53 protein-coding genes (1 of these 53 only partly in view) are annotated in these 56,240 nt (G+C 68.2%); 30 read left to right on the top strand and 23 right to left on the bottom strand.

The window, feature by feature from the left end; genetic code table 11:
• The 3 genes in view from ACJH7A_RS05675 to ACJH7A_RS05665 are tightly spaced (at most 29 nt apart) and all read right to left on the bottom strand, a layout consistent with a single transcriptional unit that may run on beyond the window.
• Positions 1–134, bottom strand: partial view of a phosphatidylserine decarboxylase gene (locus ACJH7A_RS05675; RefSeq protein ID WP_318986633.1) — the start only. 598 nt of this gene lie to the left of the window's left edge; the window shows 134 of its 732 coding nt (coding positions 1–134); its start codon is at positions 132–134; the stop codon falls past the left edge of the window.
• Between the two features lie 29 nt (positions 135–163).
• Positions 164–1,363: a gephyrin-like molybdotransferase Glp gene (gene glp, locus ACJH7A_RS05670; RefSeq protein WP_406801541.1), complete on the bottom strand. Its 1,200-nt coding sequence runs from the start codon at positions 1,361–1,363 to the stop codon at positions 164–166.
• A 4-nt stretch (positions 1,364–1,367) separates the two neighbouring features.
• Positions 1,368–2,288 (bottom strand): SDR family NAD(P)-dependent oxidoreductase, encoded by a 921-nt coding sequence (locus tag ACJH7A_RS05665; protein WP_406801540.1) that lies wholly within the window; start codon positions 2,286–2,288, stop codon positions 1,368–1,370.
• Between the two features lie 67 nt (positions 2,289–2,355).
• Between ACJH7A_RS05665 and ACJH7A_RS05660 the strand changes: the two genes are divergently transcribed.
• Positions 2,356–3,171 carry an HAD-IIA family hydrolase gene (locus ACJH7A_RS05660; RefSeq protein WP_318986630.1) on the top strand — a complete coding sequence of 272 codons (816 nt, stop codon included), beginning with the start codon at positions 2,356–2,358 and terminating at the stop codon, positions 3,169–3,171.
• A 5-nt stretch (positions 3,172–3,176) separates the two neighbouring features.
• Here the strand turns inward: ACJH7A_RS05660 and ACJH7A_RS05655 are convergent, their stop codons facing one another.
• The gene (locus ACJH7A_RS05655; RefSeq protein WP_406801539.1) at positions 3,177–4,895 is read right to left on the bottom strand and encodes a DEAD/DEAH box helicase; all 1,719 of its coding nucleotides are present in this window, start codon (positions 4,893–4,895) and stop codon (positions 3,177–3,179) included.
• Positions 4,896–4,925: 30 nt separating this feature from the next.
• A complete protein-coding gene (locus ACJH7A_RS05650; RefSeq protein WP_318986628.1) occupies positions 4,926–5,567 on the bottom strand; it encodes a TetR family transcriptional regulator in 642 nt (213 codons plus the stop codon).
• Between the two features lie 113 nt (positions 5,568–5,680).
• Here ACJH7A_RS05650 and ACJH7A_RS05645 point away from each other — a divergent pair, with 113 nt between their 5' ends.
• Positions 5,681–8,440, top strand: a complete 2,760-nt coding sequence (locus tag ACJH7A_RS05645; RefSeq protein WP_406801538.1) for an AAA family ATPase — start codon at positions 5,681–5,683, stop codon at positions 8,438–8,440.
• Positions 8,441–8,501: 61 nt separating this feature from the next.
• Here the strand turns inward: ACJH7A_RS05645 and ACJH7A_RS05640 are convergent, their stop codons facing one another.
• Both ACJH7A_RS05640 and ACJH7A_RS05635 read right to left on the bottom strand, forming a co-directional pair.
• Positions 8,502–9,932 carry a hypothetical protein gene (locus ACJH7A_RS05640; RefSeq protein WP_406801537.1) on the bottom strand — a complete coding sequence of 477 codons (1,431 nt, stop codon included), beginning with the start codon at positions 9,930–9,932 and terminating at the stop codon, positions 8,502–8,504.
• A 290-nt stretch (positions 9,933–10,222) separates the two neighbouring features.
• Positions 10,223–10,720 (bottom strand): cupin domain-containing protein, encoded by a 498-nt coding sequence (locus ACJH7A_RS05635; protein WP_406801536.1) that lies wholly within the window; start codon positions 10,718–10,720, stop codon positions 10,223–10,225.
• Between the two features lie 135 nt (positions 10,721–10,855).
• Between ACJH7A_RS05635 and ACJH7A_RS05630 the strand changes: the two genes are divergently transcribed.
• The gene (locus ACJH7A_RS05630; RefSeq protein ID WP_406801535.1) at positions 10,856–11,617 is read left to right on the top strand and encodes a polysaccharide deacetylase family protein; all 762 of its coding nucleotides are present in this window, start codon (positions 10,856–10,858) and stop codon (positions 11,615–11,617) included.
• A gap of 31 nt (positions 11,618–11,648) precedes the next feature.
• The gene (locus tag ACJH7A_RS05625) at positions 11,649–12,326 is read left to right on the top strand and encodes a M24 family metallopeptidase (protein ID WP_318986667.1); all 678 of its coding nucleotides are present in this window, start codon (positions 11,649–11,651) and stop codon (positions 12,324–12,326) included.
• 73 nt (positions 12,327–12,399) lie between these two features.
• Here the strand turns inward: ACJH7A_RS05625 and ACJH7A_RS05620 are convergent, their stop codons facing one another.
• Entirely contained in the window at positions 12,400–16,902 is a 4,503-nt protein-coding gene (locus ACJH7A_RS05620) for a PGRS repeat-containing protein (protein ID WP_406801534.1), read from the bottom strand.
• A 952-nt stretch (positions 16,903–17,854) separates the two neighbouring features.
• Between ACJH7A_RS05620 and ACJH7A_RS05615 the strand changes: the two genes are divergently transcribed.
• The gene (locus ACJH7A_RS05615) at positions 17,855–18,184 is read left to right on the top strand and encodes a pentapeptide repeat-containing protein (RefSeq protein ID WP_406774302.1); all 330 of its coding nucleotides are present in this window, start codon (positions 17,855–17,857) and stop codon (positions 18,182–18,184) included.
• Between the two features lie 75 nt (positions 18,185–18,259).
• Here ACJH7A_RS05615 and ACJH7A_RS05610 read toward each other — a convergent pair whose 3' ends face one another.
• Positions 18,260–19,165, bottom strand: a complete 906-nt coding sequence (locus ACJH7A_RS05610; protein ID WP_318986622.1) for an SDR family NAD(P)-dependent oxidoreductase — start codon at positions 19,163–19,165, stop codon at positions 18,260–18,262.
• 102 nt (positions 19,166–19,267) lie between these two features.
• Here ACJH7A_RS05610 and ACJH7A_RS05605 point away from each other — a divergent pair, with 102 nt between their 5' ends.
• From ACJH7A_RS05605 to groL, 3 genes are all read left to right on the top strand, one after another.
• The gene (locus ACJH7A_RS05605) at positions 19,268–19,831 is read left to right on the top strand and encodes a TetR/AcrR family transcriptional regulator (protein ID WP_406801565.1); all 564 of its coding nucleotides are present in this window, start codon (positions 19,268–19,270) and stop codon (positions 19,829–19,831) included.
• A gap of 10 nt (positions 19,832–19,841) precedes the next feature.
• A complete protein-coding gene (locus ACJH7A_RS05600; protein ID WP_406801533.1) occupies positions 19,842–20,678 on the top strand; it encodes an LLM class F420-dependent oxidoreductase in 837 nt (278 codons plus the stop codon).
• 213 nt (positions 20,679–20,891) lie between these two features.
• Positions 20,892–22,517 (top strand): chaperonin GroEL, encoded by a 1,626-nt coding sequence (gene groL, locus ACJH7A_RS05595; protein WP_020101134.1) that lies wholly within the window; start codon positions 20,892–20,894, stop codon positions 22,515–22,517.
• A 106-nt stretch (positions 22,518–22,623) separates the two neighbouring features.
• On the opposite strand, the gene ACJH7A_RS05590 is transcribed toward groL, so the two are convergent.
• The 3 genes from ACJH7A_RS05590 to ACJH7A_RS05580 all read right to left on the bottom strand — a co-directional run bounded on the left by ACJH7A_RS05590 (position 22,624) and on the right by ACJH7A_RS05580 (position 25,607).
• Positions 22,624–23,436: an endonuclease domain-containing protein gene (locus ACJH7A_RS05590; protein ID WP_406801532.1), complete on the bottom strand. Its 813-nt coding sequence runs from the start codon at positions 23,434–23,436 to the stop codon at positions 22,624–22,626.
• Positions 23,437–23,498: 62 nt separating this feature from the next.
• Entirely contained in the window at positions 23,499–23,849 is a 351-nt protein-coding gene (locus tag ACJH7A_RS05585) for a pyridoxamine 5'-phosphate oxidase family protein (protein WP_226519688.1), read from the bottom strand.
• A gap of 21 nt (positions 23,850–23,870) precedes the next feature.
• The gene (locus ACJH7A_RS05580) at positions 23,871–25,607 is read right to left on the bottom strand and encodes an amidohydrolase family protein (RefSeq protein ID WP_226519687.1); all 1,737 of its coding nucleotides are present in this window, start codon (positions 25,605–25,607) and stop codon (positions 23,871–23,873) included.
• 134 nt (positions 25,608–25,741) lie between these two features.
• Between ACJH7A_RS05580 and ACJH7A_RS05575 the strand changes: the two genes are divergently transcribed.
• The 7 genes from ACJH7A_RS05575 (at position 25,742) to ACJH7A_RS05545 (ending at position 31,378) form a co-directional block, all read left to right on the top strand.
• Positions 25,742–26,353 carry a hypothetical protein gene (locus ACJH7A_RS05575; RefSeq protein ID WP_212807095.1) on the top strand — a complete coding sequence of 204 codons (612 nt, stop codon included), beginning with the start codon at positions 25,742–25,744 and terminating at the stop codon, positions 26,351–26,353.
• 79 nt (positions 26,354–26,432) lie between these two features.
• A complete protein-coding gene (locus tag ACJH7A_RS05570; RefSeq protein ID WP_226519686.1) occupies positions 26,433–26,816 on the top strand; it encodes a VOC family protein in 384 nt (127 codons plus the stop codon).
• Positions 26,817–26,842: 26 nt separating this feature from the next.
• A complete protein-coding gene (locus tag ACJH7A_RS05565) occupies positions 26,843–27,376 on the top strand; it encodes a mycothiol transferase (RefSeq protein ID WP_226519685.1) in 534 nt (177 codons plus the stop codon).
• Complete coding sequence (locus ACJH7A_RS05560; protein ID WP_226519684.1) at positions 27,373–27,945, top strand: PA-phosphatase; 573 nt, start codon at positions 27,373–27,375, stop codon at positions 27,943–27,945. Before ACJH7A_RS05565 ends, ACJH7A_RS05560 begins: the two co-directional genes overlap by 4 nt.
• Before the next feature lie 81 nt (positions 27,946–28,026).
• Entirely contained in the window at positions 28,027–29,544 is a 1,518-nt protein-coding gene (locus tag ACJH7A_RS05555; protein ID WP_226519683.1) for an aldehyde dehydrogenase family protein, read from the top strand.
• A 61-nt stretch (positions 29,545–29,605) separates the two neighbouring features.
• Positions 29,606–30,472: a polyphosphate kinase 2 gene (ppk2, locus tag ACJH7A_RS05550; protein ID WP_212807091.1), complete on the top strand. Its 867-nt coding sequence runs from the start codon at positions 29,606–29,608 to the stop codon at positions 30,470–30,472.
• Positions 30,473–30,499: 27 nt separating this feature from the next.
• The gene (locus ACJH7A_RS05545; RefSeq protein ID WP_226519682.1) at positions 30,500–31,378 is read left to right on the top strand and encodes a hypothetical protein; all 879 of its coding nucleotides are present in this window, start codon (positions 30,500–30,502) and stop codon (positions 31,376–31,378) included.
• Positions 31,379–31,430: 52 nt separating this feature from the next.
• Here ACJH7A_RS05545 and ACJH7A_RS05540 read toward each other — a convergent pair whose 3' ends face one another.
• Positions 31,431–33,479 carry a prolyl oligopeptidase family protein gene (locus tag ACJH7A_RS05540; protein ID WP_226519681.1) on the bottom strand — a complete coding sequence of 683 codons (2,049 nt, stop codon included), beginning with the start codon at positions 33,477–33,479 and terminating at the stop codon, positions 31,431–31,433.
• A gap of 35 nt (positions 33,480–33,514) precedes the next feature.
• On the opposite strand from ACJH7A_RS05540, the gene ACJH7A_RS05535 reads away from it, so the two are divergent.
• Complete coding sequence (locus ACJH7A_RS05535; RefSeq protein ID WP_226519680.1) at positions 33,515–34,003, top strand: DUF779 domain-containing protein; 489 nt, start codon at positions 33,515–33,517, stop codon at positions 34,001–34,003.
• A 39-nt stretch (positions 34,004–34,042) separates the two neighbouring features.
• Here ACJH7A_RS05535 and ACJH7A_RS05530 read toward each other — a convergent pair whose 3' ends face one another.
• Positions 34,043–34,906, bottom strand: a complete 864-nt coding sequence (locus ACJH7A_RS05530; RefSeq protein WP_226519679.1) for a cyclopropane mycolic acid synthase family methyltransferase — start codon at positions 34,904–34,906, stop codon at positions 34,043–34,045.
• Between the two features lie 104 nt (positions 34,907–35,010).
• Between ACJH7A_RS05530 and lpdA the strand changes: the two genes are divergently transcribed.
• Entirely contained in the window at positions 35,011–36,405 is a 1,395-nt protein-coding gene (gene lpdA, locus ACJH7A_RS05525; RefSeq protein ID WP_406801531.1) for a dihydrolipoyl dehydrogenase, read from the top strand.
• Between the two features lie 40 nt (positions 36,406–36,445).
• Positions 36,446–36,682 (top strand): hypothetical protein, encoded by a 237-nt coding sequence (locus ACJH7A_RS05520; protein ID WP_226519677.1) that lies wholly within the window; start codon positions 36,446–36,448, stop codon positions 36,680–36,682.
• Between the two features lie 68 nt (positions 36,683–36,750).
• Here ACJH7A_RS05520 and ACJH7A_RS05515 read toward each other — a convergent pair whose 3' ends face one another.
• The gene (locus tag ACJH7A_RS05515; protein ID WP_212807084.1) at positions 36,751–37,299 is read right to left on the bottom strand and encodes a carboxymuconolactone decarboxylase family protein; all 549 of its coding nucleotides are present in this window, start codon (positions 37,297–37,299) and stop codon (positions 36,751–36,753) included.
• Between the two features lie 68 nt (positions 37,300–37,367).
• Between ACJH7A_RS05515 and ACJH7A_RS05510 the strand changes: the two genes are divergently transcribed.
• Both ACJH7A_RS05510 and ACJH7A_RS05505 read left to right on the top strand, forming a co-directional pair.
• Positions 37,368–38,594 (top strand): hypothetical protein, encoded by a 1,227-nt coding sequence (locus ACJH7A_RS05510; protein WP_406774311.1) that lies wholly within the window; start codon positions 37,368–37,370, stop codon positions 38,592–38,594.
• Between the two features lie 67 nt (positions 38,595–38,661).
• The gene (locus tag ACJH7A_RS05505) at positions 38,662–39,993 is read left to right on the top strand and encodes a DUF5933 domain-containing protein (RefSeq protein ID WP_406801529.1); all 1,332 of its coding nucleotides are present in this window, start codon (positions 38,662–38,664) and stop codon (positions 39,991–39,993) included.
• Positions 39,994–40,022: 29 nt separating this feature from the next.
• Here the strand turns inward: ACJH7A_RS05505 and ramB are convergent, their stop codons facing one another.
• The gene (gene ramB / locus ACJH7A_RS05500; protein WP_212807082.1) at positions 40,023–41,444 is read right to left on the bottom strand and encodes an acetate metabolism transcriptional regulator RamB; all 1,422 of its coding nucleotides are present in this window, start codon (positions 41,442–41,444) and stop codon (positions 40,023–40,025) included.
• 123 nt (positions 41,445–41,567) lie between these two features.
• Between ramB and ACJH7A_RS05495 the strand changes: the two genes are divergently transcribed.
• The 4 genes from ACJH7A_RS05495 to ACJH7A_RS05480 all read left to right on the top strand — a co-directional run bounded on the left by ACJH7A_RS05495 (position 41,568) and on the right by ACJH7A_RS05480 (position 46,001).
• A complete protein-coding gene (locus ACJH7A_RS05495) occupies positions 41,568–42,410 on the top strand; it encodes an acyl-ACP thioesterase domain-containing protein (protein WP_406801528.1) in 843 nt (280 codons plus the stop codon).
• Positions 42,411–42,685: 275 nt separating this feature from the next.
• Positions 42,686–43,978 (top strand): isocitrate lyase, encoded by a 1,293-nt coding sequence (gene aceA, locus ACJH7A_RS05490; protein WP_212807080.1) that lies wholly within the window; start codon positions 42,686–42,688, stop codon positions 43,976–43,978.
• A 123-nt stretch (positions 43,979–44,101) separates the two neighbouring features.
• On the top strand, positions 44,102–44,962 hold the full coding sequence (locus ACJH7A_RS05485) for a 3-hydroxybutyryl-CoA dehydrogenase (protein WP_212807079.1): 861 nt from the start codon (positions 44,102–44,104) through the stop codon (positions 44,960–44,962).
• A gap of 163 nt (positions 44,963–45,125) precedes the next feature.
• Positions 45,126–46,001: a cyclopropane mycolic acid synthase family methyltransferase gene (locus ACJH7A_RS05480; RefSeq protein WP_020101165.1), complete on the top strand. Its 876-nt coding sequence runs from the start codon at positions 45,126–45,128 to the stop codon at positions 45,999–46,001.
• Positions 46,002–46,075: 74 nt separating this feature from the next.
• On the opposite strand, the gene ACJH7A_RS05475 is transcribed toward ACJH7A_RS05480, so the two are convergent.
• Both ACJH7A_RS05475 and ACJH7A_RS05470 read right to left on the bottom strand, forming a co-directional pair.
• On the bottom strand, positions 46,076–46,936 hold the full coding sequence (locus tag ACJH7A_RS05475) for a polyphosphate kinase 2 family protein (RefSeq protein WP_406774314.1): 861 nt from the start codon (positions 46,934–46,936) through the stop codon (positions 46,076–46,078).
• 4 nt (positions 46,937–46,940) lie between these two features.
• Complete coding sequence (locus ACJH7A_RS05470) at positions 46,941–47,645, bottom strand: TetR/AcrR family transcriptional regulator (protein ID WP_406774315.1); 705 nt, start codon at positions 47,643–47,645, stop codon at positions 46,941–46,943.
• A gap of 50 nt (positions 47,646–47,695) precedes the next feature.
• Here ACJH7A_RS05470 and ACJH7A_RS05465 point away from each other — a divergent pair, with 50 nt between their 5' ends.
• From ACJH7A_RS05465 to deoC, 6 genes are all read left to right on the top strand, one after another.
• Positions 47,696–49,084 (top strand): DUF445 domain-containing protein, encoded by a 1,389-nt coding sequence (locus ACJH7A_RS05465; RefSeq protein WP_406801527.1) that lies wholly within the window; start codon positions 47,696–47,698, stop codon positions 49,082–49,084.
• Positions 49,085–49,192: 108 nt separating this feature from the next.
• Entirely contained in the window at positions 49,193–49,648 is a 456-nt protein-coding gene (locus ACJH7A_RS05460; RefSeq protein ID WP_135356103.1) for a helix-turn-helix domain-containing protein, read from the top strand.
• A 33-nt stretch (positions 49,649–49,681) separates the two neighbouring features.
• A complete protein-coding gene (locus ACJH7A_RS05455) occupies positions 49,682–50,362 on the top strand; it encodes a heparin-binding hemagglutinin (protein WP_212807076.1) in 681 nt (226 codons plus the stop codon).
• Between the two features lie 42 nt (positions 50,363–50,404).
• Complete coding sequence (locus ACJH7A_RS05450; protein ID WP_020101171.1) at positions 50,405–50,689, top strand: DUF2516 family protein; 285 nt, start codon at positions 50,405–50,407, stop codon at positions 50,687–50,689.
• A 24-nt stretch (positions 50,690–50,713) separates the two neighbouring features.
• On the top strand, positions 50,714–51,115 hold the full coding sequence (locus ACJH7A_RS05445; RefSeq protein WP_371824583.1) for a DUF2599 domain-containing protein: 402 nt from the start codon (positions 50,714–50,716) through the stop codon (positions 51,113–51,115).
• Positions 51,115–51,795: a deoxyribose-phosphate aldolase gene (deoC, locus tag ACJH7A_RS05440; protein WP_212807074.1), complete on the top strand. Its 681-nt coding sequence runs from the start codon at positions 51,115–51,117 to the stop codon at positions 51,793–51,795. The genes ACJH7A_RS05445 and deoC overlap by 1 nt, the downstream gene beginning before the upstream one ends.
• 69 nt (positions 51,796–51,864) lie before the next feature.
• Here the strand turns inward: deoC and ACJH7A_RS05435 are convergent, their stop codons facing one another.
• Genes ACJH7A_RS05435 through ACJH7A_RS05415 form a run of 5 tightly spaced genes read right to left on the bottom strand, consistent with a single transcriptional unit; the run spans position 51,865 to position 56,238 of the window.
• A complete protein-coding gene (locus ACJH7A_RS05435) occupies positions 51,865–52,860 on the bottom strand; it encodes a DUF2993 domain-containing protein (RefSeq protein ID WP_212807073.1) in 996 nt (331 codons plus the stop codon).
• Positions 52,857–53,678: a carbon-nitrogen hydrolase family protein gene (locus tag ACJH7A_RS05430; RefSeq protein WP_212807072.1), complete on the bottom strand. Its 822-nt coding sequence runs from the start codon at positions 53,676–53,678 to the stop codon at positions 52,857–52,859. Before ACJH7A_RS05430 ends, ACJH7A_RS05435 begins: the two co-directional genes overlap by 4 nt.
• 14 nt (positions 53,679–53,692) lie before the next feature.
• Positions 53,693–54,877, bottom strand: coding sequence for a glycoside hydrolase family 3 N-terminal domain-containing protein (locus ACJH7A_RS05425; RefSeq protein ID WP_212807071.1), 1,185 nt, complete (start codon positions 54,875–54,877; stop codon positions 53,693–53,695).
• Between the two features lie 24 nt (positions 54,878–54,901).
• On the bottom strand, positions 54,902–55,711 hold the full coding sequence (locus ACJH7A_RS05420) for a class I SAM-dependent methyltransferase (protein ID WP_212807070.1): 810 nt from the start codon (positions 55,709–55,711) through the stop codon (positions 54,902–54,904).
• A 20-nt stretch (positions 55,712–55,731) separates the two neighbouring features.
• Positions 55,732–56,238, bottom strand: a complete 507-nt coding sequence (locus ACJH7A_RS05415; protein WP_212807069.1) for a DUF2505 domain-containing protein — start codon at positions 56,236–56,238, stop codon at positions 55,732–55,734.
• Positions 56,239–56,240 lie beyond the last annotated feature (2 nt).

The raw sequence follows: 56,240 nt of genomic DNA, 5'->3' as shown, positions 1-56,240 counted from the left end.
GCGACGCCGAGGGCGCCACCGACGAACGGCAGCCCGGCCGGGTGCATCGGGGGGACGGTGGAACGGACCAGGTCGACGAAACGGGACAGTTCGGACTCTGGGGTGTCAGCTGGGGGGCGCGCAGGTCTGGCCATGGGGACTCGATTCTACGGTTTGCGGGGCTCTAACTGAGATCCCAGACGGGCACGGGCGATCCAGCCGGTAATTCGACCACGTCCTCGCCGATGTCCAGCAGGCAGTTTGCCGTCGCCAGCCACCGCAGGTGGTGCGATGCCGGCGGGCCGTAGCTGCTGACCTGTTCATCGGTGCCGAGCACGCCGCGGCGGAACTGGCGTTTCCCGGCAGGCGAGGTCAGCTTCTCGGTGAGGGTCGCCGAGCGGCGCGGCCTTTCGGATGGCAGCCCCATCGCGGCGCGCAGCGGTGGCCGAATGAACACCTCGAACGACACCAGCGCCGACACCGGGTTGCCCGGCAGCGTGATAATCGAGGTGCCGTTGGGTGTGTCCTTCAAGCGTCCGGCGCCCTGCGGCATGCCGGGCTGCATGGCGACCTTCACGAACTCGACATCGCCCGAGAGCGCGTCCTTCACCACCTCGTAGGCGCCGGCGCTGACGCCGCCCGTGGTGACGATCAGATCGACGCCGGCAGCATGACCGGCCAGGGTCTCCCGGAACAGCGCGACGTCATCGGACGTCGCCGGTGCGGTCGTGACGTCGGCGCCGGCCTCCCGCAGCGCGGCGGCCAGCATGACGGCGTTCGACTCGTAGATCTGGCCCGGCTGCAGCGGGATGCCCGGCGTGACGAGCTCCGTCCCGGTGGACAACACCAGGACCCGTTGCCGCGGAATCACTTTCAGCTCGGCCAGGCCGAGGGCGGCGGCCAGGCCCAGGGCCGCGGGGGACAGCACCTCACCGGCGGACAGCACCGTCATCCCGGCGGTGACGTCCTCGCCCGCGCGCCGGATACTGCGGCCTTCGGGGACCGCCGAGTAGATGGACACGACATCGGTCGCCCCGTCCGTGGCCTCCACCTGGACCACCGCGGTGGCCCCGGCCGGCAGCATGGCGCCCGTCATGATCCGGTGCGCGGTGCCGGGCGCCAAGGTCAGCAGGTCGGTGCGGCCGGCCGGAATATCTTCGGCGACAGGCAGTTTCACAGGATTGTCGGCAGTGGCGGTGGCCACGTCGGCGGCCAGGACGGCATAGCCGTCCATTGCCGAGTTGTCGAAACCGGGCAGTGACAGCGGCGCCACCACGTCCTCGGCCAGGGCGAGCCCGAGGGCGTCGGCCAGCGGTACGGCGACGGCCGGCCGGGCGCTGATCAAGCCGGCGACGACCTGCTGATGTTCCTCGACGGTCCGCATGGCGCTAGATCGCGAAGGTGACGCCGGTGAGCTCTTCGGACACCGCCCACAGCCGCCGCTGGATGCCGGCGTCGTGCGACTGGGCGCTCGACTGCACCAGCACCGGGTGGCCGACCAGCTGCCGGATACCGGACGGGCCGTAGTACTCGCCGCCCCGCGCGTCCGGGTCGACGGCGGCGCGCAACGTGGCCAGCGCGCCGACCTCGGGACTGTTGGCGACCAGCCCGCTCAGGGCGTTGAAGCCGGGCAGGCTCGAGCCGGGGATGTGGCGCATCAGCTCGGTGTTGGAGATGCCCGGATGCGCCGCGACCGAGATGGTCTCGGCATTGGTGGCCACGAGCCGGCGTTGCAGCTCGTAGGCGAACATCAGGTTGGCCAGCTTCGACTGGCCGTAGGCGGCGACCCGGTTGTAGCGGCGCTTCTCCCACTGCAGGTCGGTGAAGTCGATCTTGCCCAGGATGCGGTGCGCGATGCTGCCGAGCGTCACCACCCGCGAGCCGGGGACGGACAGCAGGTTCTCGATGAGCAGGCCGGTGAGCGCGAAGGCGCCGAGATGGTTGGTGCCGAACTGCAATTCGAAGCCGTCGGTGGTCGTCTGCTTGGGCGGGTACATCACGCCGGCGTTGTTGATCAGCAGGTCGATCCGCGGATAGGCCGCGCGCAGGTCGTCGGCCGCCGCGCGGACCGAGGTCAGCGATCCCAGGTCCAGCTTCTGCACGACGACGTCGGCGTTCGGGGTGCTCGCCCGCAGCCGTGCGGCGGCGTCGTCCCCCTTGGCGGTGTCGCGCACCGCCAGCACCACGCGAGCGCCCTTGCCCGCCAACACCCGCGCCGTCTCGTAACCCAGCCCGGTGTTGGAGCCGGTGACGATCGCCACGCGCCCTGTCTGGTCCGGCACATCATTGGCGGTCCATTTGGTGGTCATGGCCGAAGACACTACCGAGCGGACCGCCTGAGTTGCGCGGGAGCGGCGGGCGTTTACTGTCGGCACCATGGCAATCGGCGGGGTGCTCTTCGACATCGATGGTGTCCTGGTGACCTCGTGGCGTCCGATCGACGGTGCGGCCGAGACCCTGCGGGCGCTGGAGGAGCACCAGATCGCCCGCTCGTTCCTCACCAACACCACCACCCGCACCCGCCAGCAGATCGCCGAATTGCTGTGTGCGGCAGGCATTGACGTCGCCGCCGACGAGGTCGTCACCGCCGCGGTGCTGACCGCCGACTACGTGCGCGACCGCTACCCCGGCGCCCGATGTTTCCTGGTGAACAGCGGCCAGATCGGTGCCGACATGCCCGGTGTCGATCTGGTGTACGCGTCCGACTTCGCCGGCCCACAGCAGCCCGACACGCCCGACGTCGTGCTGCTCGGTGGCGCGGGACCCGAATACACGCATCTGACCCTCAGCTGGGTCTACGACTGGATGGCCCGCGGCGTGCCCGTCGTCGCCATGCACCGCAGCAACGCATGGAACACCGCCGACGGCCTGCGGGTGGACACCGGGCTCTACCTGGCCGGGCTGGAACAGACCACCGGCTATCAGGGCACCGCCGTCGGCAAGCCCGCACCCGCCGGGTTCCTGGCCGCGGCCGCCCGGCTCGGCGTCGAACCCGAAGAGATGTACATGGTCGGCGACGACCTCAACAACGACGTCCTCGCGGCCCAGGTCGTCGGGATGACCGGCGTGCTGGTGCGCACCGGCAAGTTCCGCCAGGACACGCTGGACCGTTGGGCCGCAGACGAATTCGCGATGCAGCCGAACTATGTGGTCGACTCCGTCGCCGATCTGCCGGAGCTGCTGGGGCTCTAACGGCTCTAGGCCGTCAGCTCGCGCTGCATGTTCCGGATCGCGGCGATGCGGTCCTGCAGCTGCTCGCGGGTCGCGGCGGCCACCGGCGGACCGGGGTGCCGGCGCCGCAACTCGTTGTGGATCCAGCCGTGCGGCTTGCCGGTGCGGTGGTGGAACGCCGACACCAGCAGGTTGAGCTCCTTGCGCAGCTCGCGCAGCTGGCCGTGCGTCGTCATGGGTGGGGGCGGTGCGCCCGTGGCGGCGGCCTTGGCGCTGCGCTTCTGCAGCTGCTCGTCCTGGCGCTTGCTGAGCAGGTCACGCATCTGGCTGGGGTCGAGCAGGCCCGGGATGCCCAGGTAGTCGGCTTCCTCGTCGCTGCCGGTCTCCGTCGCGGTACCGAACGACGAGCCGTCGAAGATCACCTGATCCAGCTCGGCGTCCGACCCGAGCATCTCGAAGCCGTTCTCCAGCTCCGACTTCTCGTCTTCCTTCTTCTGCGCCTGCTCGAGCAGGTCGTCGTCGAGTCCGTCGGACACGCGGTGCGGCTTGCCGAGCACGTGGTTGCGCTCGCGCTCCAGCTCGCTGGCCAGCTCCAGCAGGTTCGGCACCGACGGCAGGAAGATGCTGGCCGTCTCGCCCTTGCGGCGCAGGCGCACGAACCGGCCGATGGCCTGCGCGAAGAACAGCGGGGTCGACGCACTCGTGGCGTACACCCCGACCGCGAGGCGCGGCACGTCGACGCCCTCGGACACCATGCGGACCGCGACGAGCCAGCGGCTGGTGCCCTCGGAGAACTGCGAGATGCGGGCCGATGCCGTCGGGTCATCCGACAGGATGACCGTCGCCTCCTCGCCCGTGATGGTGTGCAACAGCTTGGCGTAGGCACGCGCCGTGGTCTGGTCGGTGGCGATGATCATGCCGCCGGCGTCCGGGATGCTCTGCCGCAACTGGCCCAGCCGCTTGTTGGCCGCCGCGATCACCGCGGGCATCCATTCACCCTCGGGGTTCAGCGCGGTGCGCCAGGCCCGGGCCGTCTGCTCGGCGGTGAGCGGTTCGCCGAGGCGGGCCGCGTGCTCCTCGCCGGCGCTGTCGCGCCAGCGGGCCTCTCCCGAGTACGCCATGAACACCACCGGGCGGACCACGCCGTCGGCGAGCGCATCGGAGTAGCCGTAGGTGTGGTCGGCCACCGACTGCTGATGGCCGCTGCCGTCGGGCTCGTACTGCACGAAGGGGATGGGGCTGTCGTCGGACCGGAACGGGGTCCCGGTCAGGCAGAGGCGCCGCGTCGCGTCGTCGTAGGCCTCGCGAATGGCCTCGCCCCAGCTCTTCGAGTCGCCGCCGTGGTGGACCTCGTCGAAGATCACCAGGGTCTTGTGGTTCTCGGTGCGCACCCGGTGCTTCGTCGGGTGGCTGGCCACCTGGGCATAGGTGACGACGATGCCGTGGTAGTCCGACGACGTCTGGCCCGTCGAGTTGCTGAACTTGGGATCGAGCGCCATGCCGACGCGCGCCGCGGCTTCCGCCCACTGGGTCTTGAGGTGCTCGGTCGGGACGACGACCACAACCTGGTCGACGGTGCGCTCCGTCAGCAGCTCGCCGGCGATCCGCAGCGCGAAGGTCGTTTTGCCTGCGCCCGGGGTCGCGACCGCAAGAAAATCACGTGGCTTGGCGGTCAGATACCGCACCAAAGCCCGACGCTGCCAGCCCCGCAAAGCCTGGGTGCTGGGCGCTGCATAAGCCCGCACCCGAAGACTCCTCCTTGGTCGAAGGGCAGTCTAGGGCAACGGGTTTGGCGGATGCACATTTGCCCGGCGTGTCCTGGCGCTCGGCTCGTCGGTGTCGCCGGCCGAGGTGCTGATCAGGCGCGTCACCGCGTCGCAGACGATGGCCTTGCGCTGGGCATGGTCGTCGATGCCGATCACGGCGAGCAGCGTGGGGCTGAGGTTGTGCCACATCGACGCGATGGTGAGCACCAGGGTGAACAGCACCGGCGCGGGCAGCTCACCCGTGAGCTTGCCGTCGGCCTGGGCGGCGGCGATGGACGCGATCTGTTCGTGCATCGTCTCGCCGGGAAACCCCGCGGCGGTGTCGTCGGCTCGCTCCAGCCGGTGCCAGGAGATCAGCCGGCCGACTTCGGGCTGGCCGGCATAGACATCGATCAGATGGGCGGCGTACGCGGGCAGGTCGTCGGCGACCACCGGGCTGTCGGCGAAGAACTTCTGCGTCATCGCGGCCCAGACGGCGTCGAACAGCTGATCTTTGCTGCCGAAGTAGTGATAGATCTGCGCCTTGTTGGCGCCGGCGTTGGCGGCGATGCGATCAACCCGCGCTCCGGCGATGCCGTACTGGGCGAATTCGGTGGTCGCCGCGCAGAGCAGCCGCGCGCGCGTGGCGTCGGAATCTCGCGGGTGGCCCATTCCGGAGATTTTAGCTGCCGGGTCGGCGTTTGCTAACTAACTAATTAGTTGACAGTGAGGTGAGGCCTGCCTAACGTTCGGCATCGGGTGGGACGTGGATCACAGGAGGTGGTGTGGTCGCTGAGCCCTGTCCGGAACGGTTGGCCGCGCCGCCCCCGGAACTCGTCGGTCGCGGCGAACAACTTTCGCGGTTGATGGCCGCGATCAGCGACACCCCGCGCGGGCGCACCGTGGTGGTGTCCGGTGCCGCCGGGTCCGGCAAGACCGCACTGCTCGACGTCGCCTGCCGGCACGCATGTGAGCTCGGGTTCCGGGTGCTGTCGATCGCCGGAACGCCGGGTGAAGCCGATACCCCGTTCGCCGGCGTCCACCAGCTCGTGCACGCCCTGGGCTGCTGGGGCGACGAGGCGCGGCAGTACCAGCGCGTCATCGACGAGGCGCTGCGGTCGCCCAGCGGGGAGCAACTCGAGACCGTCCGGGTCGCCATGGCGCTGCTCGGCCTCCTGGACGCGGTGGAGAAACGGCAGTCGGTCCTGGTCTGCATCGACGACGGGCAGTGGCTCGACGCCCCGTCGCGCACGGCGATGATATTCGCGGCCCGTCGCAGCGCAGGGCGGTCGTTGACCGTCGTGCTGGCGATCCCGGCCACGGCCGGAAAGATCCTCAGCGGGGACGGCCGCGCCGTCGAGATCGAACTTTCGCCGCTCGAGCGCGGTGACGCTGCCGTGCTGCTCGACCGGCAGCCATCGGTACCGCGGGGCTTGCGCCGCGAGCAGGTGCTGACGGCCGCCGCGGGCAACCCCGCGGCCGTCATCGCCTTCGCCGAGACCGCCGCGGCCGCTGACCTCACGGTGGGCCCCGCCGCCGAGCCCCTGGCGCTGCCCGCCGCGAGCCTCGGTTTCTACAGCCGCCGCCTTGCACTGCTGCCCGGAACGACGCGGGCCGCGCTGCTCGTGCTCGCGGCGGCCTCCGACCACGATCTGCGGCATCTGATGCCCGCGGCACTGGCGGACCCCGAGGTCCTCGCCCCGGCCGAGATCGCCGGGATCGTCCGGGTCGAGCCCGGCGGCGTGCGGTTCCTCGATCCGCTGCTGCGGTCCGCGGCGTATCACCGGGCCCCGGCGGCAGCCCGCTCGGCGGCACATCTCAGGCTCGCCGATGCCCTGGCCGCGCTACCGCACCGGCAGGTCTGGCATCGCGCGCAAGCGGCGCTCAAGCCCGACGATGCGCTGGCCGCGCAGCTGGCCGACACCTGCGACGAGGTGCTGCGCCGGGATGGCTACCTGGCCGCCGCCGTGACCATGCAGCGCGCGGCGATGCTGACCACCGATATCGGCGAACATGCCCGGCATCTGGTGCGCGCCGCGCCCCTGGCCCGCAACGCCGGCGACCCGCACTGGGCCGCGGCGCTGAGCCGGTGTGCGCTCGACGGCGTCGATGACGTCATCTCCCGGGTGCGCGCCCACACCGAGTTGGGATCGGCGCGCTGCTGGGATGCCGACAACCAGCGGGTGCTGGACCTGCTGCTCGAGTCGGCCGGCCTGGCGATCGACGTCGCTCCGGCGGTCGCCTGGGAGTCGTTGCGGGTGGCCGCGACAGTCACCTTCATCGCCGACGACGCCGCGGGGCGGTGTGGTGTCACCCGCCTGCTGCGGCAGTTGGAGGACACCGCGCCACCCCGGAACGTGCCCGCCCTCGCCGACCGGCTCTGGATCCGTACCGCCACCGATCTGCACCGGGCCCATCTGATGTCGCCGGAGATCGTCGCGCTGTCCGGCCGGGTCGGCGACGCCGTCGGGCTCACCGCGGTCGGGGCGGCGGCCTGGCTTGCCGGCGAACCTGACGTGGCGGTGCGCTGCCTGCGCGGCGCGCACACCGGGGCGCTGGCGCCGCGCTTCGGTGGCTTGGCCTCGACCGCCCTGTCCTGGGCCTTCGTCGAATCGGGCCGCTGGGATGAGGCCGTCGATGCGGCGACCACCATGAGTTCTTCGGCGGCCGTCGCCGGCGTTCCGGTCGTCGCGCGGATCGCGGATCTGGTGATCGCCACCGTGGCGGCCCGGCGCGGGCAGATCGCCACCGGCCGTGCGCGCCTCAAGTCGGCCGCGGCGTTGGCAGATTTCCGGGACCGGCCCGCGCTGGCGGCGTGGATGCACCACGTCGCGGGTTCGATCGCCCTGGCCGAGAACCAGGACACGACCGCCCACGCCGAACTGGCGGAGCTGTTCGACGAGTCCGGATTGCCGCTGCACGCGTATGCGTCGTATCTGGCGTTGGCGGATTACGCCGAGGCCGCGGTGCTGACGGGCCGCATCGATCGGGCCCGCGAACAACTGACCCGGATCGTGAGTCATCTCCCCAGATCCGTGTCACCGCGGTTGACCCAGCTGGTCGCGCATGCGGACGCCGTCCTCAATCCAGAGACCGCCGGGGCGCGCTATGTCGAGGCGCTCGCCGATCCGGCAGGCAACCGGTGGCCGTTCGAGCGGGCGCGGCTGCGCATCAGTTACGCCGGATGGCTGCGCCGGCACCGACGGCGCCGGGACTGCCAGCACCAATTGGCCGCGGCCCTGACCGTCATGCAGGACCTCGGCGCGGCGCCGTGGGTCGACCTGTGCACCCGTGAGCTGCGGGCTGCCGGGGTGCGTCCGCATTCGTCGTCGGTGCAGACCGGCACGTTGAGCTCGCAGGAACACAACGTCGTCTACCTCGTCAGCGAGGGGTACACCAACCCGCAGATCGCGAGCATCTTGAACCTGTCGGTGCGAACGGTGTCCAACCACCTGTATCGGTCGTTCCCCAAGCTCGGTGTCACCAGCCGCCATCAGATTCATGATGTGGCGCGCCCAGCCGGCTGGACGAGCGACCGTCCCTGAGGTCCGCAAACGGAAAGTCGGCGGCGACGGAAAATCCGCCGCCGCCGACCGGTCTCACGCGTCAGGCCGCGCTGTGCGACTTCGACTTGCTTTTCGAGCCGGTGTGCGAGCCCTTGTCACTGCCACCCTTGGTGCTGCCGCCCTTGGCGCCCGAGTCCGATCCCGACGCCGAACCCGAAGAGCTCGACGACGAACCCGTGCCGGCGCCGGCGCTCGAACCGGAGTCGGAGCCCGCCTTGCCCTGATGGCCCTTGCGGCCGGGGGTGGTCGTCTTGGTGCCATCGCTGCCCGAGGACGACGACGAGGAGGACGAGGACGAGCCCGAGCTGCTGGAGCTGGAGCTGGAACCCGTCTTGGTGTCGCCGGTCTTGGTGTCACCCGTCTTGCTGTCACCGGTCTTGCTGTCACCGGGCTTGGTGCCACCGGCCGACGCCGAGTCCGTGGCCTTGCCGTCGGTGCCGGTGGTCTCGCCGGCCTTGGTCTCACCGGCCTTGGTCGTGCCCTCGGTCGCCGGACCGGTCGACTCGCTCGTCGAGCCGGTCGCCTTGACCTTGTCGGTGCTCGCGGTGTCGGTCGCGCCGGCCTTCGTCGCCGCGGCGGTGCTCAGCGTCACCGTCGTGGCGGTGGTGGAGGGCACGGCGGCGATATCGGAGACGGCCTTGGTGGTGGTCGTTGCGGCAGCCGCAGCCGGCTTGGCGGGGGTGATGTCGTTGAGGATCGACTTCACGACGGCGACGATGGCCTGCACCGTACCGGCGATCGTGGTGCCGCCGGGGACGGTTGCCCCGCCGCCGAACAGGCCGCCGCCGTAGATGTTGAAGCCGGGGATGTTGAGTCCCAGCAGCGCACCGAGGTTGGGGCCGTAGCCACCGTTGAGCAGGCCGTCGATGACGGTGGCGGGCGCCTGGATGACGGCGGTCGCCAGCTTGCCGAGGTCGCCGGCCTTCATCGCGTTGATGACGTTCTGCGTGGCGGTCCCCATGGCGCCCAGGGTGCTGGCGACCGGTCCGATGAGGCCGACGCCGAGCTCGAGCATGATGTTCGGCAGATCGTTGGCGATGTTGATGACGCTCTGCAGCGGCTGCGAAATCAGGTTGCCGAGGGCCTTCGGCAGGGGCCCGATCGGGTTGATCGCGGCGAAGATGGGCAGCACGATCGCCAGCTGGAGGTTGTTGAGCGCGCCCTCGACGTTGGCCTTGCCGAGGTCGCTGAACGCGGCCCCGAGGTAGCCGGGCACCTCTTTGGTCAGCGCCGTGACCACGGCCTTGCCGCTCTCGCCGAGCGCGTTGACCAGACCGGTCATGGTGCCGACCTGGTTGGTCAGAATCTGACGCAGGATCGGGAAAAGCCCCAGGTCCAGGTAGGACTTGACGTCGGCCTGCAGGTTGCCGGCGGCGGTCTTCAGAACCTGGCCGTACAGGTCGAACGGACTGCTGGTCAGGTTGACGGCGGCAGTCGACACCGCGTGACTGATCGACGGGAGCGACGGCATGTGGGCCAGTGGTTGGACGGGAGTGACTGCGATGGCTCCCGCTGTCAGCAGGGTGGCTCCGGAAAGGACGGACGATCGAACGGCGGCGTGCAAGATGGGTTTCCTCTCATTCGCTGCGGCCGGATGGTGGCGGCAGCGTCTACCTGACTTTTCCGTCGGTTCGATCACGGATCGAACAAATATTGACGGCAACGCACATCATGGGATGTTTGTGTTACTGGCCGGTAGAGACAAATGACTCAATGTGCACGGCTCGAGAGAACGCCGGTCCGAGGCCCGGCCGCCGGGCGTTATTCCACGAAGAAGTTGTCGTGCTTGATGAACCACTCGCGACGTTCGTCGTCCGTCATGTCGGCGAGTTGGCCGAACCCCTCGAAATAGGCCTCGCGGGGTGCACCCGGGGCGAACAGCATCAGAACCGATGCGGGCTCGTCGGCCTCGTTGCGGAAACCGTGGATGCCACCCGGCGGGACATAGAGGAAGTCGTTGGGGCCGGCCCGCACCCAGTCGGTGCCGTCGTACAGCGTCATGGTGCCGGACAGCACGAAGAACGCCTCGGACATGGCGCGGTGGAAATGCGGGCCCGGGCCACCGCCGCGCGGCGCGATGTCGACGCGGTACAGGCCGTAGTCGCCCGCGGTCTTCTTCTGGTTCGCGAGGTAGTGGTACTGGATCACGCCGTGTGAGTCGTAATCGGGCGGCTCGTCACCGCGCCGCAGCGTGGCACTGACTTCTGGCTGAGCGGATGTGTACCGGGCCGGGGGATAAGGCGGTACTACCAACGACATGATCGACTCCTGGTGGCCATCGAGCGTCCGGCTCCTCGACTCTCACCATAGGACGGCCCGTCGTTCACGCGGTTCGGGGCGAACTCACAGGCTGCGGACACGCGTTGTTCAGAGTCCCGGCCTAGCGTCCGTGCGGTGATAACCAGACGCGTCTTCCTGGCTGCTGGGGCCGCAGCTGCCGGTTCGCTGGCGCTGGCCGCGCCGAGCGTCGCCGCGCAGGATCCGAGCGCCGTCGCCGGCCAGTACACGCGCCGGGTGCCGACGCAATGGGGGATGGCGCTGCCCGGGATCGTCACGTCGATGCCGGCCCGCGGGCGCCAGCTCGCGCTGACGTTCGACGCCTGCCGCGGCGGAGTCGACGACGCGCTGCTCGACACGTTGCAGCGCAACAACGTGCCCGCGGTGCTCTTCTTCAATTCCCGGTGGATCGACCAGCACCCCGACCGCGCCGCACAGCTGGCCGCCAACCCGCTGTTCGAGATCGGCAACCACGGCACCCGTCATGTGCCGCTGTCGGTGACCGGCCGGGCCGCCTACGGCATCGCCGGCACGCGGTCGGCCGCCGAGGTCGTCGACGAGGTGTGGGGCAACCAGCTGAAGCTCACCGCACTGACCGGCCGGGCACCCACCTGGTTCCGGCCCGGCACCGCGCACTACGACGACGTCGCCGTGCAGATCGTGCGCGACCTGGGGCTGCAGCCGCTCGGGTTCAGCGTCAACGGTGATTGCGGCGCCACCTTGCCCGCGGGCCGGGTGCGCGCGAATGTCGTTGGAGCGCAGCCCGGTTCCATCGTCATCTCCCACATGAACCACCCGGGGTCGGGTACCGCGGCCGGCTACGCCGGGGCCATCGCCGATATGCGGGCGGCCGGGTGGGAGTTCGTGCGGCCCGCCTAGCATCGGTGCGGTGGAGAAGTTTGACGAGGGCATGCGCGCCGCGCGGCTTCTGGATGCTCAGGACAAAGCGGCGGAACTGTTCGCCGCCATCGAAGAACGCGGGCTGATCCGGCCGGGCGTCGGCGAGCGTCAGGTGACCGACGAGATCCGTGATCTGGCGGCCGAAATCCTCGGCGTCACCCGGCACTGGCACAAGCGGATCGTCCATGGCGGCGAGAACACGCTCGCGACCGCGCGGGACAATCCGCCCGACCGGGTGATCACCGACGACGACATCGTGTTCGTCGACCTCGGCCCGCTCTTCGAAGAGTGGGAAGCCGACTTCGGCCGTACCTTTGTGCTCGGTGACGATCCACGAAAGTTGGCCTTGCGCAACGACTTACCGAAGGTGTGGGAAGCGGCGCGGGCGCACTTCGAGTCGACCCCGGACATCACCGGCGCGCAGTTGTTCGACCACGTCGTCGGGTTGAGTCGCGCTGCCGGCTGGGAGTTCGGTGGCGCGATCGCCGGACACCTCGTCGGGGAGTTTCCACACGAGAAGATCCGTGGCCACGAGATCGACTCCTATGTGGCGCCCGGCTCGGACCTGCCGATGCGGCGACTGGATTCCCAAGGGCGGCAATGTCATTGGATTCTCGAAGTGCATCTCGTCGAACCGGGCCGACGGTTCGGCGGGTTCCAGGAGGAGTTGTTGGACCTGCGCAGGTGACGGCACGGGCCGTCCTGAACAGACGAATGCGGTTTGGCGCCGACCGGCGCCACACCGCATTCGTCATTCGTGGCTAGATCAGGACTCCGGAGCCGCCGGCCGGGTTGCCGGTGCCGCCGGAACCACTGGCGCCGCCGGCGCCCGTGGCGCCGTCGGTGCCGTCGTGCGTGCCGTGGCCGCCGTTGGCGCCGCCCGAACCGCCCGCGCCGCCCGCACCACCAGCGGGACCGTTGCCGCCGGCGCCGGTTATCGAACCGGTGCCGCCGTTACCGCCATTGCCACTGGTACCACCGGTGCCGCCGGCTCCGCCATTGCCACCGTTGCCCCACTGGGTGATGTTGTCGTTGTAGCCATTGCCGCCGTCGCCACCGGTGCCACCGGCACCGCCGACGCCACCGTTACCGCCGACACCACCGACGTTGTCGCCAGAGGAGCCGCCATTACCGCCGGCGCCTGCGGCGCCGCCGTGGCCACCGACGCCGCCGGTGGCACCGGCGTTGCCGTTGATGAACGGAATGCCGTTCGCGCCGTCCTGGCCGTCGCCGCCGATACCACCATTGCCGCCGACGCCACCATTGCCGCCGGCTCCGTCGATGCCGTTCGCGGAGAATCCGCCGGCACCACCGTTGCCACCGGCGCCGCCGGCGCCACCCGTGCCTCCGAAGCCACCGCCGCCGCTGATACCGGCCGCGTTGTTGGAGCCGAAAGCCGGAAGGCCGCCGACGCCGCCGTTTCCGCCGGTGCCACCGGTGCCGCCGACACCGCCCGCGCCGCCGACGCCCGAGACCGTGCCGCCCGCGCCGCCGACGCCACCGTTACCGCCGGCACCACCGCTGGTGCCGGACAGGCCGGTGGCTCCCAGCGATGCCCCGATGGTCCCGTCGGCGCCGTTGCCACCGGTACCGCCGGCGCCACCCGCGCCGCCGTTGCCGGTCAGGCCGCCCGCACCGCCGGCGCCGCCGTCGCCACCACGGCCCGCGGTGCCCAGGATCGTGAGGGCGTCGAAGCCGTTGCCGCCCTTGCCTCCGTCCCCGCCGTTACCGCCCACACCGTTGGCGGCCTGGCTGACGCCGGCGCCGTTGAAACCACCGGCCCCGGCGTTGCCCGCGGCGCCACCGGCACCGCCCGTGCCGCCGTTGCGCTGGATCGACGAAATGCCGTCCGACCCGGCGCCACCGGTGCCGCCGTTTCCGGCTGCGCCGCCCTTGCCGCCGTTGCCGACGGTGCCGTGGGCGGCCGCGCCGCCCTTGCCGCCGGCGCCGCCGTTACCGCCCACACCACCGGAACCACCGGTGTTGCCGCCGAGCACGCCCGAGCCGCCGCTGCCGCCATTACCGCCCTTGCCGCCGACACCGCCGGTGCCGCCGTTACCGGCGTTGGTGCCGCCGGCGCCACCGATGCCACCGGCACCGCCGTGGCCGCCGTTGGGGCCGTTCTCGCCAAGTGCGGCAAGACCATTGGCGCCGTTGCCACCGATGCCACCGGCACCGCCGTTGCCACCGTTGCCGTTGGATCCGCCGGAACCACCGTTACCGCCGGCGCCGCCGTTACCGGCCACGCCGACTGCGGTGATGGTGTTGAACCCGTTGCCGCCCTTACCGCCGTTGCCACCGTTGCCGCCCGCCCCACTGGCGGCCTGGTTGACGCCCGCGCCGTTGAAGCCGCCGGCGCCCGAGGTGCCGGCATTGCCGCCATCACCGCCCTTGCCGCCGTCGGGGATCAGCGAGGAACTGCCGTCGGAGCCGTTGCCGCCGTCGCTGCCGTTTCCGGCTGCGCCGCCCTTGCCACCGCTACCGACGGTGCCGTGGGCGGCCGCGCCGCCCTTGCCGCCGACGCCGCCGTTACCGCCGTTGCCGCCCTTGCCGCCGCCGAGGGCTCCGCCACCGAGGACGCCCGAGCCGCCGCTACCGCCATTGCCACCCGCACCGCCGGTTCCGCCGGTGCCGCCGTTACCGGCGTTCGTGCCGCCCGCGCCACCGATGCCACCGGCGCCGCCGTGGCCGCCGTTGGGGCCGTTCTCGCCAAGTGCGGCAAGACCATCGGCGCCGCTACCGCCGATACCACCAGCGCCGCCGTTACCGCCGTTGCCGTTGGATCCGCCGGAACCACCGTTACCGCCGGCGCCACCGTTACCGGCCACGCCGATCGCGGTGATGGTGTTGAACCCGTTGCCGCCCTTACCGCCGTTGCCGCCGTTGCCGCCCACGCCATTCGCGGCCTGGCTGACACCTGCGCCGTTGAAGCCGCCGACGCCCGAGGTGCCGGCGTTGCCACCGTTGCCGCCCTTGCCGCCGTCGGGGATCAGCGACGAGCTGCCGTCGGAGCCGTTGCCACCGTTGCCGCCGTTTCCGGCTGCGCCGCCGGTGCCGCCGGCCCCGACGGTGCCATGAGCTGCCGCGCCGCCCTTGCCGCCACCGCCGCCGTTGCCACCGCTGCCGCCGTTGCCGCCGCCGCCGAGGGCTCCGCCACCGAGGACACCCGAGCCGCCGCTGCCGCCGTTGCCTGCGTCGCCACCGGCACCGCCCTTGCCGCCGTTGCCGGACTGGGTACCGCCCGCGCCACCGTTGCCGCCGACGCCGCCGTGGCCGCCGTTGGGGCCGTTCTCGCCAAGTGCGGCAAGGCCATTGGCGCCGTTACCACCGGTGCCGCCCGCTCCGCCGTTACCGCCGTTGCCCGCCGTACCACCCGAGCCGCCGTTGCCGCCGGCGCCGCCATTGCCCGCGACGCCGATCGCGGTGATGGTGTCGAATCCGTTGCCGCCCTTACCGCCGTTGCCGCCGGTCGCGCTGGCGTTGCCGGTCGCGGCCTGCTTCTTGCCGCTGCCGTTGAAGCCGCCGGCGCCTGCGGTACCGGCGTTGCCGCCGTCACCGCCCTTGCCGCCGTCCGGGATCAGTGACGAGCTGCCGTCGGAGCCGTTGCCGCCGTTGCCGCCGTATCCGGCCGCGCCGCCGGTGCCGCCGGCGCCGACCGTACCGATCAACCCGACCTTCTGGCCGCCCTTGCCGCCGACACCGCCGTTGCCACCGTTGCCGCCGTTTCCGCCGCCGCCGAGGGCTCCGCCACCGAGGACACCCGAGCCACCGTTACCGCCATTGCCGGCCTTGCCGCCGGCGCCACCGCGTCCGCCGATGCCGAAGATGTGGCCGCCATTGCCCCCGATGCCGCCGTTGGCGCCGGTCTGACCGTTGCCGCCGTTCTGGCCCAGCGCGGCAAGGCCATCGGCGCCGTTGGCACCGTCGCCGCCCTTGCCGCCGGCGCCGCCATGACCGATCCCGCCGGCGTTGCCGCCGTTACCGCCGTTCGTCGGCGTGAAGATGCCGAAGCCCGAGTAGCCGGCGCCGCCCGCGCCGCCGTTGCCGAAGCCGCGGGCGTTGCCGCCATTACCGCCGGTGACACCGGGAAGGCCGCTCGAGTAACCCTTGCCACCGTCACCGAACCACAGACCGCCGTTGCCGCCGTTGGGGTTGATCACGTTGCCGTTGGCGCCGTTGCCGATCAGGTACTGGCCGGCCAACAGGTTGATGCCGGTGTCGACCACGAAGCCGATGGGGCTGTTGATCCAGGCCTGCACGCCGAAGTGCACGTTCTGGTAAATCCAGTTGGCGACGATCACCGTCGGGTCGACGAACGTGGGCAGCGCCAGCGGGCCGATCGCGGCCAGCGGGTTGACGGCAGCCAGGGGGTTGACCGCGGCCTCAGGTACGGGCGCAGCCGTGGGGTTGGCCGCCGCGAGCGGGTTGACCGCGCTCAGCGGCTTGGCCGCGGTCGGCGGGGCCGTGGCGGACACGGCAGCCGAGGCTGCCGGGTGCAGGCGCTTGTTGGCGACGACGCCGTACTCCACCTGGCGACGCACCCAGGCCATCACGGCCCAGACGCCGGGCATCTGGTCGGGATGGGTCGGTGCGTCGGGAGCCAGCATGGTGCCCAGGCCGACGGCGGACAGCAGGCCGGTGATCGGGTTGAACGGCCTGCTCGTGGGGGCGGTCATGACCGCCCCGGTACCCGGGGAGGCCGCGCCCGACGAGGTGGACGGGCCACTCGGAACCGTCGGGGTCGTGGCGCCGGCCGGGCTGGTCGTGGGGTTCGGTGCCGTCGGCTTGGTGCCGGGTGCGGTGGCCTTGCGTCCGCCGGCAGTGCCGTCGGTGGACACCCCGGCAGTTGACTGCGGGCCCCGTGCGGGGCGAGTACCGGGGGTACCGGCGTTGGAGCTACCGGTCGAGGCGCTCGAGGTGCCGTCAGGGGTGCTGGCGTGCTTGGGCTTGTTGCCCGGGGTGGGCTTTACCTTGGGGCCCTTCGCCAGATCGTTGAGCGCCTTTCTGGCTTCGTCGGCGTACTGGCGCATCCGGTCCTGCGCCTGTTGACGCGGGGTGCGCGGGGTGCCGCTCGTGGAACCGGGCGAAGAGGTGTCACCGGGCTCGGTCGACGGCGTCGGCTTCGTGGACGGCTTCGTCGGCTTGGGCTTGCTCGGGTTCTTGGTCTTGCTGTCCGTGGTCTTGGTGGCGCCGGAGTTGCCCGACTTGGAGCCGCTGTCGCCGGTGGAGCTCTCGGTGTTGACGAGCCGGATGTCCGCGGTCACCGACTGCATAGTCGGAGAATCGGGTCCCAATAGCAGCATCACACCGGCGCTGGCGAATGCCGCACTGGTCAAGCCCGCAGCCGCGAGCGGCCCGGCCGCACTCCACCAGCTGTTCGTCCCCACTGCCCTGTGCTTGCCCACGATCCTCCTCGTGCGTCGGGTGTGAGAAACACCACCCCCGTCAATAAACGTGGGGAGACTAACACCCGTAATCGCAAGCTGTGAACATCTTGAGGAAAGTGAGCGGCCGTTCGTATCGCGGACCGCCGGTACCGGCACCGTTTCGGAAAAGGCGTTCTCACCTGCGGAAAGTCGGCTGCCGTGCATATTTTGAAAATATTCGGGCCCTGGGGTTACGGGTCTGCGCTCCGACGGCCGGGTCGCCGGGCGGCGTAAGCGTCTTAAATATGTTAGAACACGTTCATTTCTGTAGTGCACAACCGATTTGGCATCTTCGGGCAGGTGCGGGCCCTGAGTGGCGGTGCCGGCCGGGTGTATCCGGGCTGTCGCGGTGGCGTGTTTCAGGATTGGTGAAGGGTCCATCGGATCGGTGTGGATGAAGGCCCGTCCGTGACACTGTCAGCAAATGAAGATGCGCGACGGCGACGTTACGCAATTTCTCAATGACGTAAATACGTTGCTCGGGCGGTAATTTGCCATACTCGTTGTATTTGCGGCGATCGTGGGCTGGAACCGACGATGATTCTGTTGAAAATCAATTCACCCGGTAAATATAGGTGACCTGTGACGTGTGTGAATATCGCTGGTAATTAATCACTTTGGCACATTTTCGACGCTCGGCCGCTGCATTGCGACATATCTTGTGAACCTGTGACAGGTCGCGCTCTCGCATACGCGTAATCGAGTAGCGATATTTGCCAAATTGCTTCGCATTCGCCCGGCTGCTGTCTACTCTCTATCTATCCATATTCGGGCTAGCGAAGGAGAAGTCATGTCGATGATCCGTTCAACCGTCCTCGTGGGAGCGGCAGTGGCCAGTGCCGGTGCCATCGCGCTGCTCGGCGCCGGCGCGGCGTCCGCCGACTCCGGCATCAACCTCGGACCCGGCAGCAACGACGGTGTGCTCAACGGCGGCTCCAATAACACCGGCGTCCTCAACTTCGGTTTCGGAAACAAGGGCATCCTGAACCTCGGCAATGGCAACACCGGCGTCGCCAACATGGGCAACCTGAACACCGGCATCGTCAACATCGGTAACGGGAGCGGCGGCGTCGTCACCGTCGGCGACGGGCGCAACGGGCTGCTGAACATCGGCTACTGAGGCGCTTCGAAGCCGAGACAGTCCTGTGGGTTGTGCGAAACCTCCTGTCGCACAACCCACAGGACTTCTTTTTGCTCACACCGGGAACGTGACGCCGGTCAGTTCTTCGGAGACCGCCCACAGCCGCTGCTGCAGCTCGGTGTCATGGGACTGGTCGCTCGAGCCGACGACCTTCGGGTGCCCGGTCTGCTGGAACCGTCCGTCGGGTCCGTAATACTGGCCGCCGAATGCGGCGGGGTCGGTGGCGGCGCGCAGAGTGGGCAGGGCGCCCATCGCGGCACTTTGGAACAGCCGGTCGACGACGGGTGCCAGGACGGCGGGCGGCACCGGCACGTGCCGCGCCAGTTCGGTGTTCGACCCGCCCGGGTGTGCCGCGAGGGCGACGGTCTCGGCGCCCGTCAGCCGGCGCTGCAGTTCATACGTGAACAGCAGGTTGGCGAGCTTGGACTGCCCGTAGGCCTCCACCCGGTTGTAGCGGCGTTCCCATTGCAGGTCGTCGAAGTGGATGGCGGCGCGAATCCGGTGGCCCAGGCTGCTGACCGTCACGACGCGTGAGCCGGGCACCGTCAGCAGCTGGTCGAGCAGGAGTCCGGTCAATGCGAAGTGTCCCAGGTGGTTGGTGCCGAACTGCATCTCGAACCCGTCGGCGGTGGTCTGCTTCGGCGTCCACATCACGCCGGCGTTGTTGATCAGCAGGTCGATCGCCGGGTATTCGGACTTCAGCTGTTCGGCGGTTTCGCGAACCGACTGCAACGAGCTGAGGTCGAGTTCCTGAAGGGCGACGTCGGCGTCGGGCGTGGCCTGCCGGATGCGGTCGACGGCGTCCTTGCCCTTGTCGAGATTGCGGACGGCGAGCACGACGTGTGCGTTCTTGGCGGCGAGCGCTGCTGCGGTCTCGTAGCCGAGGCCGGTGTTCGCGCCGGTGATGACGGCGGTGCGTCCGGTCTGGTCGGGGATGTTGGCGGTGGTCCACTTGGTCATGACGGTTCCTCGGTAGCCTGGGCCTTATCCGGGGCGAGCGCCCCGGATGCTTCACTTATCCGGAACGGTCGCCCCGTTTAATTTGTTCCCGGGAGCATGATGATCTGCGAACCGAAGAGGCCACTGCGGGCCGACGCGGCCCGGAACCGCGCTCGCGTGCTGGAAGTCGCCTATCAAACCTTCGCCGATGAGGGGCTTTCCGTGCCCATCGACGAGATCGCCCGGCGGGCCGGCGTCGGCGCCGGCACCGTCTACCGGCACTTCCCGACCAAGGACGATCTCTACCGCGCGGTGATCGAGGATCGGCTGGAAACGGTCATGGGTGCCGGCCGGGCGTGTCTGGCGTCGGACGCGCCGGGCGACGCGCTGTTCGACTTCCTGCGGTCGATGGTTCGGTGGGGCGAAACCGACCAGGGCCTGGTCGACGCACTCGCCGGCCTCGGGATCGACGTCCACGCCCTGGTGCCCGATGTCGAAGAGGAATTCCTGGCGCTGCTGGGTGAACTGCTGGCCGCCGCCCAGGGCGCCGGTGCGGTTCGGGCGGACGTCACGGCGTCGGATGTGAAGACGCTGCTCGTGGCGGCGAACGCCGCGCAGCGGTACAGCGCCGACGCCGCTGACCGCGTCGTCGAATTGATGATGGACGGGCTGCGGCCACGTCAGTAGCGTCGGCCGTATGAAGTTCGGGATCTCGACCTTCGTCGATGACGACAGTATTGATCCGGTTTCGCTGGCCCGCGCGATCGAAGAGCGCGGCTTCGCGTCGCTCATCGTCGCCGAGCACAGTCACATTCCCGCGAGCCGTGAGTCGCCGTATCCGAACGGTGGGGAGCTGCCGCCCTGGTACTACAACACGCTCGACCCGTTCGTGACGCTTGCCGCCGCGGCGGCGGTGACGTCGACCATCGAGCTGTTCACCGGCATCGCCCTGCTCATCCAGCGGGATCCGATCCACACGGCCAAGGAGGCCGCCAGCATCGATCTCATCTCCGGTGGCCGGTTCATCTTCGGCGTCGGTGCCGGCTGGAATCTGGAGGAGATGCGGGACCACGGCACCGATCCGAAAACCCGGGGTGCCCGGCTGGACGAGAGCATCGAAGCGATCACGGCGCTGTGGACCACCGAGCCCGCCGAATATCACGGCAAATTCGTCAACTTCGATGCGTCGTACTGCCGGCCCAAGCCGGTCCGGAAACCGCATCCCCCCATCTATGTCGGCGGCAACTCCGATGCCACCGTCAAGCGGGTGCTGCGTCACCGGGCGGGCTGGATTTCGAATCCTTTCCCCAGGGACGTGCTGGCGGAACGAACGGCGCAGTTGCGCTCGGGCGCGGACTACGACGTGCCGCTCGCGATGTTCGGTACACCCCTGAAACCGGACTACTGGCGTACCGCTGAAGACCTCGGCTTCGGCCAGCTCGGGTTGTTCCTGCCGTCGGTCGGCAAGGACGAATCGCTGCGCCTGCTCGACGATTACGCGGCGCAGGTGGCGCAGTACCGGTCGGCGTCCTGATTTCCGGCCGCGAAGCGGTGCCTGCGCGGATGGCGAACAACCTTGCACTCGCCCTGCCTGAGTGCTAAAAAGACGTTGGCACTCTCGATAGGTGAGTGCTAGGTCAGGACAGTGAGGCCGGGGCCGCATCTGCGAGCACAGCCCAGGCCGTCCGTCGCGGGCGCTGCGCCTGACCAAAGACGTGCAATTCCCAACCGGAGGAATTACTTCGCAATGGCCAAGACAATTGCGTATGACGAAGAGGCCCGCCGTGGCCTCGAGCGGGGCCTGAACAGCCTCGCCGACGCCGTGAAGGTGACGCTGGGCCCCAAGGGTCGCAACGTCGTCCTGGAGAAGAAGTGGGGCGCCCCCACGATCACCAACGATGGTGTGTCCATCGCCAAGGAGATCGAGCTCGAGGACCCGTACGAGAAGATCGGCGCTGAGCTGGTCAAGGAAGTTGCCAAGAAGACGGACGACGTCGCTGGCGACGGCACCACCACCGCCACCGTGCTGGCCCAGGCCCTGGTTCGCGAAGGCCTGCGCAACGTCGCGGCCGGCGCCAACCCGCTCGGCCTGAAGCGCGGCATCGAGAAGGCCGTCGAGGCTGTCACCAAGGGCCTGCTGGCTTCCGCCAAGGAGGTCGAGACCAAGGAGCAGATCGCTGCCACCGCCGGTATCTCGGCCGGTGACCAGTCCATCGGTGACCTGATCGCCGAGGCCATGGACAAGGTCGGCAACGAGGGTGTCATCACCGTCGAGGAGAGCAACACCTTCGGCCTGCAGCTGGAGCTCACCGAGGGTATGCGCTTCGACAAGGGCTACATCTCGGGTTACTTCGTGACCGACGCCGAGCGTCAGGAAGCGGTCCTCGAGGACCCGTTCATCCTGCTGGTCAGCTCGAAGATCTCGACCGTCAAGGACCTGCTGCCGCTGCTGGAGAAGGTCATCCAGTCGGGCAAGCCGCTGCTGATCATCGCCGAGGACGTCGAGGGCGAAGCCCTGTCGACCCTGGTCGTCAACAAGATCCGCGGCACCTTCAAGTCCATCGCCGTCAAGGCCCCGGGCTTCGGTGACCGTCGCAAGGCGATGCTGCAGGACATGGCGATCCTCACCGGTGGCCAGGTCATCAGCGAAGAGGTCGGCCTGTCCCTCGAGACCGCCGACATCACCCTGCTGGGCAAGGCCCGCAAGGTCGTCGTGACCAAGGACGAGACCACCATCGTCGAGGGTGCCGGCGACGCCGAGGCCATCGCCGGCCGCGTGGCCCAGATCCGCAGCGAGATCGAGAACAGCGACTCCGACTACGACCGCGAGAAGCTGCAGGAGCGCCTGGCCAAGCTGGCCGGTGGCGTTGCAGTCATCAAGGCCGGCGCTGCCACCGAGGTGGAGCTCAAGGAGCGCAAGCACCGCATCGAGGACGCCGTTCGCAACGCGAAGGCCGCCGTCGAAGAGGGCATCGTCGCCGGTGGTGGCGTGGCCCTGCTGCAGTCGGCTCCGGCTCTCGACGAGCTGAAGCTCGAGGGTGACGAGGCCACCGGTGCCAACATCGTGCGTGTCGCCCTGTCGGCTCCGCTGAAGCAGATCGCCTTCAACGGTGGTCTGGAGCCGGGCGTCGTCGCCGAGAAGGTGTCGAACCTGCCCTCGGGTCACGGCCTGAACGCCGCGACCAACGTGTACGAGGACCTGCTGGCCGCCGGCGTTGCCGACCCGGTCAAGGTCACCCGCTCGGCGCTGCAGAACGCGGCGTCCATCGCGGCGCTGTTCCTCACCACCGAGGCCGTCGTCGCCGACAAGCCGGAGAAGGCCGCGGCTCCCGCCGGCGACCCGACCGGTGGCATGGGCGGTATGGACTTCTAAGTCCAGCTCTTACGGGAAGGCCCGGTCTCTTCGGAGGCCGGGCCTTTTCTTGTGTGACGCTGACAGCGCCGCCATGGTCGTATTTGCGATGGTGACGCTGTCAGCGTCACATTGCGATCGTGCCGTGATGTGCACCCCTGCGGACCACCGACAGAATGTCCTCCAGAATCAGATCCCAGCGGTAGACAACGTCCTCATGGGTCAGTCGCATGGCCAGGAACCCCAAGCCGACGGCCACCCTGTCCCTCGTCCGGTCGGGCTGATACTTGGACAGATGGTGCTCACGGCTGTCGGCTTCGATGATCAGTCGGTCGCCCACCAAAAGGTCGACGCGGCCCACTCCCGGAATGTCCACTTGGGTTTGTAGGTGGATCCCCAAGGCGCGCAAGCGTAATCGGATCATCGTCTCCGTGCCCGATTCGCTCTTCGGGTCCAATCGCTCGGCCAGGTTCAGATGCGCAAAGCGCGATGCCGACACAATGTCCCGCGCGTCGGCCATCTCGATCATTTGCTTGTTCAGCATCGAGTCCAGGACGACGATCAGCCCCTCAGTGTCCAGGCAGTGCGCCGCCGACGCGACGGCAATGTCGATCGGGTCGATGGCTCCGACGATGGGTGGATCGAGGCGGTACGGCCGGCAGGACCGAACTCTCGGGCGGGATTGGCGGGCCCGCCTCGAATACCGGACATGCAAACCAGAATCTGGCACCCAGACGCCGTAGTGGCGTAGCACAGAGACACAGCTCAAAATGCCACCGGCGGAGACCGCGCGGACGACCTGCGGGTTTGCGGAGGGGCCGGCATACCAGCCGCGCCGCACCGGCGGCCAGCCTGCTGGGCGCGGCATTCCCGCGGCGCGCAGTTGCGCCGCGGACACCACCCCGCCGTTCGCAGCCGCCAGTTGTTCTATTTCCCCCATCGCTCAATAGCAGCCGACAACGGTGGGCGGCGGTAGTACCCAATCGTCAGCCTGTGGATAACTCAGGTCTCCTTGAGTGACACGCAGTCGTGGACGCCTTCGGGGCTGCGGTGCAGCACTGCGCGGGTGGGCACGACGTGCAGGCCCGTGTCGGTGGCTTCGGCGGTGCCGTCGACGATCAGCGAGTATCCGGTGGGTTCGCGCGGCGGCCACAGCACCGTCACGGCCGGGTGAGCGCCGGCGTTGCGCCGCGTGGTGTTACCGATGGGCTCGATCGTCAGCGCGCCGCCGGCGAATGTCGGGACGACGGCCACCGTGTGCGGGCGGAAATCGTCACCGACGGTGATCAGAAAGCCGAACGGGAAGTCGGCCAAGGTGTCGCCGAGTTTTTCCAGATCCACCTTCACACTCATGAGGCCAGGATAGGTCGCCGCTCACGCCGGCGCGGGTTGCCGGCCGCGCACCAACCGACCTGGCCGGGCCGCCGTGGGTACCCCGTTCTCCGCGATGATCTCGCCGGACACGATGGTCGCGACGTAGCCGTCGGCGGTCTGGTCCAGGCGGCGCCCGCCGGCGGGCAGGTCGTGTTCGATGGTGGGCTTGTGCAGCGTCAGCGCGTCCTGGTCGATCACGTTGAGATCGGCCTTGTAGCCCACCGCGATTCGGCCGCGGTCGTTCAGGCCGGCGACGCGCGCCGGTACCGATGTCAGTTCCTTCACGGCGTGCGCCAGGTCCAGCCGGGAGGCGGCGCGGTCGCGGACCCAGTGCGTCAGCAGATAGGTGGGAAACGATGCGTCGCAGATCATTCCGTAGTGTGCGCCACCGTCGCCGAGGCCCAGGATGACGTCGTCGCGCTGGATCAGTTCGGCGACGGTGTCGAGGGAACCGTCACGGAAGTTGGCGAGGGTGACGAGCAGCATGGCGCGGCCGTCGTCGTCGAGGACGCGGTCGTAGGCCTCTTCGAGCGGGCTGACGCCGCGGGCGGCGGCGCGCGCGGCGATCGAATCCGACGGTGCCGGTTCGTAATTCGGGGGAGTGCCGAGGGGGAACATGTAGTCCCACGCCTGCACCGCGAACATCAGTGGGTGGCCGTCGGCAGCTGCGGTGTCGTTCAGGATGCGTTGGCGTACTTCGGGTCTGCGCATCTCGGCGACGCGCTCGGCCAGCGGTAGATCGGCGATCTCGCGGTACGACGGGTACAGCACGAACGGATTGCCGGACAACTCCAGGCCGATGACCAGGCCGATGGGGCGCGGGAAAATCTGCGCCGAGATCGACCCGCCGTCGGCGTTGGCCTTCTCGACCATCCGCAGCGCGTCCTCGAATGTGGCCGGCCCGGCATTGCCGACGGCCAGGGTGAACGTCACCGGCAGGCCGACGTCGGCCGCGACGTCGAAGACGGTTTTCAGCGCGATCTCGTAGTCACCGGCCAGCAGGTCGGGCACGAACTGGATCAGTCCGCCGCCGCCGTCCGCGACGCCGCGGGCGATGGCTTCGATCTCGACCTGTGCCGCGTCGTGGCTCGGAATGGGCTGTCCGCCAGAGGTTTTGTGCAGCGTCAGTCGCGACGACGCGAAGCCCAGCGCGCCGCACTCCACGGCCTCGGCCGCGAGCTTGCGCATCAGGGCCAGGTCTTCGGGGGTGGCGGGCTCGCGGTCGACGCCGCGCCGGCCCATGACGTACACCCGTAGCGGCGAGTGCGGGAGGAACGCGGCCACATCGATATCCCGGTGCCGCGCCTCGACGGCGTCCAGGAATTCGGGGAACGTCTCCCACGTCCAGGGCAGGCCGTCGACCATCACGACGCCGGGGATGTCCTCGACGCCGGCCATCACGTCGACGAGCACGTCGTGGTCGTCGGGGCGGCAGGGCGCGAAGCCGACGCCGCAGTTACCCATGACGGCGGTTGTTACGCCGTGAGCGGAAGACGGGGTCATCCGGTCGGACCAGATGGCCTGTCCGTCGTAGTGCGTGTGCAGGTCGACGAAGCCAGGGGTGACGAGCAGGCCGGTGGCGTCGATCTCCCGGGCGCCGGTCCCGTCGACCGTGCCCACGGCTGCAATCAACCCGTCCTGAACTGCGACATCGCCCTGGAAGGGTGCGCCGCCCAACCCGTCGGCGATGAGTCCGTTGCGAATGACGATGTCGTAGGCGACGCCCGCTGCGTTCATGTGAACAACGTACGACTCAGGCCGTCATCAGATCTGTGAGTTGGCTTTGAGTTGAAGTTAGAACGGCTAGGCATTGCAAAACCGATGTATCGTGATAGGTACAAGATGCATCGAAAACAACGAAAGGAAATGCGATGTTCTCAGCTGGTTTCGGCCCCGGTTTCGGTGGAGGCTTCGGCCCCGGATTCGGGGGCTTCGGTCCGGGCGCGGGTGGTCCCGGTGCCTGCGGGCCCGGCTTCGGTGGCGGTTTCGGCGGCGGCTTCGGGCCGGGTGCCGGGCACCACTTCTTCAAGGGTCGTCTCAAGCGTGCCGCGATTGCCGCGGCTGCGCTACTACAGGAAGGCCCGGCCACGGCCGAGCAGCTCTCGCAGCGGGTTTCGGAGATCACCGACGGCGCATTCACCCCTCCGGTGGACAAGGTCGAGTTCGTCATCTCGCTGCTCGCGGCTCGTGGCGTGGCCACGGTCGAGGACGGCGTCGCGACGCTGACCGAGTTCGGTGAGCAGCTGCTCGCCTGGCGCGGTGTCAGCAGCGAGACGGTGCAGGCCTTCCTCGGGCAGGCGGGGAAGTTCGGCGATGTCATCAAGCTGCGCAAGGATTTGTTCGAGCTCGCCGGGCTGGCGCGCACGATCAAGTTCACCGGAAACGACGCGCAGAAGGCCGATCTGAAGACGGCGGTCAGCACGCTGTCCGCCGCGGTCGCCGAGGCCAAGAAGGCGCTCTACCGCACCCTGGCCGACAACTGACACGACCGACGCTCGGAGCGGCGGACCCATGCGGGTTCGTCGCTCCGGCGTTGTCGGTGCCCCGTGGCACGATCTGGGCATGATCGACCACTTCGGTATCAACTGCAGTGACTGGGCCAAGTCCCAGCAGTTCTACGACACCGTTCTCGGCGTGCTCGGCTTCAGTCGGCAGCTGGATTTCGGTGTCGCCATCGGTTACGGCCGTGACGGCAAGCCCGACTTCTGGATCGCCGATGCCGGCGCGGGGGAGGCCTCGGGTCCGAACCGTGAGGTGCACGTCGCCTTCCAGGCCGCGGACACCGATGCGGTCACCGCGTTCCACGACGCGGCCGTCGAGCTCGGCGCCGAGTCGTTGCACGCGCCGCGGCTGTGGCCCGAGTACCACCCCGGCTACTTCGGGGCCTTCGTCCGCGACCCCGACGGCAACAACGTCGAGGCGGTCTTCCATGGCGCAGCCGGGTAGCGGTGCGCTCCGGTAGCGTCGGCGATATGTCTGATACCGCTGCGGCGCGGGAACTGTTGCGCGACTCGTTCACTCGGCTCATCGAGCACGTCGACGAGGTCACCGACGGCCTGACCGAAGAGGTGTCGCTGTGGCGGCCGACGCCGGAGGCCAACAGCATCGCCTGGCTGCTGTGGCACAGTGCGCGGTGTCAGGACATGCAGCTGTGCGAGGTCGCGGGCATCCACCAGGTGTGGACGAGTGCCGGCTGGGAGCAGCGGTTCGCGCTCGACCTGCCGAAGAGCGACGCGCCCGGTTATGACATCGGATACGGCCATACCGCCGAGGACGTCGGCAAGGTGCGGCCGCCGGTCGAGCTGCTGGTCGGGTACTACCGCGCGGTGCACAAGGTGACGCTCGAATATGTCGCGGGCGTGACGGCTGAGGATCTCGAGCGGATCGTCGACCGACGCTGGAATCCTCCGGTGACCGCGAGTGCGCGGCTGGTGAGCATCGTCGACGACTGCGCGCAGCACCTCGGGCAGGCCGCGTATGTACGGGGCATCGCCGCCCACAGATGACAACCGAGAAGTTCGTCCGCTGGTGGCCGCCAGTCGGGCTGGGGCTGATGGCCCTGTTGGGCTGGGGCGTGGGCAAGGCCTCGACGCCGGTCGATGACGTCTTTCAGGACGCCGGCCGGGACGGCCAGCCGTATACCGGCTGGCTGCTGTTCTTCACCGACCCGCGTGTGCTCATGGCGATGCTGGTGATCGCGGTGGGAATCGCGTTGTGGCACAAGCGCTGGCGTCTGGCCGCGGTCATCGCGTTGACGCCCCAGCTGGCGGTGTTCATCGAGCGCGGCCTGAAGGAGCTGTTCGGTCGTCACAAAGGTGGGGCGCTCGCGTATCCCAGCGGACACACCGTGCTGATGGTGACGGTGCTGGGCGTCATCGTCCTGGCGGCCGGGGCCGTGCTGTGGTCACGCGTGCTGGCCGGCATCTTCGTTCCGTTGGGCATGCTCGGACAGGCCTTCACGTACCACTACTTCACCGACACCGTCGGCGCCTTGCTGTTCGGGTCCAGTCTGGTGTGCCTGGCGGCCCGCCTGGTCACCGAGCACCCCGCGGAAAGCCCTGGCGTGATCCTCTAGCGCCCGGTGCGGTACGCCTCGGTTTTGACACGCGTCAAGCCGGATGCGACCCGCGTCACACCTGGTCGTTACGATGGCGGTATGACCGCTACGTCTGACGTCCGTTCGCCCGGCTCCGGCACCATTTACGACCCCGCCACGGGTGCCATCGCAGGAACCGTGAGCTGGACGGACCCGGCCGACGTTCCTCGCATCGCCGCCGGCCTGCGCGCCGCGCAGCGCGAATGGGAAGCCCGCGGGCCGCAGGGCCGCGCGAAGGTGCTGGCCCGTTTCGCGGTGTGGCTCAATGACCACCGCGACGAGGTCGAGGCCCTGCTGATCCGCGAGACCGGCAAGTCGATGGTCGACGCCAAGGCCGAAATTCCGCTGGCGATCCTGATCATCTCGTACGTGGTCAAGACCATGGAGAAGGCGCTGGCGCCCGACACCCGGCCGGCCCCGCTGCCCATGCTGTCGGTCAAGAAGATCACCGTGCACTACCGCCCACGCGCGGTGGTCGGCATCATCGCGCCGTGGAACTACCCGGTGGCCAATGCGTTGATGGACGCCATCGGGGCACTCGCGGCAGGCTGCGCCGTGCTGCTCAAGCCGTCCGAGCGCACCCCGCTGACCGCCGAGCTGCTGCTGCGCGGCTGGACCGACTCCGGCGCCCCTGAGGTGCTGGCCCTCGCGCAGGGTGCCCGTGAGGTGTCCGAGGCCGTCATCGACAACTCCGATTTCATCCAGTTCACCGGCTCGACGGCCACCGGCCGCAAGGTCATGGAGCGCGCGGCGCGCCGCCTCACGCCGGTCAGCCTCGAACTCGGCGGCAAGGACCCGATGATTGTCCTCGAGGACGCCGACGTCGAGCTGGCCGCCAACGCCGCGGTCTGGGGCGCGATGTTCAACGCCGGGCAGACGTGCGTGTCCGTCGAGCGCGTCTACGTGCTGGAACCGGCCTACGACGCGTTCGTCGACGCCGTCGTCAAGGCGGTGCAGAACCTCAAGGTGGGCGCCGGCGAGGGCTACCACCTCGGGGCGCAGATCGACGCCAGCCAGGTGGACATCACCGAGCGGCACGTCAACGAGGCGGTGGCGGCCGGCGCTCGCGCGTTGACTGGCGGCAAGCGCCCCGACGGCCCGGGCAGCTTCTACCCGCCGACGGTGCTCGTCGACGTCGACCACTCGATGGCCTGCATGACCGAGGAGACGTTCGGCCCGACCCTGCCGATCATGAAGGTCGCGACCGTCGGTGAGGCGGTCCGCCTGGCCAACGACAGCCCGTACGGTCTGAGCGCCACCGTGTTCTCGGGCGATGTGCAGCGGGCCAAGGACGTGGCACTGCAGCTCGACTGCGGCGCCGTCAACATCAACGACGTGCTGGCCAACCTGATGTGCACCACCGCCCCGATGGGTGGCTGGAAGACGTCGGGCATCGGCGCACGGTTCGGCGGGGCCGACGGCATCCGCAAGTTCTGTCGCCAGGAGACGGTCGTCGAGCCGCGCACGAGCAAGGGCACGGGCGGCAACTACTACCACAACTCGATGAAAGCCCTGGCCCGGATGAACAACGTCCTGACCAAGGTGTCGTTGATCCGGCCCAAGCGCACCGCCAAGTAGCACCACCAGTTGTTCACCGTCACGTCACCGCCAGGTTCGGCCCGGCGGTTACGTTCAGCCGGTGACTCTGGACGCATCTGCCGCCGACACCTACACCGTCCGCGATGATGACGACGACGACCCCGAACTGGTGCTGCTGCCCAGCGGGGAAGTGGTCGACACCTGGCGCGAGGGCTATCCGTACGACGAGCGGATGAACCGGCACGACTACGAAGAGCAGAAGCGCCTGCTGCAGATCGAGCTGCTGAAGCTGCAGAAATGGAGCCAGGCCAACGGGCTGCGGCACGTCATCGTCTTCGAGGGCCGCGACGCCGCCGGCAAGGGCGGCACCATCAAGCGGTTCATGGAGCACCTCAACCCGCGTGGGGCCCGCGTCGTCGCGCTGGAGAAGCCGACCGAGAAGGAACGCACCCAGTGGTACTTCCAGCGCTACGTCACGCATCTGCCGGCCGCCGGCGAGATCGTGCTGTTCGACCGCTCCTGGTACAACCGGGCCGGCGTGGAGCGCGTGATGGGGTACTGCACGCCCAAGCAACACGCTGAATTCGTCCGTCAGGCACCGCTTTTCGAGCAGATGCTGACGAACGACGGCATCAGCCTCACCAAGCTGTGGTTCTCGGTGACCCAGGCCGAGCAGCGCACCCGCTTCACCATTCGTCAGGTCGACCCGGTGCGGCAGTGGAAACTCTCGCCGACGGACCTGGCCTCGCTGGACAAGTGGGACGCCTACACCGCGGCCAAGGAAGAGATGTTCGCCTGGACGGATACCGAGGTCGCGCCGTGGACCGTGGTGAAGAGCAACGACAAGAAGCGCGCCCGGATCAACGCCATGCGGCATGTTCTCGGTAAATTCGACTACGACAACAAGGACCATGAGGTGGTCGGACACGCCGATCCGCTGATCGTGGGACGGGCGCTGTCCGACTGAGCGGCGCCCACCAACGTAGGAGGGCGCTTGCGATTCGTCGCGACATTGCTGTTGTGGCTGGTCACCACCGTCGCTGTGGCGGTGGCCGTGCCGGTCTGCTGGGCGCAGCACACACTTGTCGACCGGGGCGGCTATGTCGCGCTGGCCACCACGGCAGCCAAGAACCACGAGCTGCAGAAGGCCACGGCCAGCGAGCTGGGCATCCAGGTCAACAGGCTGGCCAGCGGTGCGGGATATGACCTGAGCACCAGCACCGTGTCGAATGCCGCCGGCATCTACACGTCCAGCTCGGCGTTCCCGGGGCAGTTCGGCGCCGCGAACGGCTACGCGCACGATTGGCTGTTCACCGACACCATGGCCCACTCGGACGCGTCCGGTCGCTGGACCATCGACCTGTCGCCGATGCTGTCGGACCGATCGTTCAAGGCGACCTTGGCGGCGTTCGGGATCCGGGTCCCGTCGAAGATCGAAGTACCGATCACCGACTCGGCCCAATCGTTGCGGCCGGGCCAGTTCCGCGCGGCGACGACGTGGGGACCGTGGGCACGGATCGGCATCTGCGTGTTGACGGGCATATTCGCTCTGCTCACTCTGGCGATGAGCCGGTCACGCGGGAAAACCATTGCCGCTCTGGGTATCTCGACCATGATCGTCGGCGCCGCGGGCTGGGCCGGCATCGAGGCGGGTCGGCGCTACATCAACGACGGGCTGAACCGCACCACCGGCAACGTCCGCCAGGTGGCCGACGTCATGGTCGACACGGCCATCGCCAACGCCCACCAGTGGCTCAACATCACCCTCGCGATCGGCGGCGGTCTGGTGGTGCTGGGCGTGCTCGTCACGCTGCTGGGCAACCTCGGCCGTCGCGTGGTCCGTAAGTCCAAGCCCGCCCCCGCCGCCGCCTGACTAGGGATTTGTGCACGGAAATCCGCGGCCGGCGCGGAAAATCGTGCACAAATCACGAGCCGACGGTGCGTTCCAGGAACGAGTAGACCAGCGCGGCCTTGAACGCGGCCTGCGAGTTGTCCGCCGCCCCGCCGTGTCCGCCCTCGATGTTCTCGTAGTAGTGGACGCGGTGGCCGGCGGCCTCCAGGGCCGCCGTCATCTTCCGCGCATGGCCGGGGTGCACCCGGTCGTCGCGCGTCGACGTGGTCATCAGGAGCGCCGGGTACTTCCGGTCGGCCGAGATGTTCTGGTACGGCGAGTACTTCGAGATGAATTCCCAGTCGTCGGGGTTGTCGGGGTCGCCGTACTCGGCCACCCATGACGCACCGGCGAGCAGCAGGTGGTACCGCTTCATGTCGAGCAGCGGCACGCTGCACACCAGGGCCCCGAACAACTCCGGGTACCGCGTGAGCATGACGCCCATGAGCAGTCCGCCGTTGCTGCCGCCCTCGGCGGCGAGTTGTTCGACGGTGGTGATGCCGCGGCGCACCAGATCGGCTGCGACGGCGGCGAAGTCCTCGTACACCAGGTGACGGCCCTCGCGCATGGCCTGCGTGTGCCAGCGCGGCCCGTACTCGCCGCCGCCGCGGATGTTGGCCTCGACGTAGGTACCGCCCTGCGTCAGCCACAACCGGCCGAGCACCCCGGCGTAGCCGGGCAGCAGCGACGACTCGAAGCCGCCGTATCCGCTCAGCAGCGTCTTGCGTGGCTCGGTGACACCGCGTTGTCCCACAACGAAATACGGGATGCGGGTGCCGTCGGCGGACGTCGCGAAATGCTGCGACACCTCGACCTCGGACGCGTCGAAGAACGCCGGTGCGCGCTTGATCTCGGTGACCGCGCCACCGGCGTGGCCCCAGAGCAGGCGCGACGGGCTGTCGAATCCGCTTGAGTCCAGGAAGATTTCGTCGCCGTACTCGTCGACGTCGACGATGACCGTGGTGGCGTGCTTCGGTACGCCCGGGATGTCCTCGCGTTCCCACGTGCCGGGGGTGACGAGCTCGATGTGGCCGATGACGTCGACCAGCGTCTGCAGCAGCAGCCGGTCGCGCGTCCACGCGAAGTTCTGCATGCTGCTGTGGTCGTCGGGCTCGAAAACCACGGTCAGGTCGCGGTTTCCGGCGAGGTAGTCGTCATAGCGCGCGGCCAGCAGCGTTCCCGGCGCGTATGTCGTCTCGCCGACGGTCCAGTCGGCACGCGGCCGGATCAGGAGCCATTCCCGGTGAATCGAGATCGCGGCATCGGTGGGGACGTCGATGCGGACCAGCTCGTCGCCGCGGACCTCGAAGCGTTCGCGGTTGAAGAAGTCGGTGGACTGCGACACCAGCAGCCGCTCGAAACCCGGTGTGCTGTCGTAGCCGGCGCCGACGCTGACATCGGTGGCCGCGCCTTCGAAGATCGTGACGGCGTCGGCCAGCGGCTGCCCGCGGTGCCACCGTTTGACGATCCGGGGGTACCCCGACTCGGTCATGGCGCCGGGCCCGAAATCGGTGCCCACCAACACCGTGTCGGGGGTCTCCCAGGAGACGCTGGACTTGGCTTCCGGCAGGTTGAACCCGTCCTCGACGAACTGCCTTGTCTCCATGTCGAATTCGCGTACGACAGTGGCGTCGGCCCCGCCGCGCGACAACGCGATCAGCGCGAGGTGCAGGCCCGGTTCGATGACGTCGGCGCCGGCCCAGACCCAGTTCTCGTCCTCGTCGGCCGCCAGCTTGTCGAGGTCGATCAGCACGTCCCACTCGGGGGCGTCGGTGCGGTAGCTGTCCAGCGTGGTGCGCCGCCACAGCCCGCGCGGGTTCTCCGCATCGCGCCAGTAGTTGTAGAGGAACTCGCCGCGCCGCCGGACGTACGGGATGCGGGCGTCGGTGTCCATCACCTCGAGGGCGTCGGCGCGCATCTGCTCGAAGCGCTCGCCGCCGAACTCGGCGATCGTCGGCTCGTTGTGCGGGCGCACCCAGGCGAGGGCGTCGTCACCGGTGACGTCCTCGAGCCAGAGGTAGGGATCTTCTCCTGTGGCGAGCGGAGCGGCGGGATCTTCCGGGGCGACCGATTCAGAACTCACCTGGTCATTCTTACTCCCCGGCGTAGGGTGGCCGTATGCCATCTCGGGCACTGATCACCGCCGAGGCCGCGGACCTGCTGCGCGCGCTGCAGAACCAGCACGGCCCCTTGATGTTTCACCAGTCGGGTGGATGCTGCGACGGCTCGTCGCCGATGTGTTACCCCGACGGCGACTTCATCGTCGGCGACCGCGACGTGCTGCTGGCGGTACTCGACGTCGGGCCCGACGGCGTCCCGGTGTGGATCTCCGGGCCGCAGTTCGAGGCCTGGCAGCACACCCAGCTCATCATCGACGTGGTCGCGGGCCGGGGCAGCGGGTTCAGCCTGGAGGCGCCCGAAGGCAAGCGCTTCCTGTCGCGCGGTCGGGTGTTCACCGAGGCGGAGAACGCCGAGCTCAATGCACAACCGCCCGTGACCGGCGCCCAGTATGCGCAGGGCGTCCGGCCGGCGCGGGACGGCACGTTGATCGTCGAGCACGCCGAGGAGGCGTGCCCGGTGCCCGGTGCGCGTCCGGGCTTGGCGTAGGTCACCAGATTGCGGTGCAGGCGGTTTCGTTCGTGGTGACTACTTCTGCAACGTGAACTGCACGACGTCGGCCTGCTTGTTGCGGAACAACTCCGCACATCCGGTCAGGTACTTGATGTAGCGGTCATAGACCTCTTGCGACTGGATCTTGATGGCCTCGTCCCGGTGTGCCGCCAGGTTCCGGGCCCAGATGTCGAGGGTCGTGGCGTAGTGCGGCTGCAATGAGTGTTTCCGGGTGACGTGGTATCCGGCCGCGGTCGCGAGTTCCTCCACGACGGGGATGATCGGCAGCCGGCCGCCCGGGAAGATGTCCGTCATCAGGAACTTCACGAACCGGGCGAATTCGAAGGTCAGCGGGATGCCGAGCTCCTTGGCGTCCCGGAAGTCGAAACCGCAGATGGTGTGCAGCAGCATCACGCCGTCGGGCGGCATGGCCGCATACGTCCGCCGGAAGAACTCCGGGTAGCGGTCGGGGCCGAAGTGCTCGAAGGCGCCGATCGACACGATCCGGTCGACGGGCTCGTCGAACTGCTCCCAGCCCTGCAGCCGGACCTCGCGGCTGCGGGCGGTGTCCATCCGGTCGAAGGTGCGCTGGACATGGGCCGCCTGATTCCTCGACAGCGTCAGCCCGATCACGTCGACGTCGTACCGTTCGACGGCACGCAGCATCGTCGACCCCCAGCCGCAGCCGATGTCCAGCAACTTCATGCCCGGCAGCAGGCCGAGCTTGCTCAGCGCCAGGTCGATCTTCGCCAGCTGCGCTTCCTGCAGCGTCATGTCGTCGCGCACGAAATACGCGCAGCTGTAGGTCTGTGTCGGATCGAGGAACAGCCGGAAGAACTCGTCGGAGAGGTCGTAATGCGCCTGCACATCGGTGAAGTGCGGCATGAGGGAATTGGACATGGGGCATCGACCCTTTCTGACGAAGGTCCCCGCCGAATACCCGGTTTCCCGCAGTTGAATCGGTCTCCCGACTCTCGACGTCGCCGCGCCTATAAGGTGTGCATGTGACTCACTATGACGTCGTCGTTCTCGGAGCCGGTCCCGGCGGATATGTCGCCGCAATTCGCGCAGCCCAGCTGGGGCTGACCACCGCCATCGTCGAACCGAAGTACTGGGGCGGCGTCTGTCTCAACGTGGGATGCATCCCATCCAAGGCCCTGCTGCGCAACGCGGAGCTGGCGCACATCTTCCACAAGGAAGCCAAGACCTTCGGCATCAGCGGTGAGGCCAGCTTCGACTTCGGCGCGGCGTTCGACCGCAGCCGCAAGGTCGCCGAAGGCCGCGTCGCCGGCGTGCACTTCCTGATGAAGAAGAACAAGATCACCGAGCTGGAGGGCTACGGCACCTTCACCGGACCCAACTCGATGCGCGTCGCGCTGAACGCCGGCGGAACCGAGGACGTCACCTTCGACAACGCGATCATCGCCACCGGCTCGTCCGTGCGGCTGGTGCCCGGCACCTCGCTGAGCGAGAACGTCGTCACCTACGAGACCCAGATCATGACGCGGGACCTGCCGGGCTCGATCATCATCGCCGGCGCGGGTGCCATCGGCATGGAGTTCGCGTACGTGCTGAAGAACTACGGCGTCGACGTCACCATCGTCGAGTTCCTGCCGCGCGCGCTGCCCAACGAGGACGCCGAGGTCTCCAAGGAGATCGAGAAGCAGTACAAGAAGCTGGGCGTCAAGATCCTCACCGGTACCAAGGTCGAGTCGATCGAGGATTCCGGCAGCGAGGTGACCGTCGTCGTCAGCAAGGACGGCGCCACGCAGGAGCTCAAGGCCGAGAAGGTGTTGCAGGCCATCGGTTTCGGCCCCAACGTCGACGGCTACGGACTGGAGACCGCCGGTGTCGCGCTCACCGAGCGCGGTGCCATCGCGATCGACGACAACATGCGCACCAACGTGCCGCACATCTACGCCATCGGTGACGTGACGGCCAAGCTGCAGCTCGCGCACGTCGCCGAGGCCCAGGGCGTCGTCGCGGCCGAGACCATCGCCGGTGCCGAGACCCTGACGCTCGGCGACTACCGCATGATGCCGCGCGCCACCTTCTGCCAGCCGCAGGTCGCCAGCTTCGGCCTCACCGAGGAGCAGGCCAAGGCCGAGGGTTACGACGTCGTCGTTGCCAAGTTCCCGTTCACCGCCAACGGCAAGGCGCACGGCCTCGCCGACCCGACGGGCTTCGTGAAGCTGATCGCCGACAAGAAGCACCTCGAGCTGCTCGGTGGTCACCTGATCGGTCCGGACGTCTCCGAGCTGCTGCCCGAGCTGACCCTGGCCCAGAAGTGGGACCTGACCGCCAACGAGCTGGCCCGCAACGTGCACACCCACCCGACGCTGTCGGAGGCGCTGCAGGAATGCTTCCACGGCCTGACCGGCCACATGATCAACTTCTGAGTCGGTTTTGCGCGCGAATGTCGTTGCCGCGATAGGCGGTTTGGTCGTCGGTCACATGCTGTGGCTGCTGGCCATCTCGCTCGCGATGGACACCACCAGCATCAGTTTCTGGGTGCTGGTGGTGTCCGCCGTGGTCTTCGTGGTGGCCGGCGTCGCGGTGTTCTTCGCTCGAAAGTTTCAGGAGCGCAAGGCTTTTGCGAAGTCCGCGTTCCTCTGGTGCCTACCCGTCGCGCCGGTGTTGATGACGCTGGCGGTACTCGGGGTCACCTACCTCTAGGCGGTCGAGCCTGAGCTTGTGTGCCAAATTCTCTTGAAATTTCGCGCACAAGCTCAGGTTCGAGCGCTCTAGTCCGGGAAGTCCAGCGGCACGCGCAGGGTGGCAATGGTCGCCGCCAGCCCGTCGTATTGCGCTGCCAGCAGGCAGAAGTCGATGAGCTGCTTGCGATCGAGGTACGACGCCAGCGACTTCCATGTCTGGTCGGACACCGACCGCGTGATGACGAACTCGTCCGTCGCGGTGATCAGCACGCGCTGCCGGTCGGTGAGACCCTCGGCGTCCGGCCCCTCGAAAATGCGGGCCTGCGTCTCGGCGTCGACGCCGCGGCTGCGGGCCAGGCGGCGGTGCTGCTGCAGCTCGTACTCGCTGCCGCGCAGATGGGCGACGCGCAGGATCACCAGCTCGGCGTCCTTGAGCCCCAGCTTGCTGCGGCCCAGCAGCATGCCGGAGTAGGGCAGGAACGTCAGGAACAGCAGGTGGTGCTGGCCGAGGACGTTGAAGAGCGCAAACCTCGGGGCCCGGATGGTCTTGGCGCCGATCTTGGCGATGACCCAGTTGAGCGGGCCCAGTTCACGGATTCCGCCGGGTTCGATGCGGGCCGGCTCGATGCTGTTCACAATTCCCGAGTCTGGCACAGGCAGGGCGGTCGTAGGGTCGAGCCATGGGGTGGAAACGGGTGGGGACCGTGATTTTCACGGTTGCGTTGATGGTGGTCAGTTGTAGTGACCGGGCTACAGATGTGGCGATATCGCGGGCCGCTGACCATCCGTTGCTGCGGTACCTGCCGACGTTGGCCGACGTGCCGGGAATGGTCGAGGTCGGCTACGAGGTGCCACGCAATGACGAATTTTCCGCACAGCGGCGAATCGAGTGCGCGCGGTATCCAGAACCGGGAGACCCAGACGGGCCGCAACTCACCGCGCGCTACGGCGACAGGCTTGATCGCGACGGCCGCTTGATCCACGTTGACCTGTGGCGCACCCGCCCCGGTGAGAACGTCGTCGACGAGATGGCGAACTGGGGGACCCGCTGCGCGACCTACCGAGACTTCTACGGCACCTGGGCTGTCCAGACATTCCGCAATATCCCCGGAATGCCCACTGATGCAATCCAATTCGACACCACCCAGACCACGGGTGACAAGTATTGGAGGCCATCAAACGACGGCCCGGACGGCCGAACCGTCGTCGTGGCCCGAGACGGAGTCGTGCTGCGGGTGAGGTTCATTTCCCGGGGTCCTCTGGGAGTGACGGTCCACGACGTAGCCCAATTGGTCGACGGCTTCGTCCAGCGTGCTGCCGAGCAAGCCCCTGACACAGTCCAGACGTCCAGCATCGCGTCGCGGCCCGCGGCGCAGCTGTCGGCACTGGTCATGACTCCACCGGTCAAGAGCGGCAGCCGAGTGGTGCAATTGTCAGCGCAGCCGCGGGGCGACGCGCCTGCGGATTGCTCCGCCGACCCACTGTCGTCGCCCCGACCGGGTGCCGATGAATTGGTCGACGCGCTTGGCGTCGCGGCAGTCTTCCGGGAGCGCGACGGGTTCGACGGCATCACGGCGGTGAACAACTGGGTCAAGCGTTGCAGCGCACAGCCGTTCGTGCCCGAGGTCTGCTCTGACAAGGCGAAGGAAGCACACCTCGAAACCACACCGCCGGTACGGATCGAGGGCGAGGTGGTCACTGGTTACCAGGGGGTCGTGCTCGGGGAGAGCTATGTGAAGACCACGAAGTACTGCCAGCCGGATTCTGTGGTGGCCCAGATGGTCCGGGTGCGCGGAGTCTTGTTGCGCGCGGCGCCCTTGGTGGTGCAACGCGCCGAGGGCGAGGACCAACATCGAGCGCGCCAGCGTGCGATCGATGATCAGCGCAAGGAGCTGGCCTACGTCATCTACCGGATATTGCGGGCGAACTGACGTTTCGCCAAGTCCCAAATTGATCGCAAATTGCTGGTAGCGACGGCCGACGGCCTATCGTCTATGCGTGTTCACCGAACATTCACCCTTCCTTAAGGAGGGTGTACCGCCCCGGACGAAGGTCGCGATCGGCATTGCGCTGGTCGCGACGTTCATGTGTGCGCTGCAGGTTACGGCCATGCTGTGTGGATTCCGGGGTCCGCTCGAGCGCCTGATCAGCGATTACGTCGGAACCCCGGCGGGGTTCACGGTGCCGTGGGCGGCGTTGGTGGTGGCGCTGGTCGCGGTGCCACGCGAATACCGTTTGCCGATCGCGGGCGCCGCACTGGGGCTCGATGTGGTCTTTGTCGTTGGCCGGGAGTACGTCGGTCTTCCGGCGGCGATGGGTAGCGGCGCGCTGGTCGTGCTGACCGGGCTGGGTGTGTTCGCGCTGGCACGGTGGACCGGTCCGCAGCGCGACACCGCGCTGAAGGGCGTCGCCACCGGCCTGCTGCTCGTGCTCGCCACCAAGGCCGGTGACGCCTGGCTGACCATCACGTCCCTGACGCGTCCCACCGTTCTCGACGAGTTCGCCGCGCGGGCCGACGTCGCGCTCGGCCAGCCGTCATGGGTGCTGGGCCAGCTGGTGCAGCACCACTCGGTGCTCTACTTCCTGCTGCATTGGGTCTATCTCGAACTGTCCGCCGCCGCGACCGTCGTCGCGATCTACCAGCTGCGCAACGTGACCACGGGTGGACGGTGGCCGCGGCACTTCGTCGTGCGCACCTTCCTGGTGCTGGGCCTGGTCGGCCCGTTGATCTATCTGATGTTCCCGTTGGTGGGGCCCACCTATGCCTTCGGCGCGGCCGGTGGCGGCTTTCAGGTCGGCGACTTCTGGCCGGCGCTGCTGCCGCCCGTCGACGGGCCGGCGGTGCCCCTCGCGTTCGACACGTCGACACCGCGCAACTGCATGCCGTCGCTGCACACGGCGTGGGCGCTGGCCGTGTTCATCCATTCGCGATCCGGCCCGCGGTGGCTGCGTGTCGGTGGCACTTGTTGGCTGGTGGGCACTTTGGCCGCGACGCTGGGCTTCGGCTTCCACTACGGCGTCGACCTGGTCGTCGGTGCGGCATTGTGCCTGACGGTGGAATCGGCTCTGCGGGAGCCGATTCGGCCGACGCCCCATGCCCGGCTACGGCTGATTGCCGGTGGCACCGCCGTCATCGTCGGCGTGATGCTGTGTGTCCGCTACCTGTCCGGGTGGATGGCGCAGTATCCGATCATGTTCGGGCTGCTGATCATTGGAGCACTCGCGACGCTGGCCTACGGTTTCTACGGCACGTTCTTCGCGCGTCCGGGCGCACCTGCGCCGGCGCTCGAGCGATTGACCGGCGAGGAGTCAGAAAGTCCGGCGGCGTGACGGCTGCAGGACCGTAACGGCAAGTCCCGTCACTGATTCGCCCGCTTCACCACGTACGGCGTCACGGTGCTGCGGTGTTCGTCGAGGTCCAGTTCGCGGCCGAGTGCCGGGAATGCCCGCTGCGGACAGTTGTCCCGTTCGCACACCCGGCAGCCCGAGCCGATGGGCGTCGCGGCGCCGCCGGACAGATCCAGTCCCTCGGAGTAGACCAGCCGATTGGCATGGCGCAGTTCGCAACCCAGCCCGATGGCGAACGTCTTGCCCGGCTGGCCGTACCGCGCGGCGCGTCGTTCCACGGTGCGCGCCACCCACATGTAGTTGCGGCCGTCGGGCATCTGGGCGATCTGCACCAACATCTTGCCGGGGTTGGCGAACGTCTCGTAGACGTTCCACAGGGGACAGGTGCCGCCCGACGACGAGAAATGAAAACCGGTGGCGGACTGGCGTTTCGACATGTTGCCGGCGCGGTCGACGCGGACGAACGACAGCGGTACGCCGCGCATCGACGGCCGCTGCAGCGTCGACAGCCGGTGCGCGATGGTCTCGTAACTCACCGAGTGGTACGCCGACAGCCGCTCGACGTCGTAGCGGAATTCCTCGGCGACAGCATGGAATTGGCCATAGGGCAGCACCGCGGCCGCGGCGAAGTAGTTGGCCAGCCCCATGCGGGCCAGCTTCACCGACTCCTCGCTGGTGAAATTGCCCTCGGCCACCAGGCTTTCCAGCAGGTCGCCGAATTCCAGGTAGGCGAGCTCGGCGGCCAGTTTGAACACGTACTGTCCCGACGACAGGTGGCCGCCGATCTCCAGCGTCCTGGTTTCGGGGTCGTACCGGTGCAGCACGTTGTCGCCGAGCTCGAGCCGCTGCACGATGCGTACGTGATGGACGCGGCTCAGCCGCTCGGCCAGCTCGCGGGACAGTTCGGATCGGCGCATGTGCATGCGGAGGATGAATTCCTCGGCCGCGGTGTCGAGTTCGTGGAGATAGTTCTGGCGCGTGTAGAAGTAGTCGCGCACCTCCTCGTGCGGCATGGTGATGGCCCCGCTGCCACTGCCGTCGGAGAACCGGTCTTCCGTGGCGGCGGCCAACTGCGCGGTGGACAACCGGTAGCGGCGGTGCAGGTCGACCATCGCGCGGGCCATCGTCGGATGCGTGCTCACCAGGTCGGCGATCTCCGGGATGTCGACGTCGACGCCCAGGTCGCGATCCATCAGCGCCTCGCGCAACTCGGCGACCAGACGGGTGTCGTCCTGCGAGGCGAAGAACGTCGCGTCGACCCCGAACACCTCGGTGATGCGCAGCAGCACGGCGACGCTCAGCGGCCGGACGTCGTGCTCGATCTGGTTGAGATAACTGGGGGAGATGTCGAGCATCTGCGCCAGCGCGGCCTGGCTGAAGCCGCGTTCGCCGCGGAGCTGACGCACCCGTGAGCCAACGAAAGTCTTCGCCATGAAACCAGGCTAGCAATGGTGTGAATACCGTCTTCGCATAATTGGCAAAAATGCCCTGTGGCAGGATCGGGCCGCGGGTGAAATGGGTGATCCAGCCGAGGGGACCCGCGTCGAAGGGACGCCATGAGCACTGTCGAAATCGCCGAAAAGACCGACGCGAAGGCCGTAACGGGCCTGGCCAAGACGCTCGCGCCGGTCCCGGAGGGGCATCCCGACGTCTTCGACACCAGCTGGCCGCTGCGGATGGCCGACGTCGATCGCGACGGCCGGCTCCGGTTCGACGGCGCTTGCCGCCACATCCAGGACATCGGCCAGGACCAGCTGCGCCAGATGGGCTACGAGGACGTCCATCCCGCCTGGGTTGTCCGGCGCACCATGGTGGATCTGATCCGTCCCATCGAGCGCGGCGACATCCTGCGGCTGCGGCGCTGGTGTTCGGGCACGTCGAACCGCTGGTGTGAGATGCGCGTGCGGATCGACGGCCGCAAGGGCGGCCTCATGGAGTCCGAGGCCTTCTGGATCAACATGAACCTCGAGACCCAGGGACCGGCCCGCATCTCGGACGACTTCCTGGCGGGTTTGAAGCGGACCGCGACCACGGACCGGCTGCGCTGGAAGGGCTACCTCAAGGCCGGCGCTCGCGACGACGCACTCCGAATCGTGGACTTCCCGGTCCGGGTCACCGACATCGACCTGTTCGACCACATGAACAACTCCGTCTACTGGTCGGTGGTCGAGGACTACCTGCAGACCTACCGTCCCGAGCTGCTCCAGGCGCCGCTGCGGGTGACCATCGAGCACGACGCCGCGGTGGCACTCGGGGACCGGCTGGAGATCATCACGCACGAGTACCCGGCCGGATCGACCGAGAAATTCGGTCCCGAGCTGTGTGACCGCAGTGTTACAACGCTCACATATGCGGTCGGTGACGAGGTCAAAGCGGTCGCCTGCCTCTTCGCGCTCTGAGTGCGCCGATTTAACAGTACGAGCGTACTGACCAGCACATATCGGTTACCGTCCGGTAGCTTCTGAACCGGTCAAGCACCTCAGCAACTTCGCAATCTTCGCAACTTCGCTACAAGTGTTGGCGAAACTTGGCACTTGTAACCGCTGGACCTGCGGGTATGTGCTGTGTCATCGTCGTTAACAGCACACAAGCGAAGTCGCCGAAGCGTTAACAATCAGCTTGAATCCTGGCGCCCACGGCGACGCGGCTTACCTGCCCAATACGAAGGAGCACAATGTCCAACGTCGGAAAGCCACGTACCGCCGCTGAGATTCAGCAGGACTGGGACACCAACCCCCGCTGGAAGGGCATCACCCGCGACTACACCGCAGCCCAGGTTGAGGAGCTGCAGGGCAGCGTCGTCGAGGAGCACACCCTCGCCCGCCGTGGCGCCGAGATCCTGTGGGAAGGCGTCACCAAGGACGACGACTCCTACATCAACGCGCTGGGTGCACTGACCGGCAACATGGCCGTGCAGCAGGTGCGCGCCGGCCTGAAGGCCATCTACCTCTCGGGTTGGCAGGTCGCCGGTGACGCGAACCTCTCGGGCCACACCTACCCGGACCAGAGCCTCTACCCGGCCAACTCGGTGCCGGCCGTCGTCCGTCGTATCAACAACGCGCTGCTGCGCGCCGACGAGATCGCCCGCGTCGAGGGTGACAAGAGCGTCGACAACTGGCTCGTCCCGATCGTCGCCGACGGTGAGGCCGGCTTCGGTGGCGCCCTGAACGTCTACGAGCTGCAGAAGGCCATGATCGCCGCGGGTGCCGCCGGTACCCACTGGGAGGACCAGCTGGCCTCGGAGAAGAAGTGTGGCCACCTCGGTGGCAAGGTGCTGATCCCGACCCAGCAGCACATCCGCACCCTGACCTCGGCTCGCCTGGCCGCCGACGTCGCCAACACCCCCACCGTCGTCATCGCGCGTACCGACGCCGAGGCCGCCACCCTGATCACCTCGGACGTGGACGACCGCGACAAGCCGTTCGTCACCGGTGAGCGCACCGCCGAGGGCTTCTACAACGTCCAGAAGGGCATCGAGCCCTGCATCGCGCGTGCCAAGGCCTACGCCCCGTACGCCGACATGATCTGGATGGAGACCGGTGTGCCGGACCTCGAGGTCGCCCGCAAGTTCGCCGAGGCCGTCAAGGCCGACTTCCCGGACCAGCTGCTGTCCTACAACTGCAGCCCGTCCTTCAACTGGAAGCAGCACCTGGACGACGCCACCATCGCCAAGTTCCAGCGTGAGCTCGGCGCCATGGGCTTCAAGTTCCAGTTCATCACGCTGGCCGGCTTCCACGCCCTCAACTACTCGATGTTCGACCTGGCCTACGGCTACGCCCGCGAGGGCATGACCGCCTACGTCGACCTGCAGGAGCGCGAGTTCGCGTCTGAGGCCCGTGGCTACACCGCCACCAAGCACCAGCGTGAGGTCGGCGCCGGTTACTTCGACAAGATCGCCACCACCGTGGACCCGAACACCTCGACCGCGGCTCTGAAGGGCTCGACCGAAGAGGGACAGTTCCACTGAGCTTGCGAAGTGGAACCGAGGGCTTGAGTCACTGAGTCCTCTGGCTTTTACGGCAGGCCCCGCTCAGAAACTGGGCGGGGCCTGTCGCATATCTTCAGAAGTAATCACGAGGAGAGGACAGCGGTGAGCAACGCAATCGAACGAGTCGGGGTCATCGGGGCCGGGCAGATGGGCGGCGGCATCGCCGAGGTCTGTATCAAGGCAGGCGCACAGGTCCTGGCGTTCGAGCCGACCGAGGCGCTGACCACCGCCGGCCGGGAGCGGATCACCAAGTCGCTGGACAACGCGGTCAAGAAGGGCAAGCTGTCCGAGGCCGACCGCGACGCCGCGCTGGGTCGACTGAGCTTCACCAACGACCTGGCCGACATGGCCGACCGTCAGCTCGTCATCGAGGCCATCGTCGAAGACGTCAACGTCAAGACGAAGGTTTTTTCTCAGCTTGACGAGATCATCACCGACCCCGACGCGGTGCTGGCGTCGAACACGTCGTCCATCCCGATCATGCGCATCGCCGCCGCGACCAAGAACCCGAGCCGGGTGCTCGGTCTGCACTTCTTCAACCCGGTGCCGGTGCTGCCCCTGGTCGAGCTCATCTCCTCGGTGACGACCGCCCCCGAAGCCGCTGCGCGCGTCGAGACTTTCGCCGGCGAGGTGCTGGGCAAGAAGGTCGTGCGGGCGTCGGATCGCTCGGGCTTCGTTGTCAACTTCCTGCTGGTTCCCTACCTGCTGGCCGCCATCCGGATGGCCGAGTCCGGCTTCGCCACCGTCGAGGACATCGACACCGCCGTCGTCGCCGGGCTGTCGCACCCGATGGGCCCGCTGAAGCTCGCTGACCTGGTGGGCCTGGACACCATGAAGCTGATCGCCGATTCCATGTACGACGAGTACAAGGAGCCGCTGTACGCGGCCCCGCCGTTGCTGCTGCGCATGGTCGAGGCCGGCCAGCTGGGCAAGAAGTCCGGCAAGGGCTTCTACACCTACTGACAGACGCCGGGTTGGAGCCTGACAGTAATTTTCGTTAACCTTGCGTGCGGGTTGTTTTTCGCTGGGCCCGTCAGGGCGCGCACGTACGGGTATGTCAGCTGGCCGCAGCATGCGGTCGCGCCGCCCGTCCCGGCGAACGTAAACGCAAAGGATAGATACCGACATGTCACAAGCCGACATCGATTTGACCCCCCATTACGAGGAGTCGCAGTCGATCTACGACATCTCGAATGAGTTCTTCGCCCTCTGGCTCGGCCCGACCATGGGTTACACGTGCGGTTACTACGAGCGCGAGGACATGACTCTCGAGGAGTCGCAGAACGCCAAGTTCGACTTGGCGCTCGGCAAGCTCGACCTGAAGCCGGGCATGACCCTGCTCGACATCGGCTGTGGCTGGGGCGGCGCGCTGGAGCGGGCCATCACCCAGTTCGACGTGAACGTCATCGGCATCACGCTCAGCAAGGCGCAGTCCGAGTACGCCCGCGAGCGGCTCGCCAAGATCGACACCAACCGCAGCATCGAAATCCGCATGCAGGGTTGGGAAGAGTTCGACGAGCCCGTCGACCGCATCGTCTCGATCGGCGCTTTCGAGGCCTTCAAGCAGGAGCGCTACCCGATCTTCTTCGAGCGGGCGTACAACATCCTGCCGGAGAACGGCGGCCGGATGCTGCTGCACACGATCCTTGCGCACACACAGCAGTTCTTCCGCGAGAACGGCATCAAGCTGACCATCAGCGACCTGAAGTTCATGAAGTTCATCGGCGACGAGATCTTCCCCGGCGGGCAGCTGCCGGCCGTCGAGGACATCGAGCAGCTCGCCGCGGGCTCGGGCTTCACGCTGGAGCGCACCCACCTGCTGCGCCCGCACTACGCGCGCACGCTGGACATGTGGGCGGCCAACCTGGAGGCGGCCAAGGACGAGGCCATCGCCCTGCAGGGCCAGGAGGTCTACGACCGCTACATGAAGTACCTGACCGGTTGCGCCGACTTCTTCCGTCGCGGCATCACCAACATCGGTCAGTTCACGCTGGTCAAGTAGCTTTTCCGAAAAGCCGCCCCCGACGCCGTCGGGGGCGGCTTTCGTTTGCCGCTCACTCCTGGCCGCGCCGGGCCCTAGGCCTCCGCCAGCCGCTTCTTCTCCGCCTCGACATCGAAATCCGCTGGTGGCCAAGACAGCTCGAGTTGTTCGAGCGCCTCGATCAACAGCTCGGTGATGGCGAGCCGCGAGTACCACTTGCGGTTGCAGGGCACGACGTGCCACGGCGCGTAGTCGGTGGACGTGCGGTCCAGCACCGCCTGGTACGCCTCCTGGTACTTGGGCCACAGCAGCCGCTCGTCGATGTCGCCCGGGTTGAACTTCCAGTACTTGTCGGGCCGGTCGAGCCGCTCGGCCAGCCGCTTCTTCTGCTCGTCGAGCGAGACGAACATCGCCACCTTGATGATCGTCGTCCCGGCGTCGACGAGCTCGCGCTCGAAGGCGTTGATCTCGTCGTACCGGGCTTCCCACACCGGCGGCGGTACCAGGTTGTGCACCCGCACGATCAGCACGTCCTCGTAGTGCGACCGGTCGAAGACCCCGATGTGCCCGGCGGTGGGCAGCGCGTTGCGGATTCGCCACAGGTAGTGGTGCGACAGCTCTTCCGCGGTGGGCTTGCCGAAGCTGGAGTAGCGAATCCCCTGCGGATTACCGGCTCCCACAACATGTTTGACGATGCCGCCCTTGCCGGCGGTGTCCATGCCCTGCAACACCAGCAGGATCGAGCGGGTGTCCCCGGAGCGGCTGTTGGCGTACAGCATCTCCTGCAGTTCGGCGAATCGCGCGTTGCGTTCGGTCTGCAGGTCGGGGGCGTCGGCCTTCTTGCCGCGGAAGCCGGGAGTCGCGTCCGGATCGATGTCGCTCACGCGCAGACCGGGTTTGAACTCCAGGTGCTTGTGCGGTTCGTGGGTCCACAACGACGGCAGATCGGAGGTCACGCGATCAGTGAAGCAGATGGCTCGGCAGTGTCGGGGATGGATGGGGCTGCGAGTTGAACACCTCGAGTGATCCGCCGACCTCGACGATGCCGCGCAGCGCGCTCCACGACAGCATGGTCAGGTAGTCGATGAGCTCCTTGGCCGTCATCCGGGGATTCGACATCCACGAGTGGGTGGCCAGCTGGACGCCGCCGACGGTGTGGAACGCCCAGGCCTCGACGCCGCCGGTGTTCATGCCGGCATGCGCCATGCGCCGGCGCAGCACGACGGCGAGCATCCGCGCGATGATCTGTTCGGAGTCGGCGATGGCCTTGCTCTTGCTCGCCGAGCTGTTGGCGAAGACGAACGGGTAGATCTCCGGCTCGGCGGCGACGGTGTCGACGTACACCCGGATGATCTCGCGGGTGAGTTCGAAGCCGTCGAGGTCGGACGACAGCGCGGACGCCATGTTGGGGATCAGCGTGGTTTGCGCGAACCGCATCATCACGGCGGTCGTCAGATCGTTCTTGTCGACGAAGTAGCGGTAGAGCACGGTCTTCGACACGCCGATCTCGGCCGCGATCTCGTCCATGCTGACGTTGCTGCCACGGCGCCGGACGGCTTCGAGGGTGCCGTCGACCAGTTCGTTGCGGCGATCGACCTTGTGTTGGTGCCAGCGTCGTTTACGCCCGTCGGCTTTTGCCGACGAGGGTGCGTTTTGCTGTGCCACGGTCGCAGTACGTCCATTCCGCTAGGTCCGCTTAATAATACGGGGCGACCATGCCTGGCATACAGGATGATGGAAGCGTGGCACACCGACCCAGGCCGGGAACTGGAGCTCATCCGAAGCACCAGGCATCCCTCGAACCGCACGTCAGCCTCGCGGAGTCGTTTGCCGGCGCGGACCGGACGGCCGACGAAGAGCGACGCCGCAACCTGCGCCGGATGAAAGCGGTCGCGCTGAGCTTCCTGCTCGGTGCGACGGTGCTGTTTGCGGTGTGCACGTGGTTGCAGGCCCGCGGCGGCGCGTACAGCTGGACCGGGCCGTGGGTGGGCTATGTGCGGGCCGCCGCCGAGGCCGGCATGGTCGGCGCGCTGGCCGACTGGTTCGCCGTCACGGCGCTGTTCCGGCATCCGCTGGGCATCCCGATCCCGCACACCGCGATCATTCCGCGCAAGAAGGACCAGCTCGGCGAGGGGCTCGGCACCTTCGTCCGCGAGAACTTCATGTCGCAGGAAGTGGTGGAGACCAAGCTGCGCGACGCCCAGGTCGCCAGCCGGCTGGGCAAGTGGCTGTCGGAACCGGTGCATGCGGCGCGGGTGGCCGCCGAGGCGTCGACGGTGCTGCGCGTACTGGTGGAACTGCTGCGCGACGAAGACGTCCAGCACGTGCTGGACCGGATGATCGTCAAGCGGATCGCCGAACCGCAGTGGGGTCCGCCGGTCGGCCGGGTGCTGGAGAGCCTGCTGGCGGAGCGGCGGCAGGAGGCCCTGCTGCAACTGCTGGCCGACCGGGCGTTCCAGTGGTCGCTCAACGCCGGCGAGATCATCGAGCGGGTCATCGAGCGGGATTCGCCGACGTGGTCGCCGCGCTGGGTCGACCACCTCGTGGGCGACCGGATTCACCGCGAGCTGATGGACTTCACCGACAAGGTGCGCCGCAACCCCGAGCACGAGCTGCGGATGTCGGCGACGAAGTTCCTCTTCGATTTCGCCGACGATCTGCAGAACGACGAGGACACCATCGCGCGGGCGGAGCGGATCAAGGAGCAGATCCTGGCGCGCGACGAGGTGGCCCGCGCGGCGGAGACGGCGTGGAGCACCGCCAAGCGCATCATCCTCGAATCGGTGGACGACCCGTCGTCAGTTTTGCGCACCCGGATTGCAGACTCGGTGGTGCGCATCGGGGAGTCCCTGCGGGACGACGCGGAGCTCCGCGACAAGGTCGACAACTGGCTCGTCAGGGGCGCAAAACACCTTGTGGCGCAATATGGGACGGAGATCACAGCCATCATCACGGAGACCATCGAGCGCTGGGACGCCGACGAGGCGAGCCGGCGAATCGAGCTCCATGTGGGTCGTGACCTGCAGTTCATCCGTATCAACGGCACCGTCGTCGGATCGCTGGCGGGCCTGGTCATCTACACCATCGCCGAGCTTTTCGTCTGACAGTGCTAGCTGGCGCTTGCTAGCGCTTGCAATAGTTAGCACCCCCTCGTACCGTTGTTTTGGTACGGACCGCCAACCAAAAGCGGTCGACGAAGACAGGGGTACGACATGGCGCAGGATGCAGATATCGCCGCCGTCATGTCGAATGCAGCCCAGGACATCGGCAGCTTCATCCGCACCCAGCGGGAGGCTGCGCAGGTCTCGGTCCGCCAACTCGCGGAGAAGGCGGGCGTCAGCAACCCCTACCTGAGCCAGATCGAGCGTGGCCTGCGCAAGCCGTCGGCCGATGTGCTGAACCAGATCGCCAAGGCGCTCAGGGTTTCGGCCGAGGTGCTCTACGTGCGGGCCGGAATTCTGGAGCCCAGCGCTGCCGGCGAGGTGCGTGACGCCATCATCGCGGACCTCTCGATCACCGAGCGGCAGAAGCAGGTGCTGCTCGACATCTACACGTCCTTCCGGCAGCAGAACGATGCCGAGTCCAAATCGCTTCCTGATCAGCCTGAATTGGAAGCCGCGAGTGAGGAGCAGACAACGACGACTGACACTCACCAAGTAGCGAACTGACCAACGCAGTACCCGAGAAAGGAAACAACGAACATGGCAGAGAACAAAGAGACCAGCCAGCCCACCATCGAAGACTTGAAGGCCCCCCTGTTCGCCGCCGTCGGCGCCGCGGACCTCGCCCTGGCCACCGTCAACGAGATCGTCGCGAGCCTGCGTGAGCGTGCCGAAGAGGCCCGCACCGATGCCAACGCGCGTGTCGAAGAGGGCCGCGCCCGCCTGACCAAACTGCAGGAAGAACTGCCGGGCCAGGTTGAGGAGCTGCGCGAGAAGTTCAGCACCGAAGAGCTGCGCAAGGCCGCCGAGACCTACGCCGAGAACGCGCAGGCCACCTACAACAAGCTGGTCGAGCGTGGCGAGGCCGCGCTGGAGCGCCTGCGCACCCAGTCGTCGATCGAGAGCGTGCGCGAGCGCGTCGAGGACGTCCGTGGCCGCGTCGAGAACTACACCGAGCAGGTCACCGAGCTGACCCAGGACGCCCTGGGCAACGTCGCCAGCCAGACCCGCGCCGTCGGTGAGCGCGCCGCCAAGCTGGTCGGCGTCGAGCTGCCCGAGAAGGAAGAGGCCCCGGCCAAGAAGGCTGCCCCGGCCAAGAAGGCGCCGGCCGCCAAGAAGGCCCCGGCCAAGGCTGCTGCGACCAAGGCCGCCCCGGCCAAGGCTGCCGCCAAGGCTCCGGCCAAGAAGGCTGCTCCGGCCAAGAAGGTCACTCAGAAGTAATCAGGTTCGACGTCAGGGACGTAACCCACATAGGCTGAGGGCGTGTACCTCGGAAGCCTGGTGGGTTACGTCCTTTTCGCATTGCAGATCGCGGTGCTGGCCACGACCGTCTATGCGTTCGTGCATGCCGCCATGCAGCGGCCGGACGCCTACACGGCGGTCGACAAGCTGACCAAGCCGGTGTGGCTGGCGATCCTGGGCGGTGGTGCCGTCCTGGGCTGGATCATCGGCCCGCCGGTGGGCGCGGCGATCGCCGCCTGCGCCACGGGTGTCTACCTCGTCGATGTGAAGCCCAAACTCCTTGAGGTCCAAGGGAAATCCCGGTAATCGGTGCGTTCGATCCTGTGCGGCGTGCTGGCCGCCGCGGCGTTGACGCTGGCTCCGCCGTCCGCCGCTGATCCCACCGAACCCGTTCCACAACCCGTTCCGTCGCCGCCCTACGTCGACCACACCCGGTGGACGCAGTGGGACGGTGCGACGAGCCTGCGGGTGTACCCGACGTCGGCCGGCCGGCGCGCCTCCGGCCTGGGCGCCACGCAGTCGGGGGACGAGGCCTGGGCCGAGGTCCTGACCCTGGCACCTGACGCCGACACCCCGGGAATGCGCGCCCAGTTCATGTGCCACTGGTATTTCGCCGAGGCGGGCGCGCCCGGCAAAACCAGCTGGAATCTCGAGCCGTGGCGCCCGGTGGTCGACGACAACCAGATGGTGAGAGCACGTTGCAATCCCGGTGGCACAGAGGAGCCGTTCTGATGAGTTGGACCCGCCAGCAGGTGGCCGCACTGGTCGACCACACGCTGCTCAAGCCCGAGGCGACCGCCGCCGACGTGGCGAGCCTGTGCTGGGAGGCCGCCGATCTGGGGGTGTGCGCGGTCTGTGTGTCGCCGTCGATGCTCGGCGCGGTCGAGGTACCCGAGCGCGTCAAGATCGCGACCGTCGTCGGATTCCCGTCGGGCAAGCATGACTCGCAGATCAAGGCCCGCGAGGCGGCGTTGTCGGTCGTCGGATCCGACGGCCGGCGCGGTGCCGACGAGGTCGACATGGTGATCGACGTGGGCGCCGCCATCGCCGGCGACATCTCGGCGGTGTTCGCCGACATCGCCGCGGTCCGCGGGGCCGCCCCGACGGCGGTGCTGAAGGTGATCGTCGAGTCCGCGGCACTGCTGACCATGGCCGGTGCGCCGACGCTGGCCGACGTCTGCCGCGCGGCCGCCGATGCCGGCGCCGATTTCGTGAAGACCTCCACCGGATTCCACCCGGCGGGCGGTGCGTCGGTGCAGGCCGTGGAGATCATGGCGCAGACGGTCCCGGCGCTGGGTATCAAGGCCAGCGGCGGCATCCGGCAAGCCGCCGACGCCGTGGCCCTGCTGGACGCCGGCGCCACCCGGCTCGGCCTGTCCGGTACCCGCGCCGTCCTCGACGGCCTCAACTAGGGATTTGTGCACGATTTTCCGCGGTCACCGCGGAAAATCGTGCACAAATCCCTGGGGTCAGCGGGGGGATCAGAGGCCGGAGAAGCAGCTGTCCTGCTGGCCCAGCGGGATCGTCGCGTTCTTGGTGCCGAACTTCGCGGTCACACCGGTACCGGTCACCTGCAGGGCTTCCGGCTTGATGCCCATCGGGTAATCCTTCGTCAGCTGCGAGGCGAACAAGTCCAGCGCCGGCTGAATCGACTCGCGGGGCAGCAGGAAGCCCAAGCCGGTGAGCTGCTCCACCTTGAGCGAGATGGTGCCGTCCGACAGCGTCGGCTTGGCCACGATCTGGGTCATCGGCGCATCCAGCACGATGGTGCCCGACGACGGGTCGGTGGTGACGTCGGAGACCAGGCCACCGAGCACCGGGACGGTGTCGGCGATGGTCTGCTTGATGCCGTCGGCCGACCAGGTGACGGTCGCGTCGAGCGCACCGATGGTGCCGGCCGACTTCGCGGTCTTCTCGAGCTTGACGTCGTCGATCTGGATCTGGGCCTTCATGCCCTTGGCGAACCGCAGCTGATTGCCGGCCGTGGTCACCGTGATGTGGTCGTAGTGCTGGTTGGCGACCTGCCACAGGAACGGGGTCGCGCCGAACTGGACGTCGACCTTGTCCTGGACGACGCACTGGACGGACTGCGAGACGACGCTGTTGCCGCGGCTGCGCGCGTAGAACTCGCCGCCGACCACACCGGCCGCCGACAGCGCGAGCGCGATGACGATGATCAGGATCAGCGACATCGGGTCGCGCAGCAGGTCCATGACACCGCGGCGCTTCTTGGGCGGGTCGGTGGCGGGCACCTGCTGGGGCGCCGGGTAGGAGGTCGGCGGGACGTCGCCGCCGTAGGCGGGCGGTGCCGGAGTATCGGCGCCGTAGGCGGGCGGGACGTCGGCTGCCGGTGCCGGTTGTGCGTCGTTCGTCAGCACCTCGGTGGGCTGGGCACCCGGGGCCTCCGGGGCCTGCTGCGCAGGCTCGGCGGATGGTGCAGCGTCCTCATTGGTGGGGCGGGCCCAGGGGTCAGTCACCCTTGCGATTGTGCCTTACGCGGAATCGTGGTGCGGTTGCGCAGCACGGCGATGGTCTCGCGGGCGCGCTCGACCGCGGCCAGGTCGACGTCGGTGACCAGCAGTTCCGGCTCGAGCCCCGCCTGCACCACGATGTCCGCTGTGGGGGAGGCCACCAGACTGCCGCCGCTGCCGGTCGGGCCCTTCTTCGCGAGTTCATCACCGGGGTACGGCTGGTCGACGGCGGCGACGAAACAGCCGGTGTCGAGCGCCCGGGCGCGGGCCAGCAGCGTCCACTGCTCGAGCTTGCCCGGGCCCGACCCCCACGAAGCGTGGACGGTCAGCAGCTTCGCTCCGCGTTCGGCGAGTTCCAGGTGCAGCTCCGGGAAGCGGACGTCGTAGCACGTCGTGAGGCCGACGGGCACGGCGCCGTCGGCGGTCGGCACGTCGATCACGATGGGCTCGAAACCTCTTGCGACCGTGCGTGATTCGTCGAAGCCGAAGGCGTCGTAGAGGTGGATTTTGTGGTAGTGCGCGTCAACGCCCGGGCCGGTGGCGAGCAGCGTGTTGGTGACGCGGCCGTCGGCGGTCGGGCAGAACATGCCCGCCACCACGGTGACGCCGGCACGTTCGGCGAGGTCCCGGACCGCGTCGGCCCACGGGCCGTCGAGTGGTTGCGCCACGGGCGCGAGCGGGACACCGAACCGGCACATCGTCGCCTCGGGGAACAGCACCAGTTCGGCTCCGGCGTCGGCGGCGCGCGCCGTGTGATCGGCGACCAGTGCCAGGTTGGCCTCGGGGTCGGTGCCCGTGCCGAGCTGGGCCAGTGCGATGCGCATGCGCCCCAGCGTAATCAGCGGGTGCAGGCCAGCGACGGATCTTTGGTCACCGCCATGTGCCGCACGGCGTCGTCGACGCGCTCGCGCGACAGTTCACCGGCGTCGACGGCCTGCTGCAGCCGGTCGAGGACGGCCGGCACCTCTTTGGTGGTGATCCACAGCGCGGTGTCGGCGCCGGCCTGCAGGGCCTTGAGCACCGCCTCCGGCACGCTGTAGCGCTGCGTGATGGCGCCCATGCTGGACAGGTCGTCGGTGAAGACGGCGCCCTGGAACGGGCGTCCGCCGTAATCGCCGGTCCGCAGCAGGTCGTACGCGGCCTTGGACAGGCTGGCCGGGTCGGTGTCGGTGAGGCCCGGCACCTGCATGTGGCCGACCATCACGGCGACGGGCAGCTGCGTCGTCAAGGTCTGGTAGGGGACGAGGTCCAGCGTCTGGAGCTGCTCCAGCGGCGGCGTGACGACGCCGCCCTGATGTGAATCGCCGGAGGCATGGCCGTGGCCGGGGAAGTGCTTGAGTACCGGCAGTACGTCGGCGTCACGCAGGCCGTCGGCGTATGCGCCGGCGTAGGCGGTGACGCCGTCGGCGGTGTTGCCCCACGACCGGTCGCCGATGACGGTGCCGTCGGCCGCGTTCGTGATGTCGACGACGGGTGCGAAGTCGATGGTGATGCCGAGTTCCTTCATCGCCTGGCCGCGCAGTCGGGCGATCTCCCGAACCTGCTCCGGGGTCTTGCCGGCGGCAACCAGCTCACGCGCTGACGGCTGGCTGCCGATGAGCCCTTTCAGCCGCTGCACCCGGCCGCCCTCCTCGTCGACGCTGACCGCCAGCGGCAGCGGCCGCGGTTCCTGCGCTAGCGCGGCGAGGGGCGCGCCGAGCATCGAGTAGTCGGTCCAGCTGGTGATGAAGATGCCCCCGACCTCCTGCTCCCGGACGACGGCCTGGGCGTCGGCCAGGTTCTTGACCCCGACCATCAGCAGCTGGGCCAGCTTCTGGCGCGGCGTCAGCGCGGTCACGACGGTGTCCAGCCGGCACGGGGGTGGCGCCGCGGCGGCCGGGGACGACGTCGCAGGAGATTCGGTCGGTGTGGGGGCGGGCCGCGGCTTGCTCATGACGGCCGCGATGATCAGCGCGACGACGATCACCGCCGCGGCCGAGGCCAGGACGACCGGCGACTGCAGTCGGCTGCGGGGTGACGACATACGGCGAACCCTATGCGCTCGTCGTCACGATGTGGGCGCGACGGCCGACCACGGCACCGTCAGCACGCCGTCGCGCAGCCGGCGCCGCGGCGGCTCGAGCGGCAGGCCCTCGGCCACCAGCAGGTCGAGCATCGCGCGCCACCGGACGCGCGGCCCGAACACCCCGTGCCCGGCCGAGGTGGCCCAGGCGCGGTCGGCGGCCTGCAGCAGCCGGTGGATCGGCTGGCCCGGAACATTGTGGTGGATAAGCACTTTCGGTAGGCGCTCGGCCAGATCGGAGGGCCGTTCGATGGCGAACGGGTCGCACGACAGCGTCAGGCTCACCGGCCCGTCGGCGTCGAGCAGGACCCAGCAGCAGCGTCGTCCCAATTCGTCGCAGGTGCCGTCGACCAGCAGCCCGCCCGGTGCCAGCCGCCCCGTCATCTCCGCCCATGCGGCGGGTACGTCGGCGACGTCGTACTGCCGCAGCACGTTGAACGCGCGCACCAAAACCGGTGTGTGCCCGGCCAATTCGAAGCCGCCGAGGCCGAATTCGACGATGTCGCCGGCCAGTTCACGGGCCAGCCGTACCCGCTCCGGGTGGATCTCCAGACCGACGACCCGCACATCGGCCCGGACCGTGCGCAGCCGTGAGGCCAGTTCCACGGTGGTCACCGGAAGCGCGCCGTACCCGAGGTCGACGACCACGGGGTCCGGCGCGGCGCGCAGCAGCGCCCGCACCCGTGGCGAGTGGACCAGCCAGCGGTCGCTGCGGCGCAGCCGGTTGTAACCCGTGGTGCCGCGCGTCGGCTGGCCGACAGGTGTACTCCGTGGCTGGCCCACGGGCGAATTCATGGCCCGAGTTTATGGGCGGCTCACCAGCGGGCGGCGATCCAGTCGTCGGTGAATTTCTGCTCCAGCTCGATCAGATACCGCAGCTGCTGGCCCAGCATGGACTCGAGCTTGCCGCCGACGAGCGGGATGCGGACCTCGACGTTCGCCGAGAAGTCCAGTCGCGCACCGTCACCGGCGGCCGTCAGGACACCCGTGCCGGTGATGGTCGCCGGCGCGCCGGGGACGCGGCTGCGCACCGTCCCGATGGCCCGGCCGTCGGTCAGCGGGCCCCAGTGCTCTTCGCGCACCAGGCTGAGGTCACCGAAGTGGAACTGCGTGACGATGCTGGGCAGGCCGGCCGCGCGCATGGTCTGCGTCGTGGTGATGTCCGTGCCGCCCCGGCCGTCCTCGGCGAATGAGTCGAGCGCCGAGACGTCGGCGCTGCCCTCCGCCAGCCGGTCCAGCCAGTAGTCCTTGTTGCAGAAGGCGGTGTGCACCTGCGCCACGGTGCCGAGGTATTCGGCAACCATGTCGAAAGAGCGGGCCATAA

Origin of the sequence: Mycobacterium sp. SMC-17, assembly GCF_045310915.1 — a bacterium.
Taxonomy (GTDB): Bacteria; Actinomycetota; Actinomycetes; order Mycobacteriales; family Mycobacteriaceae; genus Mycobacterium.
This window is presented reverse-complemented; position numbering and strand designations above follow the sequence as displayed.

What these genes read in the sequence shown, in the direction of transcription:
- glp (WP_406801541.1), bottom strand. Translation starts at nt 1,363, where the DNA reads ATGCGGACCGTCGAGGAACATCAGCAGGTCGTCGCCGGCTTGATCAGC.
- ACJH7A_RS05665 (WP_406801540.1), bottom strand. Translation starts at nt 2,288, where the DNA reads ATGACCACCAAATGGACCGCCAATGATGTGCCGGACCAGACAGGGCGC.
- ACJH7A_RS05660 (WP_318986630.1), top strand. Translation starts at nt 2,356, where the DNA reads ATGGCAATCGGCGGGGTGCTCTTCGACATCGATGGTGTCCTGGTGACC.
- ACJH7A_RS05650 (WP_318986628.1), bottom strand. Translation starts at nt 5,567, where the DNA reads ATGGGCCACCCGCGAGATTCCGACGCCACGCGCGCGCGGCTGCTCTGC.
- ACJH7A_RS05640 (WP_406801537.1), bottom strand. Translation starts at nt 9,932, where the DNA reads ATGCCGTCGCTCCCGTCGATCAGTCACGCGGTGTCGACTGCCGCCGTC.
- ACJH7A_RS05635 (WP_406801536.1), bottom strand. Translation starts at nt 10,720, where the DNA reads ATGTCGTTGGTAGTACCGCCTTATCCCCCGGCCCGGTACACATCCGCT.
- ACJH7A_RS05625 (WP_318986667.1), top strand. Translation starts at nt 11,649, where the DNA reads ATGCGCGCCGCGCGGCTTCTGGATGCTCAGGACAAAGCGGCGGAACTG.
- ACJH7A_RS05615 (WP_406774302.1), top strand. Translation starts at nt 17,855, where the DNA reads ATGTCGATGATCCGTTCAACCGTCCTCGTGGGAGCGGCAGTGGCCAGT.
- ACJH7A_RS05610 (WP_318986622.1), bottom strand. Translation starts at nt 19,165, where the DNA reads ATGACCAAGTGGACCACCGCCAACATCCCCGACCAGACCGGACGCACC.
- ACJH7A_RS05600 (WP_406801533.1), top strand. Translation starts at nt 19,842, where the DNA reads ATGAAGTTCGGGATCTCGACCTTCGTCGATGACGACAGTATTGATCCG.
- groL (WP_020101134.1), top strand. Translation starts at nt 20,892, where the DNA reads ATGGCCAAGACAATTGCGTATGACGAAGAGGCCCGCCGTGGCCTCGAG.
- ACJH7A_RS05590 (WP_406801532.1), bottom strand. Translation starts at nt 23,436, where the DNA reads ATGGGGGAAATAGAACAACTGGCGGCTGCGAACGGCGGGGTGGTGTCC.
- ACJH7A_RS05585 (WP_226519688.1), bottom strand. Translation starts at nt 23,849, where the DNA reads ATGAGTGTGAAGGTGGATCTGGAAAAACTCGGCGACACCTTGGCCGAC.
- ACJH7A_RS05580 (WP_226519687.1), bottom strand. Translation starts at nt 25,607, where the DNA reads ATGAACGCAGCGGGCGTCGCCTACGACATCGTCATTCGCAACGGACTC.
- ACJH7A_RS05575 (WP_212807095.1), top strand. Translation starts at nt 25,742, where the DNA reads ATGTTCTCAGCTGGTTTCGGCCCCGGTTTCGGTGGAGGCTTCGGCCCC.
- ACJH7A_RS05570 (WP_226519686.1), top strand. Translation starts at nt 26,433, where the DNA reads ATGATCGACCACTTCGGTATCAACTGCAGTGACTGGGCCAAGTCCCAG.
- ACJH7A_RS05565 (WP_226519685.1), top strand. Translation starts at nt 26,843, where the DNA reads ATGTCTGATACCGCTGCGGCGCGGGAACTGTTGCGCGACTCGTTCACT.
- ACJH7A_RS05560 (WP_226519684.1), top strand. Translation starts at nt 27,373, where the DNA reads ATGACAACCGAGAAGTTCGTCCGCTGGTGGCCGCCAGTCGGGCTGGGG.
- ACJH7A_RS05555 (WP_226519683.1), top strand. Translation starts at nt 28,027, where the DNA reads ATGACCGCTACGTCTGACGTCCGTTCGCCCGGCTCCGGCACCATTTAC.
- ACJH7A_RS05535 (WP_226519680.1), top strand. Translation starts at nt 33,515, where the DNA reads ATGCCATCTCGGGCACTGATCACCGCCGAGGCCGCGGACCTGCTGCGC.
- ACJH7A_RS05530 (WP_226519679.1), bottom strand. Translation starts at nt 34,906, where the DNA reads ATGTCCAATTCCCTCATGCCGCACTTCACCGATGTGCAGGCGCATTAC.
- ramB (WP_212807082.1), bottom strand. Translation starts at nt 41,444, where the DNA reads ATGGCGAAGACTTTCGTTGGCTCACGGGTGCGTCAGCTCCGCGGCGAA.
- ACJH7A_RS05495 (WP_406801528.1), top strand. Translation starts at nt 41,568, where the DNA reads ATGAGCACTGTCGAAATCGCCGAAAAGACCGACGCGAAGGCCGTAACG.
- aceA (WP_212807080.1), top strand. Translation starts at nt 42,686, where the DNA reads ATGTCCAACGTCGGAAAGCCACGTACCGCCGCTGAGATTCAGCAGGAC.
- ACJH7A_RS05480 (WP_020101165.1), top strand. Translation starts at nt 45,126, where the DNA reads ATGTCACAAGCCGACATCGATTTGACCCCCCATTACGAGGAGTCGCAG.
- ACJH7A_RS05465 (WP_406801527.1), top strand. Translation starts at nt 47,696, where the DNA reads ATGCCTGGCATACAGGATGATGGAAGCGTGGCACACCGACCCAGGCCG.
- ACJH7A_RS05460 (WP_135356103.1), top strand. Translation starts at nt 49,193, where the DNA reads ATGGCGCAGGATGCAGATATCGCCGCCGTCATGTCGAATGCAGCCCAG.
- ACJH7A_RS05455 (WP_212807076.1), top strand. Translation starts at nt 49,682, where the DNA reads ATGGCAGAGAACAAAGAGACCAGCCAGCCCACCATCGAAGACTTGAAG.
- deoC (WP_212807074.1), top strand. Translation starts at nt 51,115, where the DNA reads ATGAGTTGGACCCGCCAGCAGGTGGCCGCACTGGTCGACCACACGCTG.
- ACJH7A_RS05430 (WP_212807072.1), bottom strand. Translation starts at nt 53,678, where the DNA reads ATGCGCATCGCACTGGCCCAGCTCGGCACGGGCACCGACCCCGAGGCC.
- ACJH7A_RS05425 (WP_212807071.1), bottom strand. Translation starts at nt 54,877, where the DNA reads ATGTCGTCACCCCGCAGCCGACTGCAGTCGCCGGTCGTCCTGGCCTCG.
- ACJH7A_RS05420 (WP_212807070.1), bottom strand. Translation starts at nt 55,711, where the DNA reads ATGAATTCGCCCGTGGGCCAGCCACGGAGTACACCTGTCGGCCAGCCG.
- ACJH7A_RS05415 (WP_212807069.1), bottom strand. Translation starts at nt 56,238, where the DNA reads ATGGCCCGCTCTTTCGACATGGTTGCCGAATACCTCGGCACCGTGGCG.